45 protein-coding genes and 3 tRNA genes (2 of these 48 running past the window's edge) are annotated in these 57,671 nt (G+C 57.5%); 35 read left to right on the top strand and 13 right to left on the bottom strand.

Features of this window, described 5'->3' with window-relative positions; genetic code table 11:
• Both ACIGG6_RS10610 and ACIGG6_RS10605 read right to left on the bottom strand, forming a co-directional pair.
• Window positions 1-802, bottom strand: partial view of a PD-(D/E)XK nuclease family protein gene (locus ACIGG6_RS10610; RefSeq protein ID WP_399844394.1) — the 5' portion only. It extends 458 nt beyond the left edge of the window; only the first 802 of its 1,260 coding nucleotides appear in the window; it begins with the start codon at window positions 800-802; its stop codon lies off the left edge, out of view.
• A 9-nt stretch (window positions 803-811) separates the two neighbouring features.
• On the bottom strand, window positions 812-1,984 hold the full coding sequence (locus ACIGG6_RS10605; protein WP_062372280.1) for a UbiH/UbiF/VisC/COQ6 family ubiquinone biosynthesis hydroxylase: 1,173 nt from the start codon (window positions 1,982-1,984) through the stop codon (window positions 812-814).
• Between the two features lie 96 nt (window positions 1,985-2,080).
• Between ACIGG6_RS10605 and ACIGG6_RS10600 the strand changes: the two genes are divergently transcribed.
• From ACIGG6_RS10600 to ACIGG6_RS10580, 5 genes are all read left to right on the top strand, one after another.
• Window positions 2,081-2,947 carry an NAD-dependent protein deacetylase gene (locus ACIGG6_RS10600; RefSeq protein WP_399844392.1) on the top strand — a complete coding sequence of 289 codons (867 nt, stop codon included), beginning with the start codon at window positions 2,081-2,083 and terminating at the stop codon, window positions 2,945-2,947.
• 141 nt (window positions 2,948-3,088) lie between these two features.
• Entirely contained in the window at window positions 3,089-4,582 is a 1,494-nt protein-coding gene (locus tag ACIGG6_RS10595) for a YdiU family protein (protein ID WP_399844391.1), read from the top strand.
• A gap of 63 nt (window positions 4,583-4,645) precedes the next feature.
• Entirely contained in the window at window positions 4,646-5,692 is a 1,047-nt protein-coding gene (dinB, locus tag ACIGG6_RS10590) for a DNA polymerase IV (RefSeq protein ID WP_399844389.1), read from the top strand.
• Between the two features lie 104 nt (window positions 5,693-5,796).
• Entirely contained in the window at window positions 5,797-6,603 is an 807-nt protein-coding gene (locus tag ACIGG6_RS10585; protein WP_399844388.1) for an alpha/beta fold hydrolase, read from the top strand.
• 42 nt (window positions 6,604-6,645) lie between these two features.
• Window positions 6,646-6,894 (top strand): YkoF family thiamine/hydroxymethylpyrimidine-binding protein, encoded by a 249-nt coding sequence (locus tag ACIGG6_RS10580; RefSeq protein ID WP_008958845.1) that lies wholly within the window; start codon window positions 6,646-6,648, stop codon window positions 6,892-6,894.
• A 35-nt stretch (window positions 6,895-6,929) separates the two neighbouring features.
• Here ACIGG6_RS10580 and mapR read toward each other — a convergent pair whose 3' ends face one another.
• On the bottom strand, window positions 6,930-8,339 hold the full coding sequence (gene mapR / locus ACIGG6_RS10575; protein WP_399844386.1) for a GntR family transcriptional regulator MpaR: 1,410 nt from the start codon (window positions 8,337-8,339) through the stop codon (window positions 6,930-6,932).
• A 207-nt stretch (window positions 8,340-8,546) separates the two neighbouring features.
• Here mapR and ccoG point away from each other — a divergent pair, with 207 nt between their 5' ends.
• Together ccoG and ACIGG6_RS10565 are read left to right on the top strand one after the other, a co-directional pair.
• Window positions 8,547-9,977, top strand: a complete 1,431-nt coding sequence (gene ccoG / locus ACIGG6_RS10570; RefSeq protein ID WP_399844384.1) for a cytochrome c oxidase accessory protein CcoG — start codon at window positions 8,547-8,549, stop codon at window positions 9,975-9,977.
• Window positions 9,978-10,047: 70 nt separating this feature from the next.
• On the top strand, window positions 10,048-10,695 hold the full coding sequence (locus ACIGG6_RS10565) for a hypothetical protein (RefSeq protein WP_399844383.1): 648 nt from the start codon (window positions 10,048-10,050) through the stop codon (window positions 10,693-10,695).
• A 66-nt stretch (window positions 10,696-10,761) separates the two neighbouring features.
• On the opposite strand, the gene gabT is transcribed toward ACIGG6_RS10565, so the two are convergent.
• The 6 genes from gabT to csiR all read right to left on the bottom strand — a co-directional run bounded on the left by gabT (window position 10,762) and on the right by csiR (window position 16,898).
• Window positions 10,762-12,036: a 4-aminobutyrate--2-oxoglutarate transaminase gene (gene gabT, locus ACIGG6_RS10560; RefSeq protein ID WP_399844382.1), complete on the bottom strand. Its 1,275-nt coding sequence runs from the start codon at window positions 12,034-12,036 to the stop codon at window positions 10,762-10,764.
• Window positions 12,037-12,067: 31 nt separating this feature from the next.
• Window positions 12,068-12,637: a PAS domain S-box protein gene (locus ACIGG6_RS18280; protein ID WP_451923650.1), complete on the bottom strand. Its 570-nt coding sequence runs from the start codon at window positions 12,635-12,637 to the stop codon at window positions 12,068-12,070.
• Window positions 12,638-13,432, bottom strand: a complete 795-nt coding sequence (locus ACIGG6_RS10545) for an EAL domain-containing protein (protein ID WP_399844381.1) — start codon at window positions 13,430-13,432, stop codon at window positions 12,638-12,640. It abuts the gene before it with no gap.
• Window positions 13,433-13,677: 245 nt separating this feature from the next.
• Window positions 13,678-14,892 (bottom strand): CaiB/BaiF CoA transferase family protein, encoded by a 1,215-nt coding sequence (locus ACIGG6_RS10540; RefSeq protein WP_399844379.1) that lies wholly within the window; start codon window positions 14,890-14,892, stop codon window positions 13,678-13,680.
• A gap of 53 nt (window positions 14,893-14,945) precedes the next feature.
• Window positions 14,946-16,124: an acyl-CoA dehydrogenase gene (locus ACIGG6_RS10535; RefSeq protein WP_188637705.1), complete on the bottom strand. Its 1,179-nt coding sequence runs from the start codon at window positions 16,122-16,124 to the stop codon at window positions 14,946-14,948.
• 84 nt (window positions 16,125-16,208) lie between these two features.
• Entirely contained in the window at window positions 16,209-16,898 is a 690-nt protein-coding gene (gene csiR / locus ACIGG6_RS10530) for a DNA-binding transcriptional regulator CsiR (protein ID WP_399844378.1), read from the bottom strand.
• Window positions 16,899-17,007: 109 nt separating this feature from the next.
• On the opposite strand from csiR, the gene lhgO reads away from it, so the two are divergent.
• From lhgO to ACIGG6_RS10510, 4 genes are all read left to right on the top strand, one after another.
• Window positions 17,008-18,201: an L-2-hydroxyglutarate oxidase gene (gene lhgO, locus ACIGG6_RS10525; RefSeq protein ID WP_399844376.1), complete on the top strand. Its 1,194-nt coding sequence runs from the start codon at window positions 17,008-17,010 to the stop codon at window positions 18,199-18,201.
• Window positions 18,202-18,358: 157 nt separating this feature from the next.
• Window positions 18,359-19,318 carry a TAXI family TRAP transporter solute-binding subunit gene (locus ACIGG6_RS10520; protein WP_399844375.1) on the top strand — a complete coding sequence of 320 codons (960 nt, stop codon included), beginning with the start codon at window positions 18,359-18,361 and terminating at the stop codon, window positions 19,316-19,318.
• A 19-nt stretch (window positions 19,319-19,337) separates the two neighbouring features.
• The gene (locus tag ACIGG6_RS10515) at window positions 19,338-19,832 is read left to right on the top strand and encodes a DUF1850 domain-containing protein (RefSeq protein ID WP_399844373.1); all 495 of its coding nucleotides are present in this window, start codon (window positions 19,338-19,340) and stop codon (window positions 19,830-19,832) included.
• A 104-nt stretch (window positions 19,833-19,936) separates the two neighbouring features.
• Window positions 19,937-21,949 (top strand): TRAP transporter permease, encoded by a 2,013-nt coding sequence (locus ACIGG6_RS10510; protein ID WP_399844371.1) that lies wholly within the window; start codon window positions 19,937-19,939, stop codon window positions 21,947-21,949.
• 107 nt (window positions 21,950-22,056) lie between these two features.
• Here ACIGG6_RS10510 and ACIGG6_RS10505 read toward each other — a convergent pair whose 3' ends face one another.
• Window positions 22,057-24,585 carry a penicillin-binding protein 1A gene (locus ACIGG6_RS10505; RefSeq protein WP_399844370.1) on the bottom strand — a complete coding sequence of 843 codons (2,529 nt, stop codon included), beginning with the start codon at window positions 24,583-24,585 and terminating at the stop codon, window positions 22,057-22,059.
• 192 nt (window positions 24,586-24,777) lie between these two features.
• Between ACIGG6_RS10505 and pilM the strand changes: the two genes are divergently transcribed.
• The 12 genes from pilM to eno all read left to right on the top strand — a co-directional run bounded on the left by pilM (window position 24,778) and on the right by eno (window position 41,929).
• Window positions 24,778-25,839, top strand: coding sequence for a type IV pilus assembly protein PilM (gene pilM / locus ACIGG6_RS10500; protein ID WP_083023691.1), 1,062 nt, complete (start codon window positions 24,778-24,780; stop codon window positions 25,837-25,839).
• The gene (locus ACIGG6_RS10495) at window positions 25,836-26,405 is read left to right on the top strand and encodes a PilN domain-containing protein (protein ID WP_399844368.1); all 570 of its coding nucleotides are present in this window, start codon (window positions 25,836-25,838) and stop codon (window positions 26,403-26,405) included. The genes pilM and ACIGG6_RS10495 overlap by 4 nt, the downstream gene beginning before the upstream one ends.
• Window positions 26,402-27,049, top strand: coding sequence for a type IV pilus inner membrane component PilO (gene pilO / locus ACIGG6_RS10490; protein WP_253507322.1), 648 nt, complete (start codon window positions 26,402-26,404; stop codon window positions 27,047-27,049). The genes ACIGG6_RS10495 and pilO overlap by 4 nt, the downstream gene beginning before the upstream one ends.
• Window positions 27,046-27,564: a pilus assembly protein PilP gene (locus ACIGG6_RS10485; RefSeq protein WP_083023687.1), complete on the top strand. Its 519-nt coding sequence runs from the start codon at window positions 27,046-27,048 to the stop codon at window positions 27,562-27,564. Before pilO ends, ACIGG6_RS10485 begins: the two co-directional genes overlap by 4 nt.
• A 60-nt stretch (window positions 27,565-27,624) precedes the next feature.
• The gene (pilQ, locus tag ACIGG6_RS10480; protein ID WP_399844366.1) at window positions 27,625-29,670 is read left to right on the top strand and encodes a type IV pilus secretin PilQ; all 2,046 of its coding nucleotides are present in this window, start codon (window positions 27,625-27,627) and stop codon (window positions 29,668-29,670) included.
• Window positions 29,670-30,236 (top strand): shikimate kinase AroK, encoded by a 567-nt coding sequence (gene aroK / locus ACIGG6_RS10475; RefSeq protein ID WP_062372331.1) that lies wholly within the window; start codon window positions 29,670-29,672, stop codon window positions 30,234-30,236. The genes pilQ and aroK overlap by 1 nt, the downstream gene beginning before the upstream one ends.
• The gene (gene aroB / locus ACIGG6_RS10470; protein WP_399844365.1) at window positions 30,233-31,351 is read left to right on the top strand and encodes a 3-dehydroquinate synthase; all 1,119 of its coding nucleotides are present in this window, start codon (window positions 30,233-30,235) and stop codon (window positions 31,349-31,351) included. Before aroK ends, aroB begins: the two co-directional genes overlap by 4 nt.
• A gap of 442 nt (window positions 31,352-31,793) precedes the next feature.
• Window positions 31,794-36,236 (top strand): glutamate synthase large subunit, encoded by a 4,443-nt coding sequence (gltB, locus tag ACIGG6_RS10465; RefSeq protein ID WP_399844364.1) that lies wholly within the window; start codon window positions 31,794-31,796, stop codon window positions 36,234-36,236.
• Between the two features lie 32 nt (window positions 36,237-36,268).
• Window positions 36,269-37,687 (top strand): FAD-dependent oxidoreductase, encoded by a 1,419-nt coding sequence (locus ACIGG6_RS10460; protein WP_253505975.1) that lies wholly within the window; start codon window positions 36,269-36,271, stop codon window positions 37,685-37,687.
• Window positions 37,688-38,041: 354 nt separating this feature from the next.
• Complete coding sequence (locus tag ACIGG6_RS10455; RefSeq protein ID WP_253505973.1) at window positions 38,042-39,697, top strand: CTP synthase; 1,656 nt, start codon at window positions 38,042-38,044, stop codon at window positions 39,695-39,697.
• Between the two features lie 10 nt (window positions 39,698-39,707).
• A complete protein-coding gene (gene kdsA / locus ACIGG6_RS10450; protein WP_399844362.1) occupies window positions 39,708-40,571 on the top strand; it encodes a 3-deoxy-8-phosphooctulonate synthase in 864 nt (287 codons plus the stop codon).
• 68 nt (window positions 40,572-40,639) lie between these two features.
• The gene (gene eno, locus ACIGG6_RS10445) at window positions 40,640-41,929 is read left to right on the top strand and encodes a phosphopyruvate hydratase (RefSeq protein ID WP_253505969.1); all 1,290 of its coding nucleotides are present in this window, start codon (window positions 40,640-40,642) and stop codon (window positions 41,927-41,929) included.
• Between the two features lie 489 nt (window positions 41,930-42,418).
• Here eno and fdxA read toward each other — a convergent pair whose 3' ends face one another.
• Together fdxA and mutS are read right to left on the bottom strand one after the other, a co-directional pair.
• Window positions 42,419-42,742 carry a ferredoxin FdxA gene (gene fdxA / locus ACIGG6_RS10440; protein WP_044628866.1) on the bottom strand — a complete coding sequence of 108 codons (324 nt, stop codon included), beginning with the start codon at window positions 42,740-42,742 and terminating at the stop codon, window positions 42,419-42,421.
• A gap of 193 nt (window positions 42,743-42,935) precedes the next feature.
• Window positions 42,936-45,503, bottom strand: coding sequence for a DNA mismatch repair protein MutS (gene mutS, locus ACIGG6_RS10435; RefSeq protein WP_399844360.1), 2,568 nt, complete (start codon window positions 45,501-45,503; stop codon window positions 42,936-42,938).
• 121 nt (window positions 45,504-45,624) lie between these two features.
• Here mutS and ACIGG6_RS10430 point away from each other — a divergent pair, with 121 nt between their 5' ends.
• The 9 genes from ACIGG6_RS10430 (at window position 45,625) to ACIGG6_RS10390 (ending at window position 52,840) form a co-directional block, all read left to right on the top strand.
• A complete protein-coding gene (locus tag ACIGG6_RS10430) occupies window positions 45,625-46,149 on the top strand; it encodes a CinA family protein (RefSeq protein WP_044628864.1) in 525 nt (174 codons plus the stop codon).
• Window positions 46,150-46,238: 89 nt separating this feature from the next.
• Entirely contained in the window at window positions 46,239-47,300 is a 1,062-nt protein-coding gene (gene recA, locus ACIGG6_RS10425; protein WP_253503660.1) for a recombinase RecA, read from the top strand.
• A 38-nt stretch (window positions 47,301-47,338) separates the two neighbouring features.
• Window positions 47,339-47,800: a regulatory protein RecX gene (locus ACIGG6_RS10420; RefSeq protein WP_399844358.1), complete on the top strand. Its 462-nt coding sequence runs from the start codon at window positions 47,339-47,341 to the stop codon at window positions 47,798-47,800.
• A gap of 224 nt (window positions 47,801-48,024) precedes the next feature.
• Window positions 48,025-50,634, top strand: a complete 2,610-nt coding sequence (gene alaS / locus ACIGG6_RS10415) for an alanine--tRNA ligase (protein WP_399844356.1) — start codon at window positions 48,025-48,027, stop codon at window positions 50,632-50,634.
• Between the two features lie 105 nt (window positions 50,635-50,739).
• Window positions 50,740-51,990 carry an aspartate kinase gene (locus ACIGG6_RS10410; protein ID WP_044630003.1) on the top strand — a complete coding sequence of 417 codons (1,251 nt, stop codon included), beginning with the start codon at window positions 50,740-50,742 and terminating at the stop codon, window positions 51,988-51,990.
• Between the two features lie 192 nt (window positions 51,991-52,182).
• Window positions 52,183-52,371, top strand: a complete 189-nt coding sequence (gene csrA / locus ACIGG6_RS10405; protein ID WP_039180068.1) for a carbon storage regulator CsrA — start codon at window positions 52,183-52,185, stop codon at window positions 52,369-52,371.
• 124 nt (window positions 52,372-52,495) lie between these two features.
• Window positions 52,496-52,588, top strand: a tRNA-Ser gene (locus ACIGG6_RS10400).
• A gap of 30 nt (window positions 52,589-52,618) precedes the next feature.
• Window positions 52,619-52,695: transfer RNA gene (locus ACIGG6_RS10395), tRNA-Arg, on the top strand.
• A gap of 68 nt (window positions 52,696-52,763) precedes the next feature.
• A tRNA-Arg gene (locus ACIGG6_RS10390) sits at window positions 52,764-52,840 on the top strand.
• Between the two features lie 239 nt (window positions 52,841-53,079).
• Here ACIGG6_RS10390 and ACIGG6_RS10385 read toward each other — a convergent pair.
• Complete coding sequence (locus ACIGG6_RS10385) at window positions 53,080-54,084, bottom strand: tRNA dihydrouridine synthase (RefSeq protein WP_399844354.1); 1,005 nt, start codon at window positions 54,082-54,084, stop codon at window positions 53,080-53,082.
• Window positions 54,085-54,211: 127 nt separating this feature from the next.
• Between ACIGG6_RS10385 and ACIGG6_RS10380 the strand changes: the two genes are divergently transcribed.
• The 3 genes from ACIGG6_RS10380 to ACIGG6_RS10370 all read left to right on the top strand — a co-directional run.
• Window positions 54,212-54,469: an OadG family protein gene (locus ACIGG6_RS10380; protein WP_399844352.1), complete on the top strand. Its 258-nt coding sequence runs from the start codon at window positions 54,212-54,214 to the stop codon at window positions 54,467-54,469.
• A 92-nt stretch (window positions 54,470-54,561) separates the two neighbouring features.
• Entirely contained in the window at window positions 54,562-56,367 is a 1,806-nt protein-coding gene (gene oadA, locus ACIGG6_RS10375) for a sodium-extruding oxaloacetate decarboxylase subunit alpha (protein ID WP_399844350.1), read from the top strand.
• Window positions 56,368-56,380: 13 nt separating this feature from the next.
• Window positions 56,381-57,671 carry the 5' portion of a sodium ion-translocating decarboxylase subunit beta gene (locus tag ACIGG6_RS10370; protein WP_253503644.1) on the top strand. It continues 32 nt past the right edge of the window, so only the first 1,291 of its 1,323 coding nucleotides appear in the window; it begins with the start codon at window positions 56,381-56,383; the stop codon falls past the right edge of the window.

Raw genomic sequence — 57,671 nt, 5'->3', positions numbered from 1 at the left:
TGACCGCTATCTGCAACGCAGCAGCGATGTGGCTTTTTCCTTCCGCCATCAACTCTTGGTCGAGTTGTTCCAGGCGCTGAGATGCTTCGTATAAGTCATGAAAATGCTTTAACGAAAACTCTAGTTCCTTTTTCGTCATGGTCTTCTCTTCCGTGGGCTGGGCAATAGAGGTGAGGTGCTGCAGCAATTCCTGATAAAAAATTTGCCATTTCGTCTGATCAGCGGGCGCTACATCTTGCCCATACAGCGCATAAGCCGAGGCTAATAGTTCCGAGTAGGATAGTGTCGGCCAGCCTGCCTCTTTAGCGGGAACCCAAACGCTTTCCTTGGAGTCATCCGGACATAAAACGCATCGGTAAGCTTTAACCGCATAGCTGTTCAGCAAGCTGTCGTAGGCATCAAACGGGTTATGCTCCGCCGAAGCCCATACTTTATGCTCGATACCTACGACGAAGTCGTTTCCCGACACCACTAGATCCAAACGCTTCGTCGATGCGCTTTCGACGCTCCAACTCCCTGCTTCTCGCTCAGTGGTAACTGCTTCCCAGTCGACTTGCTGTAGGTGTTCGTCATCGAAGTGGCCTTTACGCACGAGTGCGTGTAGCAACGCCTTGGCTAACCAGCGAGGCGCCCCGGGGTGGCCGCCCATGAAGAAGGCCATTAAGTCTGATAAGCGGTTTTCATGCTGGCCAGGGCCTGCAACGGAGAACAAATTGGGGGTAGGGGGTTCCGGCTTGGGCAGTAGTGCCAACTTCTCGAAAAACCGTTCTAACGCTGCCAAATTAGCTGACTCTGAAGACATCAAGTACCCCTAAAACATTCTGAACGGATTTAACCCATTGGCTTGCTGCATCATCATACGCTTGGCAAAAGGCACGCGCTCGGCCAAATGCAGGCTGAGATCGCCCAGTTGGCGCAGCGGTTTTGCGCCGGTGAACAGGTGGTGGAAGCTGTCGGTGGCCGCGATCATCGCTTGGTTGGCGAGGCGGCGCTGGCATTCGAAGCGGTGCAGGCTGATGTGGTCGCCGGGGTCGCGGCCTTTGATGATCAGCTCGGCCAGGGTGTCGGCGTCGTGTAGGCCGATGTTCAACCCTTGCCCGGCCAGCGGGTGCACTACGTGGGCGGCATCGCCAATCAGTGCGAGGCGTTTGCCGATGTAGCGCTTGGCGTGCTGGCGCTTAATGGGGAAGCTGGCCCTCGCCACAATACGGGTGAGCTTGCCCAGGCGTTGGGGGAAGGTGGTTTCGATGGCGTGCTGGAGCGCGTTGTCGGAGAGCTGTTCGCGGGCTTTGGTGGCTTCATTGCTGTCGTACCACACCAGCGAGGCGCGCTGGCCGGGCAGCGGCAGCATGGCAATCGGCCCTTTGGGGGTAAAACACTGCCAGCTAACGTCCTGCTGGGGCAGCTCGGTCTCGACGTTAATGATCATCGCCCGCTGGTGGTAGTCGTGGCTGGTCACGCCAATGCCTGCCAGCTCGCGTAGCGTAGAGCGCGCGCCGTCGGCCCCCACAATCAGCCGGGCACTTAGGGTTTTGCCGTTATCCAGCTCTAGCATGCGGGCGGTGGTGGCCGCCATGGTGCTCAGCGGAGCGCACTGGGTATAGCAGGTCACGCTGGGCAGTTCTTCCAAGCGTTGCCACAGGGCGTACTGCAAAGCGCGGTTTTCGATAAAAATACCGAAGTCGTTCATGCCGCTCTCTTCGGCGGAGAACACGGAGTGGCCGGTGCCGTCCTGATTCGCCACATCGATATGTCGGAACGGGCAGCAGCGCTCGCCGGGCAGTATCGCGCCGCTGGCTTTCACGAACGCGAGCGAACGGGCGTTCAGCGATGAAATACGCAGGTCGTAGTCGCCGCTGGCGGGTTTCGGGGCGCTGCCGCGCTCGACGAGCCCTACGGAAATGCCCGCCTGACCTAGCCTTGCCGCGAGGGCCGCGCCCACCATGCCGCCACCGACAATAATAATCTCGTGATCCCACTGCATGAGAGGCTCCTTACTCCGCTATCGAGGGCACATTGCATGTGCTTATATTGTCATACAGTATCGTTGACTTGTCGCAGTATTGCCTAGGGTGATCCATTGACGCAGGCCGTGGAAAGTACACAAAAACGCGAGAGCAGCCAGGTGGCCGGGGAAGCCCTGGCCGCGTTCATCAAACGCTACCCCAAACTCTGGGTGATTACCGGGGCGGGGGTGAGTACCGACAGCGGGATTCCCGATTACCGCGATGCCGATGGCCAGTGGAAGCGCCCGCCGCCGGTGCAGCACGGTGATTTTATGAGCTCCTTCGCCGTTCGTCAGCGCTACTGGGCGCGGGCGCTGGTCGGCTTCAAAGCCATGCGCGAAGCCCAGGTGAGCGGGGCACATCGGGCGTTGGCAGAGCTGGAGGCCATGGGTCATGTGGATTTGCTGGTCACGCAAAACGTGGACCGCCTGCACCAGCGGGCGGGCTCGAAAAAGGTGATCGATCTTCACGGCAGGGCGGACGTGGTGGCCTGTATGGCCTGCGGCTATCAAATAATGCGTCACGCCATGCACAGCGAAATGGCGCGTATGAACCCAGCCTTTGCCGCGTTGGATGCCCGCCACGCGCCGGATGGCGATGCGGATCTGGAAACCGATTTCTCCACCTTTAACGTATTGGACTGCCCGCGCTGCCGAGGCATCCTCAAACCGCAGGTGGTCTACTACGGCGATGTGGTGCCCCCGGCGCGTCGGCTGGCAGCCCAGGCGGCGCTGCAGCAAGCCGATGCGGTGTTGGCAGTGGGCACGTCGTTGATGGTCTATTCCGGCTACCGCTTCTGCCGGGATGCCCACGCCATGGGTCTGCCCGTGGCGTCGCTCTCGCTGGGCGTGACCCGCGCCGATGGGTTCTTGACCCACCAGTGGCGCGCGCCGCTAACGCCGGTGCTGGAATATGCGGTTGGGCGTCTGAAAAAGGGCTAACGTGTTTTGGATACCGGCGGGTTACTATCGAAGCGAGCAATTTCATATTGGTTAAGAGGCTCTCTGCGACAGGCTATCGCCAATTACTTGAGTAAACTGCTAGGGTATTCCTAGACGATAAACTGAAAAGCGGAGTTGCCCGTGCTGACCTTTGAACACCAGTTTGCCACGCTGCCAGAGCCTTTATGGGTGGCTTGCCAGCCTACGCCCGTGGCGCAGCCCAGCCTGATCGCGTTTAACGATGCCTTGGCCGTGGCGCTAGGCATGCAAACGCGGCCCGACGATGCCACGCTGGCCCAATGGTTCAGCGGTAACCAGCTACCGCCAGGGGCCCAGCCTAGAGCGCTGGGCTACGCCGGGCACCAGTTCGGTAACTTCGTACCCCAGCTTGGCGATGGTCGCGCGCTGCTATTGGGCGAAGTGGTGGACCAGCAGGGTGAGCGCCGAGATGTGCAGCTAAAAGGCAGCGGCCGCACGCCGTTTTCTCGGGGTGGCGATGGTCGTTCGCCCCTTGGCCCGGTGCTTCGCGAATACTTGGTGAGCGAGTTCATGGCCGCCGTGGGCGTACCCACCACCCGCGCCCTGGCGGCCGTCTCTACGGGCGAGCGCGTGGTGCGCCAAATGGCCGAGCCGGGAGCCGTGCTGACCCGTGTAGCCAGCAGCCATATTCGTGTAGGCACGTTCCAGTTTGCCGCCGTTCGCCGCGATGAAGACGCGCTAAAAGCGCTGGCCGACCATGTGATTGCCCGCCACTACCCAGAGGCGGCCAATGCTGACGATCCGTACCTGGCGCTGTTGGAGGCGGTGACCGCCCGCCAAGCGGCGCTAGTGGCGCGTTGGATGAGCTTGGGCTTCATTCACGGCGTGATGAACACCGACAACTGCAGCATTGCCGGTGAAACCATCGATTACGGCCCCTGCGCGTTTATGGAGCAGTTCGACCCGCAGAAGGTGTATAGCTCCATTGACCAGGGCGGGCGCTACGCCTTTGACAACCAGCCGGGCATTGCCCAGTGGAACCTGGCCCGTTTTGCCGAAACCCTATTGCCGCTGATGCGCGCAGAGGGCGACGCCGTGGTAGAGCAGGCCACCGAGGTGCTACGCGGCTTTACCGCTCGTTTTGGCGCCGAACAGCGCCGCCTGCATGCCGACAAGCTGGGCCTTGCCCCGGAAAGCGATCGCGCCGTGGCGCTGATGGAAGCGCTAGAGATCCAGATGCATCAAGGCCGCATGGACATGACCGCGACGTTCGACGCGTTGACGCACTATGCCAAAACGCTGGGTGCCCAAGCCTTGAGCGCGGACACGTCAGCCCACTCCCAAAAAGAGGCGCTGCTGGCGCTGACCACGCAGCCCGCTGGCCTGACCGCTTGGCTGGCCGACTGGGAAAACGCCCAGCAAGCGAGCCAGCAGAGTGAGCGTCTGGAGGCCATGCGCCGCGCCAACCCGGTGGTGATTCCCCGCAACCACCGCATTCAAGAGGTCATCGATGCGGCGGTAGAAGGTGATTTCGCGCCTTTCCACACGCTGCTCGCGGCGGTCACGCAGCCCTTTGATGAATCCGCAGAAGCGCGCCGCTTGGCCGTCCCGGCCACGGAAAGCGAACAGGTATTGCGCACCTTTTGTGGTACGTGACGGCGGCACACCCTGTGATAAACTGTGCTTTTTTACAGTTAATGGCGGAGGCAAGGTCGGCCTGTGCGCAAAATTATCCACTGCGACTGTGACTGCTTCTATGCGGCGGTAGAAATGCGCGATAACCCCGCGTTAACCGATATCCCTATTGCCATTGGCGGCAGTGTGGAGCAGCGCGGGGTGGTGGCCACCTGTAACTACCCGGCGCGCAAGTTCGGCATTCACTCCGCGATGCCCATGGCTCAGGCGCTCAAACGCTGTCCCCACCTCACGGTGATTCGTGGCGATATGGCGAAGTACAAAGATGTTGCCCGCCAGGTGTTTGCCATCTACCGCGATGTCACCGAACTGATCGAGCCGCTCTCGCTGGACGAAGCCTTTCTGGACGTCTCGGAGGTCACGCTTCACCACGGCAGCGCCACCCGTATGGCCGAAGCCATTCGCCATCGGGTGAAGCAGGAAGTGGGCATTACCGTCTCGGCGGGTGTGGCACCCAACAAGTTTCTCGCCAAGATCGCCAGCGACTGGCGCAAGCCCGATGGGCTGTTTGTCATCACGCCAGACGATATCGACGCCTTCGTGCAGCAACTGCCGGTGAAAAAAATCCACGGGGTGGGGCCGCGTACCGCTGAAAAATTGGCGGAGCTGGGCATTCAGACCGGCGCGGATCTGCGCGCCCGGCCGTTGACCGAGCTGGTGGACCGCTTTGGCCGCTTTGGTCATCGGCTACACGAACTTAGCCACGGGCGCGATGAGCGCCCGGTCAAAACCCACCGCGAGCGCAAGTCGATCAGCACCGAGCAAACCTACTCTCAAGACTTACCCACCTTGGAAGCCTGCCGTCGTCAGCTCCCCGAGCTGATTGGCGATTTAGAGCGCCGCTACGCTCGCCTAGACCCGGCCCCCGCCGTGCGCGGCGTAATGGTGAAGGTCAAGTTCAACGACTTCACCCAAACCACCGTCGAACACGCCGACCCCGCACCCAACTTGGAGCAGTTCGAAACCTTGCTGAACGTGGGCTGGTCCAGAGGTGAGCGTCCCGTGCGCCTGCTGGGGGTGGGGTATCGGTTGGCGGAAGAGACGGCAGTCCAGCAGCTCTCGCTGTTTTAATTAGCAGGTTAATCCTTGGGTGGATTGACGGGTACTCAGGCTCGCGTTAAAACAGACGTATGATAGATAGCGCTTCTTCCCGTTAGCCTAACTGCGAGCCTGCCATGCCTGCCGATGCCACCCAACGCCCCCGCTTAGTGTTTGCCCATGCCAACGGCTTTCCCGGTTTGAGCTACCGCAGCCTGTTAGACCCGCTGGCAGAATCGTTCGATTTACACCCGCTAGATCGGCTAGGCCACCACCCGGACTACCCGGTGAACCACAACTGGGGCAACTTGGTAGAGGAGCTGCTTAGCTACCTCCCCGATACTGACGAGCCGTTGCTGGGCGTGGGGCATTCGCTGGGCGGCACGCTGATGGCCATGGCTGCGGATAAGCAGCCGGAGCGTTTTCGCGGTGTGATCATGCTCGACCCGCCGCTGATGCTGGGGCCAGACGCCTGGGCCATGAAAGCGGCCAAGCGGTTTGGGTTCATGGACCGTATCACCCCCGCGGGTAAAACCAAGGGGCGGCGCACGGTGTGGCCCAGCCGTGAGGCCATGGTGACCTCGCTGCGGCGGCGGGGGCTGTTTCGTCGCTTTACCCCCGAGGCACTCAACGACTACATTGAAGCAGGCACGCGGCTTTTAGATGACGGTAGCGCCGAGCTGACCTTCGACCCGCGCATCGAGCTGGAAATTTTCCGCCACCTGCCAGATCACCTCTCTAACCTGCCGCAGCGCGTAGGCGTACCCGTTCAACTGGTGGCGGGGCAGCAGTCGCACTTGATGACGCCTTCACGGCTCAAGCGCATCGCTCGTCGCGGGCTGCCGGTGAGTACGGTGCCCGGCACGCACATGTTCCCGATGGAACACCCGGAAGAGACGCGCTCAGCGATCTTGGCCGCGTGGCAGCAGTTTCAAACAGCGTAGCCTTAGAGGTGATGCAGCCATAGAAGCGATTAAGGAGACGATATGTACCTTTCCGTACAGCTGAGCTACTACCCGCTGGCCGATGATTTCAAGCCCGTGGTGAAAGAGGTGGTCAAACGTTTAGAGGCTACAGGTCTGGAGGTTCATCCCAACCGAATGAGCACCCAGGTATTTGGCGAGTTCGATGAGGTAATGGCAGCACTGAGCGACGTGATGAAATGGTCGTTCGAGACCCACGGCAAAGCCGTGTTTACGGCTAACTTTTTAGAAGGTGATCGGCGGCCTCGGTAAATAACGCCATCGCGCGCGTGATGTTCTTCATAGCGCTAAAAAAGGCTCAATAACGTGCCCAGCGTTTCCATCCCTCGTTCGCTGCGTTGGGTCCAGGGGTGGCCATAGCTTAAGCGAATGCAGTGGCGAAACTGTTGGGTCGCGGAGAAAATGGGGCCTGGCGCGAGGCTAACGCCATGGTCGAGCGCTGTGCGAAATAGCTGCAGCGAATCCACGTGTTCGGGAAACTCCACCCAAAGGAAATAACCGCCCGCAGGTCGGGTGATGCGCGTATGCGCTGGGAAGTAGCGATCTGCCGCCGCCAGCATACTGGTTTGTTGAGCTTCTAAGGCATGGCGAAGCTTGCGCAAATGGCGGTCGTAGCCACCGTGTTGTAAATAGTCAGCAATGGCGGCCTGGGCGGGGATGGAGGGGGAAATGGTGGTCATCAGCTTTAGCCGCGAGATCTCTTGGGCATAACGGCCGCCCGCTACCCAGCCCACCCGATAGCCGGGTGCCAAGCACTTCGAGAAAGAGCTGCAGTGAATCACTAAGCCCTCATCATCAAAGGCCTTAACGGGGGCGGGCGGCGTGCTGCCAAAATAGAGCTCGGCATACACGTCATCCTCTAGCATGGGCACTTGGTGCTGCTTTAATAACTGGTAAAGCACCTGTTTGCGCTCGTTGCTTAGGCTGGCGCCGATGGGGTTCTGCAGGTGGCTCATAAACCAGCAGGCTTTGATGGGCAGCGTCGCTAATCGCTCTGCCAGCACGTCTAGGTCAACCCCTTCCCGAGGGTGAACCGGAATTTCCACCGCACGCAGTTTGAGCCGCTCCAACACTTGTAGGCTGGCATAAAAAGCAGGTGACTCAATCGCTACCAAGTCCCCTGGCTGAGTCACGCACTGTAGGGCTAGATTGAGCGCCTCCATTGCACCATTGGTAATCACCAGTTCGTCCATCGGCAGCTGAATGCCACCCAGCATGTAGCGCAGAGCAATCTGCCGACACAGGTCGGTATGTCCGGTGGTCATATCAGCCACTACCTGTTGGGGCGAAAGCGCCCGCAAGCCACGTGTCATGCTGATACTTAAGCGAGAGAGTGGAAACAGCTCAGGGCTAGGGAAAGCTGAGCCAAAGGGTACCGTTTGGTCATCCTGCAGTGAGTCCAGCACCGAAAACACCAGCTCGCTGACCTGCACCTCCGCTGGGTCGGTGGGTTGTAGCGTGACGCGGGGTTCGTTGATCAGGCGCCGTGCATGTTCACGAACAAAGTAGCCCGAGCGCGCTCGAGCGCTGATAAGCCCCTGGTTTTCCAGTAAGTAGTAGGCCTGAAACACTGTCGACGGGCTAATGCCGTGATGGCGGCTCGCCTGGCGCACGGACGGTATGCGCTCGCCAGGGCCCAGTACGCCCTGGCGAATCAGCGTGGCTATTTCGTCGGCAAACTGTTCATAGCGTTTCATGGAATAAACTCGCTGGTGCTTGGCGCGGGTGCTTAGTGGGATCAACAGAATCGATACTCTCAATCAAAAGCATATCAAAACTGATACGGCTTTTTTCTCTAAAACTGCATCTGTTTTAGTGGTTGGCTGGGAGAGCATAGTAGCGGTTCATTCGGTGATGCCCCTCGACCGTATAGATCGCCACTCCCCCCTTTTCTGGATATCGGTATGACGCAACGCATTCCACTGCAAGACCTAACCAGCGATGCAGCCGTTGAACACCATTCGCCTCAGGCGAAAACTACGGGTCGCTCGCCATCCACGTCTGGGCATATCTATGTGCGAGAGATACAGGGCTTTTTTCAGCGCATAAGGCGTTATTCCAACTGGCTGCTGATAGCGCTCTATGTGGGCTTGCCATGGCTTCAGTGGGGTGACCGCCCCATGGTGTGGTTTGACCTCTCTGCCCAGGAGTTTCACCTTTTTGCAGCGACGTTTTACCCTCAAGACTTTATCTTGCTGACTTGGATTCTGGTGCTGTGTGCGTTTGGATTATTCTTGATCACGGTGGCGGCGGGGCGAGTGTGGTGCGGCTATAGCTGCCCGCAGAGTGTCTGGACGTTTCTGTTTATTTGGTTTGAGCACCGCCTGGAGGGGCCAAGACACCGTCGGATACGCCGCGACAACGCATCTAACACGCTGGGGTCGTTATGGCGAAAAGGCGCTAAACATACCGCTTGGCTACTGATTGCGTTGGTAACGGGCGTCACCTTCGTGGGATATTTTACGCCGGTGGGTGGGCTCGTAAGGGATCTATTCAGCCTAGAGGCGCACCCTTGGGCGCTTTTTTGGATCGGTTTTTTTACTCTGTTTACCTATCTGAACGCTGGCTGGTTGCGCCATCAGGTGTGTCTGCACATGTGCCCCTATGCACGCTTTCAGTCGGCCATGTTTGATAGCCATACGCTGATTGTTTCTTACGATGCCGCCCGTGGTGAGCCCCGCCGTGGTCATCGCAAAGAGGTCGCGGAAGCGGCTGCTGGGGACTGTATTGATTGCGAACTGTGCGTTCAGGTGTGCCCCACGGGGATCGATATTCGTGATGGCCTGCAGTATGAGTGTATTGGCTGCGCGGCGTGTATCGATGCCTGCGATAGCGTGATGGCGCGTATCGATAAGCCGCTGGGCCTGATTCGCTACACCACCGAGCGCGCGCTAGAGGGCAAACCTACGCGGTTTTGGCGACCTCAGCTGTTGGCTTATATGGCGGCACTGTTTTCTATGGTGGTTTTGTTGATCGGTTTCTTGAACGCCCGGGTGCCTATGGATGTAGAGGTCGCCCGAGATCGTCAGACGCTGTTTGAAAGCACGGCCGAGGGGCGCATTATTAACTACTACACTGTGACGCTGCGCAATCAAGATACGAAGGAGCACCAATACGCGCTATCTGCCACCGGTTTGCCCGGCCTGCGTTTACAAGGAGCTGATACATTCGTCTTGGCCGCTAATGAAACGAGGCAGTTACGCGTGGCGCTTAATGCTGACGCGTCAGCGTTGACCCAGCCGAGCCACCCGGTGGTGCTGCACATTGTTGCGTTAGATGAGCCTTCGATCTCCTCTAACATCGAAACGCGGTTTTTGGGATCGACCCGTCAGTAAGAGGGAGGCTAAGTGGGTGTGAGTGTGAGGCTAAGTAGATGTGAGGATAAGTAGGAATGAGGATAGATAAATGATAACCGTGCTAATTTTCTTGATGATATTCGTGGGCGTAACAGCCGCTTGGTACCAGATTTACCAAATGCACTTTAATATCAATACGCCTAACGTTGCGAAGCTTTCGGGTAATAAAAGTAGGCAGCTGGATACGCTCACAGCTGCTCAGGAAACGTCGTCGGATGAAGCCGATGCGTCACGCTTTGAAGAGGCAGCAACGCGCATCTTTGGGCGTGGATTTAACATAGACGCCCTTCGCATTGCGTTCTCTCAGGAGGGGCGAGAGGCCTATGGGCTGCCGCTTCTGCGCCGTCAGAGAAAACTCACTCGTCCTTCGTCGCATCAGGCAGGAGAGGGCGGTGTTCGCGTGCGTCATCTGCGGTTGTTCAAGACGCGCTTGCCGTCTATCAACGTCAGGAGTGCGTTCATCCTGGCGGTGATCGCAAACTGTGGGTTGGTTCAGCTACTGGCGGCGATGAGTGTGTATACCATTCACTACTCAGTAGACGTGTCGGTTTTAGCGTGGGTTAACCAGCCGGTGATGATTCTAGCGGCCATTTGGGGCGTGGTGCTCCTGAATACTCTGATATTTAGATGGGATGCTTACACGCATGATCTTTATCAGATCAGACAGTTGAACCAGCAGGCGCCCCTGTTCAACTGACAAAATATGATGTGTAAAAACGACAACGCCGCCCCATGGGGCGGCGTTGTGGGTGGTGCAGAGCGCTTAGATCAGCGATTCCAGACAGGATTCGATGATATCCAGGCCTTCGTTCAGCACGCTATCTTCAATGGTGACCGGCATCAGGAAGCGGATGGTGTTGCCGTACATACCGCACGAGAGCAGGATAAGGCCCTCTTCGCGGGCTTTCTTGCACAGCGCTGCCGCCAGTTCTGGGTTTGGCGTGCGGTCGGTTTTGTTGTTGACCAGCTCAAATGCTGCCATTGCGCCCATGTTGCGCACGTGATCGATGCAATCAAACTTGCCTTGCCACTCGTTAAAGCGCGCTGCCAGTTTGTCGCCCAGCGCCTGGCTCTTCTCAAGGATATTTTCCTCTTCGAAGACTTCCATCACCGCCAGCGCGGCTGCGCAGGCAGTGGGGCTACCGGTGTAGGTACCGCCCAGGGAGTTCGGGCCAGAGGCGTCCATCACTTTGTCGGTGCCCACGATGGCAGAGATCGGCATACCGTCGGCCATACTCTTGGCCATGGTCATCATGTCCGGCTCGACGCCGCTGTGCTCAATGGCAAACATCTTGCCGGTACGGCCAAAGCCGGACTGCACTTCGTCGATGATCATCAGCATGCCGTGCTCATCGCAAATTTCGCGAATCTTCTTCAGGAAGCTGGTCGGCGCGGGGTAGAAACCACCTTCACCCAGTACTGGTTCAAGAATGATCGCCGCTGTGTCTTTCGGGTTGGCGTCAGTTTTCAGCGTCATTTTCAGGCCGCGAATCGCTTCGTCTTCGCTGACGCCGTGGTAAGGCACCGGGTAGGGGGCGCGGAATACAGTGCCCGGCATTGGGCCGAAATCGGTTTGGTAGGGCGCGACCTTGCCGTTCATTGCCATGGTATAGAAAGTACGGCCGTGGTAGCCGCCATCGAAACAGATGACATTAGAGCGACCGGTAGCGGCGCGGGCGATCTTCACCGCGTTTTCCAGCGCTTCAGCACCGGAGTTTGCCAGCATGACTTTGGCGTGACCACGTACAGGGACGATGTGGCTCAGCTTCTCGGCCACTTTAACGTAGCCCTCGTAGGGCATAACCGTTTGGCAGGTGTGCATCACCTTATCCAACTGGGCTTTCACAGCGGCCACGACTTTGGGGTGACGATGCCCCACGTTCAAGACGCCGATACCGCCAGCGAAGTCGATAAAGCGGTTGCCGTCGGCGTCCCAGATCTCAGCGTTTTCGGCGCGGTCCGCAAAAGCGGTGGCGGGGCTTGCAGCGCCCGCCGCGACGTATTTCTGCTTTAGTTCGTTTAGCTCGGCATTGCTCATGACTCAGCTCCTTAAAGGATAGGGTGTTGCTCTAGCATAGTGCGCAATAGCGTTGATCACACTGATGACGATGCGATGACAATTCGATTGCGCCCTGCCTGTTTCGCCTGATACATCGCTTTATCCGCGCGATCAAGCATTCGAGTACTCGACGTTTCAATGTAACACGCGATGCCTGCTTTAAGCGCTCTTCAAGCCGTTTGCGGTCAGTGATATCAACAATAAAGGTGACCTTGCGAGAGGCACCGTCGTCACCTTCAATGCGGGCCGCTTCGGCTAAAATGGTGCGAGTTTCGCCGTTTTTACAGCGCACTTCCCACTCTTGGCGCAGCTCCCGGGTTTCATCACCTTGGATAAACTCATCATGCAGCTGGCGCATCTGGGGGCGATACGCTTCTGGCACTACCAGGGTAAAGTGTTGGCCAATCAGATCCTCTTCCTGATAGCCGTAGAATTGGCAGTAGGCAGGGTTGACCATCTCAAAATGCCCGTGAGGGTCGGTAATACAGATCCCCAAAGGCGCTGTCTTGATCACGTTTTCTGTATTGCGCTTGGAACGGTTTACCAGTTGGTAAAGATGATCTGTATTCATATCTGTCATTCAGCTCTCCGAGCTTAGTTGGGCTTCCTTGCGTAACGCTTCCAACAGTGGCGTTAATTCAGTGCCCAATGCGCCAATGGCGGGCTTGGCGTAGAAAAAGCCTTGCTGCCGGGTAATGCCCGCACGGGCAAGCCATAGGGCTTCGGCGCGAGTTTCTACCCCTTCGGCAATCAGCATCATGTCGAGTTCGGCGGCGAGCAGAATAATGGCATTTATCAGAGCTTGGCGGCGGGTGTCGTGGTCGCAGTTCATGACCAATTCTCGGTCGATTTTCAACTTATCGGGGGCGAGATCGGTGAGGAGATCCAGGTTAGCGTAGCCGTTACCAAAGTCGTCGAGGGCGGTTTTAAAGCCCATGGTGCGGTAAGCGTCGATGATATTGCACAGGTGCTGTCGATCGCGAACCCGCTCGGTTTCGGTAATCTCAAAAATAAGCTTGTCCGTCGGCCAGCCCACCCGCTGAGAGACTTCGAGCGTCGCTTGAATGCACGCTTCCGGTTCGTAAACCGCATTGGGCAGAAAGTTGATCGACAGATCACTCTCCATGCCCAGTCCGCTGGCAAGCTCAATCGCTTTTACGCGGCAGGCTTGATCAAAACGGTAGAGCAGGTCGTCTGTTACTTGGGAAATCACACACCAGGCAGACTCGCCATTTACTCCCCTCACTAGCGCCTCATGGGTGACTACACGGGCCTGCGCAACATCCACAATGGGTTGAAACGCCATCGTGAACTCAAAGGGGAGCTCTCCTTCACAGCGTTTACACGTCCCGTTCACCCGTGCGCAGTTACCCATAATGTCTCCTGAAGTGTTCGTTCGCTTGTTTGGCGGAGTTATATTGCACTGTTTAATGAAAAAGTGTGAGTACGTTATTGTTTTCTAAACAAATTTCACGTTTGAAGGTAGTAGCAGTCTAGCGCTTTGGAGAATTTGTGTATAGATTTTGTACAAAATAGGGCGCTGTTTAAGCAGGCTGTTTGCAGCCGTAAAAAAACGCCCGTCTGGGCGTTTAAAAAGGGTGCTACAAAAAATAGGAGGGTTTAAATAATACCCGCTTGGCGCAGTGCTATTCGTTGCTCGTCGGTGATGCCGATGGCATCCAGCACGCTGTCGGTGTGTTCGCCTAGCGTGGGCGGTGCGGTTTGGGCACTGATGGATTCGCCGTTAATACGAATCGGGTTGGCCACTAAGTGCACTTCCCCTGCTTGGCGATGGGGCAGCGTCTGCTTCAGGCCGCGAGCTTTCACGTGGGGGTCGTCAAAGACGCGATCTAGGGTATTAATCGGCCCGCAGGGCACGCCTACCGCTTCAAATGCCGAGAGCCACGTATCGGTAGGCTGTGATGCTAGGGCGAGTTCTAATACCGGCACTAGTGTCTCGCGATGCTGTACACGGCTACCGTTGGTGGCAAAGCGTTCATCTTGCGCCAACTGCGGCTGATCGATCACTTGGCAGAAGCGCTTGAACTGCTCGTCGTTGCCCACCGCCACAATCATATGGCCATCCGCCGTGGCAAACGCTTGGTAGGGCACAATATTAGGATGGGCGTTGCCTAACCGCTGAGGCACCTGACCGGAGGTCAAATAGTTAAGCGCCTGGTTCGCCAACACGCCTACCTGAACATCCATCAGAGCCAAATCAATGTGGCAGCCTTCGCCGGTGTCGCGGCGCTGGTAGAGCGCTGCCAGCACTGCGTTGGCGGCATACAAACCGGTAAAGATATCGGTAAACGCCACGCCGCTTTTGACCGGGCCACCGCCGGGTTCACTGTCCGGCTTGCCGGTCAGGCTCATAATGCCGCCCATGGCCTGAATCATAAAGTCGTAGCCCGCCCGGTGGGCGTAGGGGCTTTCCTGGCCAAAGCCGGTAATCGAGCAGTAGATAATGCCGGGGTTTAGCGCCTTTAAACTGGCGTAATCCAGGCCGTACTTCTTTAGCCCGCCGACTTTGAAGTTCTCCAGCACCACATCCGACTGAGCGGCAAGCTGTTTAATCAGCGCTTGGCCTTCGGGCTTGGCCATATCTACCGTCACCGAGCGCTTACCTCGATTGGCGCAAAGGTAGTACGCCGATTCTGTGCTGCCGGAGAGCCAAGGAGGCCCCCAATGGCGCGTGTCATCGCCGCTTTGGGGGCGCTCAATCTTGATCACCTCGGCACCCATGTCGGCCAGCATCTGCCCGCACCAGGGGCCTGCCAGTACCCGAGAGATATCGAGGACTTTGATGCCTGCCAGGGGCTTTGCGGCTGTGCTCATTGGGTGCCTCGTTGCTGGTGATCGATTCGTTGGTATGCGTTAGTCGGTATGGATTAGAAGAAGGACTGAATGCCGGTTTGCGCGCGGCCCAGGATCAGGGCGTGCACATCGTGGGTACCTTCATAGGTATTCACGGACTCCAGGTTCACCATGTGACGAATGACGCCATACTCGTCAGACACGCCGTTACCGCCGTGCATGTCGCGGGAAACGCGGGCGATATCCAGCGCTTTACCGCAGTTGTTGCGCTTGATCAGCGAGATCATTTCCGGTGCCCAGTTGCCGCTGTCCATCAGGCGACCCACCTGCAGGGCGGCTTGAAGGCCCAGGGTGATCTCTGTCTGCATATCGGCCAGCTTCTTCTGGATGAGCTGGTTGGCGGCGAGCGGGCGGCCAAACTGCTTGCGGTCCAGGGTGTACTGGCGGGCGGCGTGCCAGCAGAATTCAGCGGTGCCCATCACGCCCCAGGCAATGCCGTAGCGCGCTTTGTTCAAGCAGCCGAAGGGGCCTTTCAGGCCGCTAACGTTGGGCAGCAGGTTCTCTTCGGGAACGAAGGCGTTGTCCAGCACGATCTCGCCGGTGATAGAGGCACGCAGTGACACTTTGCCTTCGATTTTCGGGGTAGAGAAGCCTTCGGTGCCGCGCTCAACAATAAAGCCTTTGATCTGATTATCGTGGGCGGCAGATTTCGCCCATACCACGGCAATATCGGCAATCGGGCTGTTGGTGATCCACATTTTCGCGCCGGTCAGGCGGTAGCCGCCATCGACTTTTTCCGCGCGGGTGATCATGGAGCCCGGGTCGGAGCCGTGGTCGGGTTCGGTCAGGCCAAAGCAGCCGACCATCTCGCCGCTGGCAAGTTTGGGCAGGTACTTATGCTTCTGCTCTTCCGAGCCGTAGGCTTCAATGGGGTACATCACCAGCGACGACTGCACGCTCATGGCAGAACGGTAGCCGGAATCGACACGTTCTACTTCGCGGGCAATCAGGCCGTAGGCAACGTGGTTCACGCCTGCACCGCCGTACTCCGGGGAAACTGTCGCGCCTAGCAGGCCTAACTCACCCATCTCCGACATGATGTCGCGATCAAAACGCTCTTCACGGAAGGCGCTGAGCACGCGTGGCTGCAGGTTTTCCTGGCAGTAGTCGTGAGCCGCATCGCGGATCTGGCGCTCTTCGTCGGTGAGCTGGCTTTCCAGCAGTAGCGGGTCGTCCCAGTTAAAGCGTGTCATAGCGTGAACTCCGAAAAGTGATCTTGTTGAGCCCAATGTATCGCCGTTATTTAAAAATATCTACATTTTTTTAAAACGCAGAATTTAATGGATGCCACGGGCTTGAAGTACCCGAGTAATGATCGGCACCGGCGTCATTAGGTGGTCACGCATCAGGTTGGCGGCTTGCTCAGCATTTCGCGCCAGAATCACGTCGACCAGGGCGGCATGCTCTTGGCGTTTGGTTTCAAGGGCTTGAGGCGACATGACGGTCTCTTGCAGCCATAAGTGGCGGTAGCGCTCTACCTGATCAAACAGGGTGTCGCGCATTTGCAGCAGGTGCGGCGAGTTACAGCCACTGGCGATGGCGGTGTGAAATGCTTTATGGCGTAAATCCCAGCCATCCAGCAGCTCATCGGGGGAGCTAACCTCGGTTACCTTGGCTAAGCGGTGGGCGGTAGCCAGCACGCTGGCTTCCCAATCGTCATCGCCGCGCTCAATCGCTAAGCGCAAAATTAGCCCTTCTAACTGGGCGCGGGCATCGTAGATATCGTTCAGCTCGGCCAGCGACATCGCCGCCACCCGATAGCCGCGCTGGCTAATCGCTACCACTAAACGGTCGGCCACCAGTTGAGAAAGCGCTTCGCGCAGCGGCCCCGTGCTCACTCCGTAGTACTCTTTTAAGCGGCTCATTAAGAGCTTCTCTTCAGGCGCGTAGCGGCCGCGAATGATGTCGTGCTTAAGCGCGTGATAGGCGCTAATCGCGAGGTTTTGGCGCGGCGCATCGTGCTCCATAAGAACTCCTTAGACCAACGTGTTAGACCAATGTAGGGACGTAGCGATCAACGTGAATTAACGGCTATTATCAATAAATTTTGAAAATTTGGCACAGGTAACGACATTCATGTGGGATTTCATCATTGTGGGCGGCGGTATTTTAGGCTTTTCTACCGCTATGCAACTGCAGCAGGCCTACCCGGATAAGCGCCTGCTGGTGGTTGAGAAAGAGTCGGGGGCGGCCCAGCACCAAACTGGCCACAACAGCGGGGTGATTCACGCGGGGGTGTACTACACGCCGGGTAGCCTGAAAGCGAAGTTTTGCCTAGAAGGCAACCGCGCCACGCGTGAGTTCTGCGACCAGCACGATGTGCGCTACGACATTTGCGGCAAACTGCTGGTAGCCACTAATGTGCTTGAGAAGCAGCGCATGGAGGCATTGTGGGAGCGCACCGCCGCCAACGGGCTGGAGCGTGAGTGGCTGGAAGCCGACGCGCTCAAGGAGCGCGAGCCTAATATCACCGGCGTGGCGGGCATTTTCGTGCCCTCCAGCGGCATCGTGAACTACGCCGAGGTGACCCGCGCCATGGCGGCGGAATTCAAACGCTTGGGTGGTGAGATCCGCTTTAACCACTGTGTGACCGGCCTTGAAGAGCGTGCTGACGAAGTGGTGGTGACAACTCAGCAGGAAACATTCACAGGCCGCTATTTGGTCTCTTGTTCTGGCCTGATGGCGGATCGAGTCATTCGTATGCTGGGCAAAGACCCTGGCTTTACGATCTGCCCGTTCCGTGGGGAGTATTACCTGCTACCCGAGCGCCACAACCGGATCGTCAACCACCTGATTTACCCGATTCCTGACCCCGCCATGCCGTTCTTGGGCGTTCACTTAACGCGCATGATCGATGGCACGGTGACCGTTGGCCCTAACGCGGTGCTAGCGCTGAAGCGTGAGGGCTACCGCAAGCAAGACATGTCGTTAAGCGATATGGGGCAGATGTTCACGCATCCCGGTATTTTGAAAGTGCTGGGTAAACACCTTAAACCCGGGCTGTGTGAGATGAAAAACTCGCTTTATAAGCGCGGATATCTTGATTTGGTGCGTAAGTACTGCCCCAGCTTAACCCTTCAGGATTTAACGCCTTATCCTGCGGGGGTACGCGCTCAGGCGGTCTCCAATGACGGTAAGCTGGTGGATGATTTTCTGTTTGTGAATACGAAGCGTACGGTGAACGTGGGCAATGCCCCGTCGCCTGCGGCGACCTCGGCGCTGCCGATTGGTGCTCATATTGTGGAGCACGTTAAAGCACTGTTGAAATAGGGTGAAAGCGGTTTGCTGCATTAGCATCTCACGCACCAGCCGTGCTAACTTCTGTGCACCGCCCCGGGCAGCCGTTCACGGCGACTCGGGGCTGGGGCTTCACACCTCCTTTACGTCAACCATACCTATAAGTCCAAGTAGGACGGAGGAAACGCTCATGCGAACTCTAAAATATACCGTAGCAGCATCCATGTTAGCCGTCGCACTGCCGGCCAGCGCGCAGCAGCTCTCAATTGCCACCGGCGGCACCGGCGGGGTGTATTACCCTATCGGCGGCGGCTTTGCGGAAATGATCAACAACCACATCGAAGGTGCTCAGGCCACGGCCGAAGTAACCGGTGCGTCTGTTGAGAACATGGGCCTGATCATGCGCGGCGATGCCGATATGGCGCTGGCGCTGGCCGATACGGTCTATCAGGCGTACACCGGTACCGGCGATTTCGATGGCCGCCAGATTGAGAACACCCGCGCGCTGGCGTCTGTGTATCCCAATGCTGTGCAGCTGGTCACCCTGGCTGAGTCTGACATTCAGAGCATTGCGGACCTAGCCGGTAAGCGTGTGTCTGTTGGCGCGCCGGGTAGCGGTACCGAGCTTAACGCTCGCGCCCTGCTGGAAGCGAACGGGGTTAACTATGAAGACTTCACCCCCCAGCGCCTGAACTTCAACGAAACCGCCGATGCGATTCGTGATGGCGACATCGACGCCGGTTTCTGGAGCGTAGGCCCGCCCACCAGCTCTATCCTGAACCTGGCAGCCACTCGCGATATTCGCCTGATTAGCCTGACGGATGAAGAGATTGCTAACGCCCAGGAAGCTGAAGCGGTATTTGCTCCTTACGAGCTGGCCGCAGGCATGTACGACGGTATGGACGAAGCGGTTCAGACCATTGGTATTCCCAACGTACTCGTCGTCAACTCTGATATGGATGAAGAGCTGGCCTACCAACTGACCCAACTGCTGTTTGAAAACACCGATGAGCTGATCGCGGTTCACCCGGCCGCCAACGACACCACCATTGAGTTCACCATGAACTCTACGCCGGTGCCGCTGCATCCGGGCGCGATTCGCTACTTTGAAGAAGTCGGCGCCGAGATTCCGGACCGTCTGCGTCCGTAATTGATCAAGGAGCACGGCCATGCAGTGGCAACGAAGACTGATGGCGCTCTTGTTGATAAGTGGTTTGTACGCCGAAGCGGGGGTTACCCCCGCTTCGGCGGCTGCGTCTATGCGCTTAACGATCGTGACCGATCAGGGCGAAACGCTAGTGGATGCAGCCGCGCCTGAAGGCAGCCGCTGGTGCATCCAGTGGCAGCACTCTGTGGAGCATTTCACGGTGTTGGATTGTTACCGCAACGTAGACGGCACGATGCAGTTAGAGCGTAGTCATCAACCGGATTTTGCCGCAGGGCTTGGGCATATCTATGGACGCGGCGAGCAGGTGTCCGACGGTGAGGGCGGGTACTGGATCAACGCGATTAACGAGCCGGTTGCCAACAACCGCTATGTGCTGCGGGTGGGGTCAACGGCGGTTAATCATCGCGTGGTATGGCCGTCTAACGAGCACACCACGGTAAGTTTGAGTGAGCGCGCTGCCGGGCAACGCGTCACTATTGAGCTGTCTGCATCCTAAGCATCAACCGCTATTTTTTATCACTCAGCGCTTATCTCATTACGGTTTCATAAAAATTAAGTGGGTATTAACCCCCTAAGTTAGCTAACGCTTCCGAGGACTTCATGAACGAATCCACGCCACCACCGGTTATCATGCCGGGCGGTAATGCGATTCAACCCCGCTTCGTTTTATGGTGTATCACCATCGTGGCGGTGGGACTGTCGTTATTCCAACTCTATTCGGCGGGTATCCAGCCGTTGGGCTTGTTTTACCAGCGCAGTATTCACTTGGCGCTGATTATGCTGTTGGCATTTTTAATGTTCCCTGCTTTTGGGCCCAACCGTAAACGCGGTGTATTGGGGTGGGGGATTGATCTGATCTTTTTTGCTGGGGCGTTGATTACTGGCGGTTATTTGGTATTCAACCTCGATGCGATATTCAGCCGCGCCGGGTTCTGGAACGAGACCGATATACTCGTCGCCTGCATTGCCACGGTGACCGTGCTGGAAGCCAGCCGCCGTGCAGTGGGCTTCGGTATGACGGTGATTGGCTTATTAGCCATTATCTATGCTTTTGCTGGCCCTCGGGGTGAGCTGCCTTGGCTGGGCGAATGGATGCCCGGGATCATGGAGCACCGTGGGTATAGCCTTGACCGCGTAGCGGGCCAGCTTTACCTGGGCCAAGAGGGCATCTTTGGCCTGCCGCTGGGGGTTGCTGCCACTTATATCTTTATCTTCGTGCTGTTTGGCGCGTTTCTGGAAAGCACCGGCGCAGGTAAGTTCTTTATTGATATGGCGTATGCCGCCACTGGTCGCCAGCGTGGTGGCCCCGCCAAAGCCGCTGTGTTGGCATCGGCGGGCATGGGGTCTATTTCTGGTAGCGCCATTGCTAACGTGGTGACCACCGGCGCTTTTACCATTCCCCTGATGAAAAAGTTGGGCTATCAGCCTAAACAGGCGGGTGGCATTGAAGCGGCAGCCTCTACCGGCGGGCAAATTATGCCGCCGCTGATGGGCGCTGGCGCGTTTTTGATAGCGGAATACACCAATACGCCGTACCTGGAAATCGTCAAAATCAGTATTTTGCCGGCGATTATGTACTTTGCGACGGTGTACCTGTTCGTGCACATCATTGCCTTGAAGCAAGGCATGCAGGGCATGGCCAAAAGCGAGCTGCCGCAAATGCGTCAGGTCATGAAAGATGGCTGGCACTTCCTGCTACCGCTGGCGGTGCTGGTGTGGCTACTGGCCATGAGCATGTCGCCCATGCGGGTGGGCTATTACGCCGTGGTGACCATGGTGATAGTGGCGGTGATGCGCTACGCGCTGTGGTACTTCTTTGTGGCACCTAAGCAAGGCCAGCCAGTGACCGTTGAGCGTACCAAGTCGGTGATATGGGCGGGGCTAGTGAAGCTAGTACAAGGCTTGGAGCTTGGCGCGCGCAATGCGGTGGCGGTCTCTATGGCCTGTGCGGTGGCGGGCATTATCGTTGGGGTGGTGGGCCTGACCGGCCTGGGTCTGAAATTCTCCTCCATGATGCTGGCGTTCTCCGGCGGTAACCTAGTGCTGGCGCTGTTGATGGTGCTATTGGCGAGCCTGATTCTGGGGATGGGCCTGCCAGTGACCGCGAGCTACATCGTCCTGATCGTACTGGTTGGCCCGGCGCTCACGGCTGAGTTTGGCGTGCCGTTGTTGATCGCTCACTTGGTGGTGTTCTGGTACTCCCAGGACTCGAATGTGACGCCACCGATTGCCTTGGCAGGGTTTGCGGGGGCTGCGATTGCGGGCAGTAAACCCATGGAGACGGGCTTCCAGGCTTGGAAGTTTGCCAAAGGGCTCTATCTGATTCCGCTGTTTATGGTCTTCAACCCAGAGATCATTATTGGTGGTCCGGTGCTGGTGGTGGCCTGGAACGCGGTCATTGCACTGCTCGCGCTCTGTGCGTTTGCTGCATCCCTTGAGGGCTACCTGTTTACGCGTATGTCCTGGCTGCCGCGCTTAGCCATTGGTGGGGCCATTTTTGGGGTGTTCTACCCGAACCTCTGGACAGAAATTGCTGGTGTCGTGGTGATGATTGTGATCATTGCCGCCAACTGGCAGGCCAGTAAGCGTGAGGCTACGCCGGTCACTGGTTGATCCGGTTAGCGTGATGATAAAAGGCGTCCTATAAAAAAGCCCGGAAACTTAGGTTTCCGGGCTTTTGCTTGAGTAGCTAGCCCGTAGGCTAGCCGGTGGTTAGCGAATTAGAAGATCGACTCTGCGGTGCCCGAGCCTTGTGAACCGCTGGCCTCTTCAAGCTCTTGGCTAATACGGCGGGTCTGGAAGTCTGGCAGGTGATCCTGGTGGAACAGCTCCGAGATACCGCCTGACTGGTCATCGTGCAGGCGACGGCCGGTATTCGGATCCACCCGAGCAGTGACGATAGTGTCAGGACGCTCTGGTAGCGCAGAGGGCGTACCTTCCAGCGCATCACCCATGAAGTCGATCCAAATCGGTAGTGCTGCATTCGCGCCGTACTCGGCAATGGTGTCGTTGCTGTCTTTACCGACCCACACCGTTGTCACGAGATTGCTGTTGAAACCGGCAAACCAAGCGTCCCGCTGGCTGTTGGTCGTACCGGTTTTACCGACGATATCCTCACGATTAAGACTCAGCGCTGCCCGGCCCGTGCCCGATGTGATGACGTCGCGCAGCATGTCACGCAGGATGTACACCGCGGCGGCGTCGGCAACGCGGGGCGCCACTGGGTAGCTTTTGCCATCAATCTCGACGGTCTCCTGGCCTTCGGCACAGTTAACGCAGGCGACTTGGGGAGTGGCTTCATCGATGATCTCGTTGTCATCGTCACGGGTGACGCGCTCAATAAACCAAGGGGCGACTTGGAAGCCACCATTGGCGATCACCGCGTAGGCGTTGGTCATTTCCATCGGCGTGAGGCTGGCGCTGCCTAGTGCCAGTGACAGGCCACGGGGCAGGCGCTCAGGCGCAAAGCCAAACCCTTCGAGGTACTGAATGGTGTGGTCGAGCCCCATGGTTTGCAGAACGCGAATGGTGACGAGGTTGCGCGAGCGGGCTAGGGCCGGACGCAGGCGCATCGGCCCTTGGAAGTCGCGGCTGGAGTTCACCGGGCGCCACAGCGAATCGCTGCCGTCGTCCAGCACCACCGGCGCGTCATTAACCACACTGGCGGCGTTCATTTCGCCATCTTGCAGCGCGGCGAGGTAGATAAACGGTTTGAAGATCGATCCTGACTGGCGCTGTGCCTGTACAGCGCGGTTGAATTTACTGGCGTTAAAATCAAACCCGCCCTGTAACGCTAGGATGGCGCCAGTGCGTGGGTCCTGGGCTACCAGCGAGCCTTCTGCATCGGGGCGCTGGGAGAGGCGCAGTGTGCCTTCGTCGGTTTCCATTACGCGAATCAGGTCACCACGCTTGGCAATCTGGTCGGCGCTGCTGGGTTCGGCACCACGGCTACGCGGGCCTAAGTAGGGCTGTGCCCAGCTTAGGCCATCCCAGGCAATGGTTTGCAGCTCACCGCCGCGGGTTAATACCTGCATTTCACGGCCGCTGCTCTCTACCACAATCGCGGGCTGTAGCAGACCGTAGTTGGGCGTGCGCTCCAGTACTTGAAGCCAGTTGCTCACATCGCCATCTACGCCTTCGACTTCTGTTTGGCTACGTTGCGCTGCCTGACGGGCAGTTTGGCGAATCTCAGGCGACTCAGATAGCTCCTCTTCCAAGCCTTGGGTGTTGGTCTGCTCTTGAGCTTCTACCAAGCTGGGCGCGATGTCCTCTTGCTCGGCGCCGCGCCAGCCGTGGCGTAGGTCGTACTCGATCAGGCCGTTGGCCAGTGCTTGGCGGGCAAACGGCTGCAGCTCGCTATCAATAGTAGTGTAAATACGGTAGCCGCCGGTGTAGGCGTCATCGCCAAAGCGCTCAATGGCATACTGGCGAGCCATCTCTGCCACATAGGCCGCGTCCACTTCGGCTTGGGTGTAATGGCGGCGAGCGGTGACCGGCTCTTGCACGGCATTTTGGTAGATATCGTTATCGATATAACCAAGCTCGCGCATACGGAACAGAATCCAATTACGACGGATAAGCGAGCGCTCAGAGTTCGCCAGTGGGTTAAAGGCAGAAGGCGCTTTGGGTAGCCCAGCAATCATGGCGGTTTCGGCCAGGCTCAGCTCGGCAAGCGGCTTGTCGTAGTAAGTCTCGGCGGCGGCAGCAATGCCGTAGGCGCGGTTACCCAGGAAGATTTTGTTGACGTAAAGCTCAAAAATCTCCTCTTTATCGAGGATCTGCTCCATCTGCAGGGCTAGCAGAATCTCGCGGATTTTACGTGTGAAGGTCTGGTCCAGGGTCAGCATGTAGTTACGCGCGACCTGCATGGTAATGGTCGAGCCGCCCGACTGAATGGTGCCGCCGCTCTGCACTAGCTCCACCGCTGCACGGGCTAAGCCGCGTGGGTCTACGCCTGCGTGGTCAAAATAGCTGGCATCTTCTGCCGCAATCAGCGCATTAATCATATCCTGTGGGATATCGTCGAAGTCGATCGCCATGCGGCGCTCTTCGCCGAATTCGCCAATCAGTTTGCCGTCGTTGGTGAAAATACGCAGCGGTGTGTGCAGTTCAAAATCCTGCAGTTGGCGAACGTCGGGCAGTCCCGGCGAGAAGTAGATAGCGGCACCAATCACCGCCAGTATGACCGCGCCTGAGAGCGCAACAACCAGCGAAAATAGTGACAACACAAGAGTTCGTAAAAACGTCATGAACAGTGGGCACCCGTGAAAAGAAGAGTAGGTATGGTGGTGTAACCGCCATAGCGCGCAATTGGCTGCCATTATAGGAAGGGGAGGCAGCGGCCACCAGTGTTGATATAGCGAGGAGCATGGGCGTGTGCCTTAACTCAAAATCATGTAACCTCGAAACTCGCACGATAGGCAGGCGGAGCCGGAGTCAGCATGCGCTTACTAAAACCCAGTAAAGGGTTGATTGGTGTCGATATTACCTCGGCCACCGTCAAGCTACTTGAACTTAAACAGTGCAACGACAACTACCAAGTTGAGAGCTACGCCGTGCGCCCGCTTCGCGAAGGCGCGGTAGTCGAGCGCCGTATTCGTGACATGAACGATGTCGCCAATGTGCTTAGTCGCGCCGTTGAGCATGCCAAACCCTCGACGCGCAAAGCCGCCGTGGCCGTTCCGGCCAGCGCCGCGATTACCAAAACGCTCCAGTTTCCCATTTCGCTTAGCGAAGATGAAATAGAGGAGCGCATCATTGCCGAGTCTGACCGGCATATTCCGTTTCCGTTCAGCGAGGTAGCGTTCGATTTCCATTGCCTAGGCCCCGCGCCCTTTGATGAAGAGCAGCAGCAGGTGATTTTGGTGGCGTGCCGCCAGCAGGATGTCTCACAACTCACAGAAACCTTAGAGCGCGCAGGTCTTGAGCCTGCGGCGGTGGATGTGGAAACCTTCGCCATGGAGCGCTCGCTGGCCGAGCTGCGCCGTCAGCTCAGCGTAGAGAACGACCCCAACGCCTGTGTCGGGCTGGTGGATATCGGTGCCAATATGAACGCCTTTCACGTGGTGCGCGGCGGGCATATCGTCTACAGCCGCGATACGGTGTTTGGCGGCCGCCAACTGACCGATGCGATTCGTGACCACTACGCCATGAGTAATGAGGAGGCCGGCTTTGCCAAAAAGCGCGGCGGCCTGCCGGATGACTATCACGAGAAAGTGCTGAATCCGTTTTTAGAAACCGTGGTACAGCAGGTAGGGCGCTCGCTGCAGCTCTACTACACTGCTGGTCGCCAGCATGAGGTGCAGCACATTGTGCTGGCGGGGGGCTCTAGCGTGATCCCTGGGCTTGCTGAGCGAATTGCTGAAGATAGCGGGATGTCGGTGACGATTGCCAACCCGTTCCAACGTATGCGTGTGAATAAACGCCTTAATATTGAAGGCCTAACCAATGATGCACCGGCCATGCTCACCGCTGGTGGTTTGGCGATGAGGGTTGGGTTATGAGCATCAAGATCAATTTGCTGCCCTGGCGGGAAGCACGCCGTGAAAAGCGTACACGCCGATTTTATGGGGTAGTCGTGATGATGTTCTTAGCGGGTATTGGTTTAGGGCTGGGTGTCTTGCAAATTTATCAGCAGCAGTTATCGGCTCAGCAGCAGCGCAATGCGTATATCACGAACCACATTGAGCGCTTGAATAACGAAATCGCCGACGTGCAGCGCTATCAAGCAACCGCAGCCCGGTTAGGTGAGCAACTAACGCTGTTTCAAACCCTGCAAGCCGAGCGGATAGGCACTGTACAGTTGTTCAATAATATTGCTGCCAGCGTGGTGGATGGCGTGGTGTATCAGCGCCTCTCCCGCAATGGTGAACAGGTTAGCTTTTCTGCCATGGCGGGCAGCGAGCGGCAGGTATCGGATCAACTGCGCCAAATCGCCAGCATGCCAGGGTTAGGGGTGCCACAATTCTCTGAGGTAGCCAGTGGCGAAGATGGTACCAGCCGAGTGTTCCAGTTTGACGTGGTACAGTCTGTCGTAGAAGAAGCCGCCGCTGAGGAGGAAGCGCCATGATCTGGGGGCGTGAACGCTGGCGGAGTGAGTGGCGGCAGCTGCAAGATGTAGATTGGCAGGGGCTGGATGTAAAAGAGGCGGGAGAGTGGCCTGCGCTATTAAAAGCGCTATGTGGGGTGCTGGCCTTTGTCATTGCCGTTGGCGGCTTGAGCTGGTGGTTGGTAAGCGACAAGCGTGCCGAACTAGAAGCGGCCCAACGCCAAGAAGCGCGCCTTTTGAACGAATATCGCAGCAAAGTATCCGAAGCGGCCTTTTTGCCTGAAGTGCGGGAGCAGTTGGAGGAGTTAGAGGAGCAAATGGCGACCATGCGCGCCATGCTGCCTACCAGCGCTGAGATTCCGTCGCTACTGGACAGCATCAGCGATGCGGCGGTGGAAAACAATTTAAGCATTGAAGCTATCCGTTTAAGGCCTACCGTGAGTAACACTCACTATGTGGAGCATCCGCTGGATATTCAGGTGCGCGGCGGCTATCACGAACTAGCGCAATTTGTGGCAGATATCAGCCAGCTTGCGCGTATTGTGACCCAGCACGATTTAACCCTAGCCCCTGCCGGGCAGAGTGGTGACTCGCTGCGCATGTCGCTGCTGGCACGTACCTATAGCTATATAGAAGCAGTGGAAGGGGAGGAGCCCGCCCCATGAAGCGTCTACTTAGCATTGGAGCGGTGGTTCTGTTAGCGGGCTGTGGCGATGCCAACCTGAGCCAGTTAGATACCGTGATGGAAGAGATTCGTCGTACACCGGCAGGGCAGCCACCGGTGATTATACCGACGATTCCTGAGTATCAGCCGGTAGATTACCGTTACCGCGAGGTGCGAAGCCCCTTCTTAGCACCAGAAAGCATTCGTGCCAACGACACGGTAGCAGTGATGGAGAGTGCACTCGCCCCGGATCAGCAGCGCACCCCCGAGCCGCTAGAGGAGTTTCAGCTGGAGGCGCTGCGTTTAGTTGGCACATTGCGCATGGGTGGGAAGCAGGTGGCGTTGATTAGCGCCCCTGATGGCAGCGTTTATAGTGTGCGTGAAGGCAACTATTTAGGCACTAACTACGGGCATATCACCGCGATTGGCCCGCAAGAAGTACGCATAACCGAACGTATTTTTAATCAGTTGCAGGGTTGGCAGGAGCGTCAGGCATCGCTCACCCTGAATGAGTAGGCTAAGCACATATCGCACGGTGCGCCCTATGTATTTTTACTTGTTATCGGATAACACGCTATGGTCGTCATGCTTCGTCTAATTACGCTGTCATTGTTAGCCCTGATGCCCACCTTTGCCCTTGGTTCAGTGCTAACGGACCTTGATGTGCGTTCAACCAGTGGCGGCGAGGTGGAGCTGGTATTGCAATTTAGCGGCAGCGTTGCCGAGCTTCGCGGTTATCAGCTGAATACTCCGCCGCGTCTAGCACTAGATCTAGCCGATACCCAAAGCAGCTTGCCTCAGCGGCGCATTAACGTAGACAGCGCAGGTGTGGAGCGTATTACCGCGCTGGAGGGCAATGGCCGTACACGGCTAGTGGTCGACCTGAGCGAGCCGCTGGACTACACCTCTCGCATAGAAGGGGATCAGCTGCGCATCACCCTAAGCCCTGAAAGTACTAGCGCTGCAAATGACAACTCGCCCGCAGGTATGAGTAGCGGGTTGGAAACTGCCCTGGGGCCGCAAGTAACGGATATCGACTTCCAGCGGGGGGCTGATGGGGCAGGGCGTTTGCTGGTCTCTTTTGATCGTGAAGGGGTAGTGACGCAAGTGCGGGAAGGGAGCGAGGGCCGCGTTATTGCTGAGCTTCGCGACGTAGATATTCCTGATTCCTTGAATCAAATTTACGATGTGACCGACTTTGCTACCCCCATTACCCGCATAACCCCCCGCACTGGCCAGCGGGAAACCCTGCTTGAGCTGCAAACTAACGGCCCCTACGCGATGATTTCATCGCAAAGCGGGCGAACACTCACCGTGGAAGTACAGCCGGTGAGCCAAGCCTCTCAGCAGGACCGCGCGCAGCAGGGAGAAAGCTTCACCGGCGACCGTCTGAGCCTCAATTTCCAAGATATTGAGGTGCGAGCCGTGCTGGCGACGCTGGCTGAGTTTACCGGCTTGAACCTAGTCGCCAGTGATAGTGTTACTGGGCGAGTAACGCTCAACCTCAACGATGTGCCCTGGGACCAGGCGCTGGCGCTGATTTTGCAAAGCCAAGGGCTCTCTAGCCGTGAACAGGGCAATGTGATTGTAGTAGCACCGGCCAGTGAGCTGGCCGAGATTGAGCGCCAGGAGATTGAGGCCCGTAGCCAGCAGCAAACCTTGGCACCGTTGGTGACTGAGTTCATCGAGATAAAGTACGCACGGGCCGAAGATTTAGCACAGCTGTTGCGTGGTGGTGACGGTTTTGGGCTGCTCACTGAGCGTGGCCGCGTTAGCGTTGACCAGCGTACCAACACACTGCTCATTCAAGACACGGCCGAACAGGTGCGCGATATTATGCGGACGCTGGACCGGCTGGATGTGGCGGTGCGTCAGGTACAGATCGAAGCGCGCATCGTGATTGCCCGTGATACCGCTTCCCGAGAGCTAGGAGTAAATTGGGGAGTCGATAGCACTCGAGGCTTCTTAGAGGAAGACAACGGCAACTTCACTCGTCGTGACATCAACCCCAACGGCATCAACCGTGCCCAAGGTGGCCTGGCGGTGGACTTAGGCTCAACGGCAGCGGCTGATACGGGCTTCAGCTTTGGCTATCTCTCAGGGGATATTCTGCTCGACCTTGAGTTGCGCGCCCTTGAAAGCGAAGGCAAAAGCCAGACGATCTCCCAGCCTCGGGTGATTACCGCCAACCAGCGCACCGCAACGATCCGCCAAGGGGAGGAGCGGGCATTCCAGAGTGTCGATGCCCAGGGCAACCCAGATACCGAGTTTAAAGAGGCAGAGCTCTCCCTTGAGGTAACACCTCAAATTACCCCGGATAACCGCATCATTATGGATTTGGTAATCAAGAACGACAGCTTCCGTGAGAGCGAGTTCGGCGGCGAGCCGCCCATTGATACCAACCAAATCGAGACCCAGGTGCTGGTCGATAATGGCCAGACGGTGGTGTTAGGCGGTATTTTGACCACTGAACAGCTGAGCCAAATAGCGAAAACACCGCTGCTGGGCGATCTTCCTATACTGGGCAGGCTGTTTCGCTATACCGAAGAGAGCAATGAAAAGGTAGAGTTATTAGTCTTTATCACTCCACGATTACTTGATGATGGTTTGGCGGTTCGCTGATGCAGGATTTACCCAATCTTTTCTTAATAGGCCCTATGGGGGCTGGTAAAAGCACGATAGGCCGCTTATTGGCGGGAGAACTATCGCGCCCGTTTTACGATAGCGATCACGCCATACAAGACCGCTGCGGTGCCGATATACCCTGGATTTTTGACGTGGAGGGTGAGCAAGGCTTTCGTCAGCGTGAAATTCAGATGATTGACGAGCTCACCCAGCTCACGGATGTCGTGGTCGCCACCGGCGGTGGCGCGGTGCTGCGAGAAGAGAACCGCCGAGCGCTGCGCGATCGCGGTACAGTGGTGTACTTGATGACCACTGTCGAGCAGCAGCTAAAACGCACCGCCAAAGATCGCAACCGCCCGTTGCTGCAGTGCGCGAATCGCGAACAGGTGCTCAACGATATGTTCGCCGCCCGTGATCCGCTCTATCGTGCTACTTCCGACATTACGGTACGTACGGATCGCCGTAGCCCCCGTGCCGTGGTGAATGAAATTTTACGCCGCGTGCATCGCCTGATTGATCCGTTAGAAACCGCCAGCGCCCCGCATAAAAAGGTATCTCAATGACAGAGCTAGCCCATGACCGTACGCTAACCGTTGAACTGGGTGAGCGCAGCTACCCCATCCATATTGGCGTTGGGCTATTAAATCGCTCAGACAGTTTTGTGCCCTATCTGGCCGGTAGCCAAGTCATGATCGTCACCAATGAAACCGTGGCGCCGCACTACTTAGACACGCTGCGTTCTAGCTTACCCGAGCATTTAGACGTGCGTGCCGTGGTGCTGCCAGATGGCGAGCAGTACAAAACCATCGAGCAGGTAGGACGCATTTGGGATGCGCTGCTGGAAGCCGGCTTTAACCGCCGCTGCACACTCATTGCCCTTGGCGGCGGTGTGATTGGCGATATGGTGGGCTATGCCGCTGCTTCCTATCAGCGCGGGGTGGCCTTTATTCAAGTGCCCACCACGCTGCTTTCCCAGGTGGACTCCTCGGTGGGTGGCAAAACCGGTGTGAACCATCCGCTGGGTAAGAACATGATTGGTGCGTTTTGGCAGCCCAAAGCCGTGGTGGTGGATATTGCTACTCTCACCACGCTGCCCGCTCGGGAGCTCTCAGCGGGGCTTGCCGAGGTAGTGAAGTACGGTTTTATTCGCGATGCTGCCTTCCTCGCTTGGCTTGAGCAGAACATGACGGCGCTGCGCCGCGTTGAGCCAGCCGTGGTGGCAGAGGCCATTGCCAAAAGCTGTCAAATCAAAGCCGATATTGTGGCGGAAGATGAAACCGAGCAGGGCGTGCGGGCGCTGTTGAACCTTGGCCACACGTTTGGCCACGCCATTGAGGCGCATCAAGGCTATGGCAATTGGCTTCACGGTGAAGCGGTGGGGGCAGGTATAGCCATGGCAGCGACACTCTCCCACCAGCTTGGGTGGATTAGCCATGAGGCGCTTGAACGTACCAAAATGGTGATTGAAAGCGCTGGCCTGCCGCTGGTCGCGCCAACGGGAATGTCGTCTGATGACTTCTTGGCGCGCATGCGGCTGGATAAAAAGAACGTGGATGCGCGCTTGCGTCTGGTGCTACTGAACGACTTGGGAGACGCCTGTGTCAGCGATTCAACGCCTGCCGAAACGCTTCGCCACCTATTAGATAATTACCCTCGCGGCCAAGGCGTCGTTGGCTAACCCACTATCTACTCTGAAACCCGCCTTTTAACGGCGGGTTTTTTTATACGTACTTGCTTGAGATTAGCGGGTGGATAATGGAATCCGTATGCCTTATGCGCTATCGGCATGGGGTTTTGGCTTGTAATTAGACTAAAGTCTAACGGTTCGATTATGCCGTTAAAATATCGTTTCTTTTATTTGCAAGCCATTGAAGTGTAACTATTTTTTTGTTGAACGGTAATGCAAATACGGGATTTGGCGAGGGTTTTTGATGATTGGCGCGCGCCGGGCGATTGCGCTACGCAGTGGCAAATCGCTATGCTGAGCGACCATTTTCTTGCAGCAGCGGATACGGAAAATACCCTATTTTGGGCGGGTAACAAGATCCATAAAAAAAGAAAAACCCGCAATAATACCATAAAAACGCTGCTTACAAAATACGCTGACTAGAGGCACGCCCATGAATAGAGGTCTTCACCAGCCAGGCGAGTTTCGCGATAACTGCGGCTTTGGCCTTATTGCCCATATGGAAGGGCAGGTCAGCCACGACTTGCTGAAAACGGCTATTGAATCACTGACTTGCATGACCCACCGCGGTGGTATCGCGGCAGATGGCAAAACCGGCGACGGTTGTGGCCTGCTGCTGAAGATGCCCGCGCAGTTCATGCGTGCTGCTGCAAAAGAAGCGCTCGATGTGGGGCTAGGCGAGCGCTTTGCGGTGGGCTCGGTTTTCCTGCCGAACGACGACGCGCGTGCCTCCAAGGCAAAAGAGACCCTGGCCGCCGAGCTAAGCGCGCGTGGTTTGGACGTACTGGGCTGGCGTGTTGTGCCTACCGACTCGAGTGTCTGTGGCCCTATGGCGCTAGATTGCCTACCGCGCATTGAACAGCTGTTCGTCGCCCCCGGCAGCAGCGAAAACTTCGACGTTGATCTCTTCATGGGCCGCCGCTACGCCGAACAGGCGCTGCGCAGCGACGAAGACTTCTACGTGGCGTCGCTCTCCACCGAAGTGGTCTCCTATAAAGGCTTGGTGATGCCGGAAGATTTACCGGCGTTCTACAAAGACCTCAACGACCCACGTCTGGAAACCGCCATCTGCGTTTTCCACCAGCGCTTCTCGACCAACACGGCGCCGCGCTGGCCGCTGGCGCAGCCGTTCCGCCTGCTCGCGCATAACGGTGAAATCAACACCATTGAAGCCAACCGTGGCTGGGCGAACTCGCGTAAAGCGAACTTCGTTAACGAACGCCTGCCGGACATCGCCAAACTAGACGAAATCGTCAACACCACCGGTTCTGACTCCTCCAGTATGGACAACATGCTGGAAGTGCTGCTGACCGGCGGCATGGAACTGCACCGTGCCGTACGCATGATGGTGCCGCCCGCTTGGCAAAACGTCGAGACCATGGACGCCGAGCTGCGCGCGTTCTACGAGTACAACTCCATGCACATGGAGCCGTGGGACGGCCCCGCAGGCGTGGTGATGACCGACGGTCGCCAAGCGGTGTGTATGCTGGACCGTAACGGCCTGCGCCCGGCGCGCTGGGTGATTACCAAGAACGGCTACATCACCCTGGCGTCTGAAATTGGCACTTACGGCTACAAGCCGGAAGACGTGGTGGCAAAAGGCCGCGTGGGCCCTGGTCAAATGTTGGCCGTGGACACCCAAACCGGTGAGGTGCTACACACCCAGGATATCGATGATCGCCTCAAGTCCGCTTACCCCTACAAGCGCTGGCTGAAGCAGGAAGCGAACTATCTGGAGTCGGCGCTGACCGAGCTGGCGCGTTTCCAAACCATGGATACCGACGCGCTGAACGTGCAGCAGAAGATGTTCCAGGTGACGTTTGAAGAGCGTGACCAAGTGCTGCGCCCGCTGGCGGAAAGTGGCCAGGAAGCGGTGGGCTCCATGGGGGACGATACGCCCATGGCGGTACTGTCGAGCCGTCCGCGTCTGCTCACCGATTACTTCCGTCAGAAATTTGCTCAGGTCACCAACCCGCCGATCGACCCGCTGCGTGAAGCGATCGTGATGTCGTTGGAAACCTGCTGTGGTGCCGAGCTGAACGTCTTCCAGGCGACGCCTGAGCATGCCCACCGCTTGATTCTGACAACCCCTGTGCTGTCGCCGCGTAAATTTACTGCGCTGGTGAACCAGGAAGATCCGGCGTTTACTAGCCATATTCTGCCGCTGGGTTACGACCCAGAGCAGACCAGCTTGCAGCAGGCGATCCAAGCGCTGTGTAAAGAAGCCGAAGCGCAGGTAAGGGCGGGGAAAGTCATTCTGGTACTGACCGATGCCGAGCTGCCTAAAGGGCAACTGCCTATTCAGGCGGCGCTTGCGGTAGGCGCGGTGCACTCCCACCTGGGCCGTTTAGCGCTGCGTCCGAACGCTAACATCGTGGTGGAAACCGGCTACGCCCGGGATGCACACCAGATGGCCGTGCTGTTCGGCGTTGGTGCAACCGCTGTCTTCCCGTGGCTGGCCTACCAGGTCATGGCGGATATGCATCGCACTGGCGAGCTGACCGGCAACCCGGCGGATGCCCGCGAGAACTACCGCAAAGGCCTGCAGAAAGGGTTGTTCAAGATTCTCTCGAAAATGGGCATCTCAACGCTGGCGTCCTACCGTGGCTCGATGCTGTTTGAAGCGGTAGGCCTGTCGGATGAAGTCATGAACACCTGCTTTGTGGGCATGGCTTCGCGTATTCAGGGCACCGGCTTTGCCGAGCTTCAGCTCCAGCAAGAGCTGCTGGCTAAGGATGCATGGATTCCCCGCAAAGGGATCTCTCAAGGCGGCATGCTCAAATACGTGCATGGCCACGAGTACCACGCCTACAACCCGGACGTAGTGAAATCGCTGCAAGCCGCTGTGCAAGAAGGCAGCTACGCCAAGTGGAAGAAGTTTGCCCAACTGGTCAACGAGCGCCCAGTGGCCACCATTCGTGACCTGCTGACGCTCAAGCCTTCTGAGTCGCCGGTGCCGCTGGAAGAGGTCGAGCCCATTGAGGCGCTGATTCCGCGCTTTGACAGCGCCGGTATGTCGCTGGGTGCGCTCTCTCCCGAGGCGCACGAAGCGCTGGCCCAGGCCATGAACGAGGCGGGCGGTCGCTCCAACTCCGGTGAAGGCGGCGAAGACCCGGCGCGTTACGGCACCATTCGCAGCTCGAAAATCAAGCAGATCGCTTCTGGCCGCTTCGGTGTTACCCCGGCTTACTTGGTCAATGCCGAAGTGCTGCAGATCAAGGTAGCCCAGGGCGCCAAGCCCGGTGAGGGTGGCCAGCTGCCGGGTGGCAAGGTCAATCAGCTGATTGCCCGCTTGCGCTACTCGGTGCCCGGTGTCACGCTGATTTCTCCGCCGCCGCACCACGATATTTACTCCATCGAAGACTTGGCGCAGCTGATCTTTGACCTCAAGCAGGTCAACCCAGAAGCGCAGGTCTCGGTGAAACTAGTCTCCGAGCCAGGGATCGGCACCATTGCGACCGGTGTCGCCAAAGCCTATGCGGATTTGATCACCGTGTCTGGTTACGACGGCGGCACCGCGGCAAGCCCGCTCACCTCCATCAAGCATGCCGGTTCCCCTTGGGAGCTGGGTCTGCCTGAGGTGCATCAAGCGCTTCGCATTAACGGCCTGCGGGACAAAATCCGTCTGCAAACCGATGGCGGTCTGAAGACCGGCCTCGATGTCGTTAAAGCGGCGATCCTCGGCGCGGAGAGCTTTGGTTTCGGCACTGCGCCGATGGTCGCGCTGGGCTGTAAGTACCTGCGTATTTGCCACCTAAACAACTGTGCCACCGGTGTTGCTACCCAGGATGACTTCCTGCGTGGCGAGCACTTCCGCGGCACCGTGGATATGGTGAAAAACTACTTCCGCTTTATTGCTGAAGAAGTGCGCGAATTGATAGCCATGCTGGGCGTGCGTAAGCTCACCGACCTGATTGGCCGCACGGACCTGCTGGAAGTGCTGGAAGGCAATACGGCGTCGCAGCGTAAGCTGGACTTAATGCCGCTGCTGGCCAACGATTTCGTGCCTGCGGATGCACCGCAGTTCTGCGAAGTAAGCCGCAACGTGCCCCATGACCCAGGTGCCAAAAACCAAGAAGTGCTGGCAGCTTTGAAAGAGGCCATTGAGTCTCAGTCTGGCGGCACCTTCGACTTCACCATTACCAACTGCGACCGCAGCGTAGGTGCGCTCACCTCCGGTGCCATTGCCAAGCGTTACGGTGAAGATGGCCTTGAGGCCGCTCCGGTCACCGCGCGCTTTACCGGCGTGGCGGGACAAAGCTTTGGCGTATGGAACGCTCGTGGCCTGAACCTCTACCTGGAAGGCGATGCCAACGACTACGTCGGTAAAGGCATGAACGGCGGCAGCATCGTGATCGTGCCGCCCAAGGTCAGCCAGTTCGAGAGCCATAAAACGGCCATTATCGGCAACACCTGCCTCTATGGGGCGACAGGCGGCACGCTGTTTGCCGCTGGTACCGCAGGCGAGCGTTTTGCAGTACGTAACTCGGGTGCGACGGCAGTAATTGAAGGTGCTGGCGACCACTGCTGTGAGTACATGACCGGTGGTTTGGTCTGCGTGCTGGGTGAGACCGGCGTTAACTTCGGTGCGGGCATGACCGGTGGTTTTGCCTACGTGTTGGATGAAGATCGTAGCTTCGTGGATAAGTACAACCACGAGCTGGTCGAGATTCACCGGGTCAACACCGAAGCGATGGAAGCCTACCGTCGCCACCTGCGGGAGATGATCGAGGCCTACGTGGCCGCGACGGGTTCCGCACGCGGTGCGGCGATTCTGGAAGACTTCAGCGACTACGCGCGCCACTTCTGGCTGGTGAAGCCAAAAGCGGCCAGCCTGGGTAGTCTGCTGGATCAGTCTCGGCGTCAGCCGCAATAACCGTCAGCGCCTACGCTTCGAGGAGAGAGATCATGGCCAACCGTTTAAATAACGATTTTCAGTTTGTCGACGTGGGTCGTAAAGACCCACAGAAAAAACCGGCGCACACCCGGGCCAAAGAGTTCGCGGAAATTTACGAGCCGTTCAAGCCCACCGATGCGGCGAGCCAGGCGCACCGCTGCTTGCACTGCGGCAACCCCTACTGCGAGTGGAAGTGCCCGGTACACAACTACATTCCCAACTGGCTGCAGCTGGTGGTGGAAGGCAACATTATTGAAGCCGCCGAGCTGTCCCACAAAACCAACTCGCTGCCGGAAGTGTGTGGCCGCGTGTGCCCCCAAGATCGTCTGTGCGAGGGTGACTGCACCCTGAACGACGGCTTTGGCGCGGTGACGATCGGCTCGGTGGAGAAATACATCACCGATACCGCCTTTGCCATGGGCTGGCGCCCTGATATGTCCAAGGTGGTATGGACCGATAAGAAAGTCGCGATTGTTGGTGCAGGTCCTGCGGGCTTGGGCTGTGCTGATATTCTGGCGCGCAACGGCGTCAAGCCGGTGGTGTTCGATAAGTACCCCGAAATTGGCGGTCTGCTGACCTTTGGTATCCCTGAGTTCAAGCTGGAAAAGAACGTCATGGAGCGCCGCCGTGCGGTATTCGAGGAAATGGGCGTCGAGTTCCGTCTGAATACCGAAATCGGTACTGATGTCGAGTTCGAGACGCTGCTGCAGGAGTACGACGCGGTGTTCCTGGGCATGGGTACTTACAAGTACATGCAGGGCGGCTTCCCCGGTGAAGATCTGCCCGGCGTATACAAGGCGCTGGACTTCCTGATTGCCAACGTAAACCGCCGCTTGGGCTTCGAGAAAGACCCGAACGACTTTATCTCGATGGAAGGCAAGCGCGTGGTGGTGCTGGGCGGTGGCGATACCGCGATGGACTGTAACCGCACCTCGATTCGTCAGCGCGCCGCCAGCGTGACCTGTGCCTACCGCCGCGATGAAGAGAACATGCCGGGCTCGCGCCGTGAAGTGGCTAACGCGCGGGAAGAGGGCGTCGAGTTCCTGTTCAACCGCCAGCCGGTAGCGGTAGTGGGTGAAGATAAGGTCGAGGGCGTGAAGGTAGTCCGTACGCGCCTGGGCGAGCCGGATGAGAACGGCCGTCGTCGTCCCGAAGTCGTGCCGGGGTCTGAAGAGATCGTTGCGGCTGATGCAGTCGTGGTGGCCTTTGGTTTCCAGGCAAGCCCGGCACCGTGGTTCGATAGCGCCAATATCGACGTCAACGAATGGGATCTTGTTAAAGCGCCTGAGCATGGCCAGTACGCCTTCCAAACCAGCAACGAGAAAATCTTTGCCGGTGGCGATATGGTGCGCGGCTCTGATCTCGTGGTCACCGCTATTTATGAAGGGCGTCAGGCCGCCGAGGGCATTCTGGATTACCTAGGCGTGTAAAGTGTGTATGTCATGCCGAACAGCACCAGGGGTAGGTCGTAGCGAGGGTCGTTTGTCATGGATGACAAAAGTAGCGCCCAGGGAGGGGTTCACAGCGCCCTCGCGCAGACCTACTTCTGGGGCAACTGTGCATCGGCATCCTTTGGCTCGATCAATTGGCCTCCCACTGTTTATGTGCAGCCAGTAGCTAGTTATGTGTAGCCAATAGCTAGGGTGGGAGGCAGCTTTAGCTCGCGACCGAGGCTGGCGCTGTTTCAGTTCAAATTGAGCCTTAAGGCGTACTCTGCTATTCTGTCGTCCCATCCTGGTGTGGCTTTCTGTTACGCCTTTTGATCACGTTTCGACAGGTTTTCCATGACACGATATATCTTCGTGACCGGCGGCGTTGTGTCCTCTCTTGGCAAGGGCATCGCGTCGGCCTCGCTGGCGGCGATTCTCGAGGCCCGCGGCCTTAAGGTCACCATGCTCAAGCTCGACCCGTACATCAACGTGGACCCGGGCACCATGAGTCCCTTCCAGCACGGCGAGGTGTTCGTCACCGAGGATGGCGCCGAGACGGACTTGGACTTAGGTCACTATGAGCGCTTTATTCGCACCAAAATGACCCAGGGCAACAACTTCACCACCGGCCGCGTGTACGAACATGTGCTGCGCAAAGAGCGCCGGGGTGACTACCTGGGTGGCACTGTGCAGGTCATTCCGCACATCACTGATGAGATCAAGCAGCGCGTCTACGCTGGAGGCGAAGGCTTCGATGTGGCGCTGGTGGAGATCGGCGGTACGGTGGGCGATATCGAATCACTGCCGTTCCTGGAGTCCATTCGTCAGATTCGCAGCGAGCTGGGCGCCAGCCGCGCCATTTACATGCACCTCACCCTGGTGCCGTACATCAAGACCGCTGGCGAAACCAAAACCAAACCGACGCAGCACAGCGTAAAAGAGCTGCGCTCCATCGGTATCCAGCCGGATATTTTGATTTGCCGCAGCGAAGTGGAGCTTGAGGAGAGCGAGCGTCGCAAGATCGCCTTGTTCACCAATGTGGAAGAGCGTGCGGTAGTGCCGCTGCAAGACGCCGACACCATCTACCGCATTCCGCTAATGCTTCACGAGCACGGCCTGGACGATATCGTCTGCGACAAGCTGCGCTTAGAAGCTGAGCCTGCGGATCTGTCGGAGTGGGTCAAGGTACTCGATGCCAAGCTGAACCCGCTGAAGTCGGTCAGCATCGCCATGGTCGGCAAGTACATGGAGCTGCTGGATGCCTACAAGTCGCTGAACGAAGCGCTGATCCATGCGGGCATTCAAGGCCGTATTAAGGTCAACGTCGACTACATCGACTCTGAAGACATCGAGCGTCACGGTACCGAGCGCCTGGCAGGCAAAGACGCCATTCTGGTGCCTGGCGGTTTTGGCGAGCGCGGTGTGGAAGGCAAGATTCTGACCGCCCAGTTTGCCCGTGAAAACAACATTCCCTACCTGGGTATCTGTTTAGGCATGCAGGTGGCGGTGATTGAGTTTGCGCGCAACGTGGCAGGCTGGAAGGATGCCAACTCCACCGAGTTTACTCACGATACCAAACACCCGGTGGTGGGGTTGATCACCGAGTGGATCAACGCCGAAGGCAAGATCGAGCTGCGCGACGCGGCCTCCGACCTGGGCGGCACCATGCGTTTGGGCGGCCAAGTGTGCCACCTGGCATCCGGCAGCAAAGCCCGCGAAGCCTACGGTGCCGACGAAATCGTCGAGCGTCATCGCCACCGCTTCGAGGTCAACAACCAGTTCATCGATGATCTGGAAGCCGCCGGCCTGGTGATTTCGGGCAAGAGCGTCGATCAGTCGCTGGTCGAAGTGGTCGAGCTGGCGGATCACCCTTGGTACGTGGCGTGTCAGTTCCACCCGGAGTTCACCTCGACGCCCCGCGATGGTCATCCGCTCTTCTCGGGCTTCGTCAATGCCGCACTAGAGCACAAAACGGCACGCACCCGTGCCCACGCCGCACCTCAGGAATAAAGGGGGAAGCATGTCTTCTCAATCCCAATTCCCAGAGCATCACATCAACGTTGCCGGCTTAACCGCCGGCAATTCTTTGCCACTCATGCTGCTTGGCGGCATGAACGTGCTGGAGTCGGCGGAGCTGGCCGATGAAGTTGCACAGGCGTACGTTAATGTGACGCAAAAACTGGGTATGCCTTATGTGTTCAAGGCCAGTTTCGACAAAGCAAATCGCAGCTCGATCCACTCCTACAGGGGGCCTGGGCTGGAAAAAGGCCTGCAAATTCTGGCCGATATCAAGGCGCGCCATCACGTCCCCATCATTACCGATGTGCACGAGCCGTGGCAGGCAGCGCCTGCTGCTGAAGTCGCCGATATTATTCAGCTGCCGGCCTTTTTGGCGCGCCAAACCGATCTAGTGGTGGCAATGGCGAAAACGGGTGCGGCGATTAATATCAAAAAGCCGCAGTTTTTAGCCCCCCATGAAATGCGCCATATCCTCAACAAGTTTCAGGAAGCGGGCAATGACCGCCTGATGCTGTGCGAGCGGGGCAGCAGTTTTGGTTACAACAACCTCGTCGTAGATATGCTGGGCTTTGGCGATATGAAGCAGACCGGCTACCCAGTGTTCTTCGATGTCACCCATGCCCTGCAGCGCCCCGGTGGCCGGGCGGACAGCGCCGATGGCCGCCGTGCCCAAGTGGCAGAGCTTGCTCGTGCGGGCGTGGCGGTTGGTTTGGCGGGGCTGTTTTTAGAAGCTCATCCAGACCCCGATAACGCCAAGTGCGACGGCCCCTGTGCGCTGCCGCTGGATCAATTAGAGCCATTCTTAACGCAGCTGTCGCAGTTAGACGCTCTGGTAAAAGGCTTCGATCCCTTAACCATCCGTTAATCGCGGCGTTAATCCGTGGTATACATTGGATCTCTCATCTATTAGACCGACAACCAAAGGACACTGTCATGACCAAAATTGTTGAAATCAGCGCGCTGGAAGTGCTCGATTCGCGCGGTAACCCGACCGTTCAGGCTACCGTGCGTTTGGAAAGCGGTGCCGTAGGCGTTGCCTGTGCACCCAGCGGTGCCTCCACAGGCTCCCGTGAAGCGCTTGAGCTGCGCGATGGCGACAAGGCACGCTACCTCGGCAAAGGCGTTTTAAAAGCCGTTGAGGCCGTGAATGGCAAGATCCGTGAAGCGTTGTTGGGAATGGATGCGCGGGACCAGCGCGGCTTGGACAACGCCATGCTGGATCTGGATGGCACGGATAACAAAGCGACCCTAGGTGCCAATGCGATTCTGGCTGTCTCTCTGGCGGCGTCCAAGGCCGCGGCAAACGCCAAGGGCGTGCCGCTGTACGCTCACATCGCCGAGCTATACGGCCAGCCCGGTCAGTACAGCATGCCGGTGCCGATGATGAACATTCTGAACGGCGGCGAGCACGCGGATAACAATGTGGATATCCAGGAGTTCATGGTGCAGCCAGTCGGCGCTGCGAACTTCCGTGAAGGTCTGCGTATGGGCGCGGAGATTTTCCACGCACTGAAAAAAGTGCTCTCTGCCAAAGGCCTCTCTACGTCGGTCGGTGATGAAGGCGGCTTTGCGCCGAACCTGGCTTCCAACGCGGACGCCCTGGCGGTCATCAAGCAGGCCGTTGCCGATGCGGGCTACACCTTGGGCAGCGACGTCACGCTGGCACTGGACTGCGCCTCTTCCGAGTTCTACAAGGATGGCCAGTACAACCTCTCTGGCGAAGGCAAGAGCTACGACGCCGAAGGCTTTGCGGACTACCTAGCGGGCCTGTGTGCCGACTACCCGATCGTCTCTATCGAAGATGGTATGGACGAGTCCGATTGGGCGGGCTGGAAAGCGCTGACCGATAAGCTGGGCGATAAAGTACAGCTGGTGGGTGATGATTTGTTCGTGACCAACACCAAAATCCTCAAGCGCGGCATCGACGAGCAGATTGGTAACTCCATTCTGATCAAGTTCAACCAGATTGGCTCGCTGTCGGAAACCCTGGATGCGATCAAAATGGCTCAGGATGCTGGCTTCACGGCGGTCATTTCCCACCGTAGCGGTGAAACGGAAGATACCACTATTGCCGATTTGGCCGTAGGCACCTGTGCTGGTCAAATCAAGACCGGTTCGCTGTGCCGCTCTGACCGCGTGGCGAAATACAACCGTCTGCTGGTCATTGAAGCCGAGCTTGGCGATGTAACCTACCCAGGTTTGAAAGCGATTAAAGGCCAGTAAGCACAAAAGCAGCACCTATGCGTAAGAGATCTCTCAATTTTTTGTAAGAGATCTCTTACAGATGCCGACGACATTCGCTCGGATTGCTGTAAGAAAAAACGAAATTCTTCACTAATCTTAATTTAAGTGATTGAATTTTATGATTTTTTTGAAATTAGGCGAGCCATTCAGGCTCGCCTTTTGCGTTTTGAGCTTGCTTGAGAACTTGGGCTGTTCTGCCACAATGCATTCAGGACAAGGGGAGGCAAGGATGCTTCAGGCAGGATGCAACGGGATGCAAGCAGGTGCGCCGGGTGATACAGAGATGTGAGTCCTGGCAAGGAAGTCGCCTGAGGAGGTTGACACAGGGAGTGGTCAGAGGAAGTGCTTGGAGCGGGCGACCTACGGGTCGCCTTTTTTTTATGCGCGTTTTCTGCACGGCGGCTTTTCCAGCCAATAAAAAACCAGCGCGAACGCTGGTTTTTACGCGGCTTGCCTTGCCAGGAGCACTTAACGCTCTAGTTTTTCCAGCTTACCGGTTTTTCCGTCCCACTCTTCGGCGTCGGGCAGCGGGTCTTTCTTCTCAGCGATATTGGGCCACACTTCGGCCAACTCCGCGTTGATCTCGATAAACTGCTCTTGGCCATCTGGCAGCTCATCCTCCGAGAATATTGCCTCAGCAGGACACTCTGGCTCACACAGCGCGCAGTCGATGCACTCGTCCGGGTGAATAACCAGGAAATTGGGGCCTTCGTAGAAACAGTCGACTGGGCAAACTTCCACACAGTCAGTGTATTTGCATTGGATGCAGTTCTCGGTAACGACAAACGTCATCTTGCTATCCCTCTTGCGAGACCGAGAAGCCTCCCGGTCGTGGTCAATCGTGAATGGTTATAAATCAGCGGTTTTTTATAAGATAAAAAGTATGGGCGACATTCTAGTGGTGCCCTAACCCGGCGGCAAGCGCTCGCCGTTATCCGTTGATGCGATTACGGCCGCTTTTTATACCCTTTCTCTATAGTTCCCTTCATAGCAGCTCGCGCCACTGATACAGCAACGCCAGCGCTTCACGGGGCGATAAATCGTCGATATCTGCCTTACTAAGCGCCTCTACTACCGGGTGGGGCGCACTGGCGAAGAGATCGTTCTGCTGCGGTGCACTCATGTTAGGCGTTGGGTGCTGCTGCTCGTCCACATCCCGCTGCTCTAACATCATCAGCTTTTCACGGGCGCGGAGGATCACGTGGCTAGGTACCCCCGCCAGCTGTGCCACCTGCAAACCGTAGCTTTGGCTTGCCGGACCTGCTTCGATCCGATGCATAAACACAATGCCGTCGCCGTGTTCGGTGGCGGTCAGGTGAATATTGGCAACCCCCTCTGTTTGCTCAGGCAGCGCGGTCATTTCAAAGTAATGAGTAGCAAAGAGCGTTAGCGCTTGGGATTTAGCTAAGTGCTCAGCGCTTGCCCAGGCCAAGGAAAGCCCATCGAAGGTGCTAGTGCCACGGCCAATCTCATCCATTAACACCAGGCTGTGTTCGGTGGCATTGTGCAAAATATTGGCGGTTTCGGTCATTTCTACCATGAAGGTAGAGCGCCCGCCCGCTAGATCATCTGACGATCCGATCCGGGTAAAGATACGGTCAACCGGGCCGATCTCGGCGGCATCGGCGGGTACGAAGCTGCCGCTATGGGCCAGCAGGGCGATCAGGGCGGTTTGGCGCATGTAGGTCGATTTACCGCCCATGTTGGGGCCGGTGATAATCAGCATGTGCTGCTTGGGCGTTAGCATAACATCGTTGGGCACGAACGGCGTGTCGCTCACCTGTTCGACCACCGGGTGCCGTCCGGCGGTAATGGTAATGCCGGTCGCGTCCACTAGCTGCGGGCGTACCCAGTTAAGCGCGTCGGCACGCTCGGCAAAAGCACACAGTACATCCAGCTCAGCCAGCGCGCGTGAGGTGTTTTGTAGCTCGTGCAGCTGGGCGTTGAGCTCGGCTAGCAACTGATCATAGAGCCACTTTTCCCGCGTCAGCGCCCGCGACTTGGCGGAGAGCGCTTTATCCTCGAACTCCTTCAACTCAGGAATAATAAAGCGCTCGGCGTTTTTCAGCGTTTGACGGCGGATATAGTCGGCTGGAGCGTGCTGCGCCTGGGCGCGGGGTAGCTCGATAAAATAGCCGTGTACACGGTTATAGCCGACTTTTAGGTTGGCAAGCCCCGTGCGTTCGCGCTCTCTCAGTTCTAACTGAACGAGATAGTCGCCTGCGTTTTCGGCCATGCCGCGATGCTCATCTAGCTCGGCATCGAAGCCGTCGGCAATCACGCCGCCATCCCGAATCACTACGGGCGGGTTGTCGACCAGCGCTCGCGCTAGCGTATCGGCCAGCTCGGGGTAGGGGCGAATGTGCGGCTTGAGGCTATCCAGGGCGCTGCCGCTGTCGATATCGGTCAGCAGCGCTTCCAGCGTGGGCAGCGTGGCGAGCGCATCTCTCAGTCGTGCGAGATCGCGTGGGCGTGCGCTGTAAAGAGCGACGCGGGCGAGTATGCGTTCCACGTCCCCCACGTCGCTCAGCGTATCCCGCAGGCTCATATAGTTGGCATCAATAGAGAGTAGGGCCACGCCGGCTTGGCGGCCTTCGACGATCTCCCGCTGGCGCAGTGGGCGGTTCAGCCAGCGCTTTAAAAGTCGCGAACCCATGGCCGTGGTGCAGGTATCAAGCACGCTGGCCAGGGTGTTATCGCCGGTGCCGCCCAGGTTGATGTCGATCTCCAGGTTACGGCGGCTGGCGGCGTCGATCACCACGGCATCGTCGCGGTTCTCTACGCTGATGGCGGTCACGTGGGGCAGGCGCGAGCGCTGGGTATCGCGGGCGTAGTCGATCAAGACACCGGCCGCGATCAGTGCCGTGGAGAGGTGCGCGCAGCCAAAGCCACGCAGGTCGCTGACTTCAAGTTGGTCGCACAGGCTGCGGGTGGCGCTCTCCAGATCGAATAGCCACTCCCCCTGGCGGCGTAGACTGCGCTTTTGCGACCACGCATCGGGCAGGGTCAGGCTCTCGGGCACCAGCAGCTCGGCAGGGGAGAGGCGGGTGAGTTCCGCCAGCATTTCCGCCTCACTCTCCACTTCCAGTACGTTAAAACGTCCGCTAGAGAGCTCTAACCAAGCAAGCCCCCAGCCCGCTTTATCGGGGGCAACGGCCACCAAGACGTTGTCTCGGCGGGCATCCAGTAGCGCCTCATCGTGCAGCGTGCCTGGCGTGACGATGCGCACCACCTGACGCTCCACCGGGCCTTTGCTAGTGGCTGGGTCGCCGATTTGCTCGCAAATCGCCACCGACTCACCGCCTGCTACTAAGCGGGCTAAATAACCTTCCGCGCTATGGTAGGGCACCCCGGCCATGGGGATGGGTTTACCCCCCGACTGGCCGCGCTGGGTCAGGGTGATATCCAGCAGCGCAGCGGCGCGTTTGGCGTCGTCGAAAAACAGCTCGTAAAAATCCCCCATTCGGTAAAACAGCAGTACCTCGGGGTGCTCGCGCTTGATGTTAAGGTATTGCGCCATCATTGGCGTATGGGCGGGGCTGGCCTGTGACATGGGCGTCCTGATTGAGCGTGGCGCAAGCGGTTGGCCTGCGGCATGTTCGTTGAGCAATTTCGTTGAGAAAGCTAAACGCAGTATTCTACGCTACCCTAAGGTCTTACATGAAGGAGTCACCATGCCCCCCAGCGTTTCCAGCCTCAAGAACCTCGATTTATCGCTGCTTGCCCAGCGGCTGGGGCGGCTTTGCCTTCAGCTTGGCGTTGAAGTGACCGCCGCAGAGTCTTGCACCGGAGGAGGCATTGCCAGTGCGATTACCTCGGCGGCAGGCAGTTCGGCGTACTTTACGGCGGGCTATGTGACCTACTCAAACGCCGCGAAAACCCGCCTGCTTGGTGTAGAGCCTGCCACGCTTGAAGCCCATGGAGCCGTTAGCGAGGCCGTGGTGAAGGCGATGGTGGCGGGAGCCTGCCGTGAAAGCGGGGCTGATTTAGCTGTTGCGGTGAGCGGTGTGGCCGGCCCGGAGGGCGGTAGCGACGAAAAACCGGTAGGTACCGTATGGATTGCCTGGGGCAGTGCTGGACAGCAGCAGGCAGAGTGCTTCCACTTCCCCGGCGACCGCCAAGCGGTGCGGGAGCAGGCGGTGCGCGAAGCGCTGGCGGGTTTAGTGTCGAGGCTGAGCGCTCAGGCACAGAAGAAATAATCGTTAAAGTTGCCGCTGAGGATTTGTTTAGCCGCTAATCTTTGGCATACTACTGGCTAATTATACAGCTTGTTATGAGGAATTTCCGCATGGCTCAGGAAGACAACCGCACAAAAGCGCTTAATGCTGCACTCAGCCAGATTGATCGCCAGTTTGGTAAAGGGACCGTTATGCGCCTTGGCGATGCGCCACGCGTCGTGATGCCGTCTGTCTCCACCGGTTCGCTGGGGCTGGATATTGCACTCGGCATTGGTGGTTTACCGTTTGGTCGTGTCGTCGAAATCTTTGGCCCAGAGTCATCGGGTAAAACCACCCTGACGCTTTCGGTCATTGCTCAAGCGCAAAAGCAGGGCAAAGTGTGTGCCTTCGTCGATGCCGAGCACGCGCTCGACCCCAGCTACGCTGAGAAGCTGGGCGTCAACCTGGACGACCTGCTGGTTTCCCAGCCGGACACCGGTGAACAGGCGCTGGAAATCACCGATATGCTGGTCCGCTCCGGCGGTGTGGATGTGATTATCATCGACTCCGTGGCTGCACTGACTCCGCGTGCGGAAATCGAAGGCGAAATGGGCGACTCCCACGTGGGCCTGCAGGCGCGCTTGATGTCCCAGGCGCTGCGTAAAATCACCGGTAACATCAAAAACGCCAACTGCTTGGTGGTCTTCATCAACCAGATTCGTATGAAGATTGGCGTGATGTTCGGCAGCCCCGAAACCACCACTGGCGGTAACGCGCTGAAGTTTTATGCCAGTGTGCGTTTGGATATTCGCCGCACCGGCTCCGTGAAGTCGGGCGATGAGGTCACCGGTAACGAAACTCGCGTGAAAGTCGTCAAAAACAAGGTGGCACCGCCGTTCCGTCAGGCTGAGTTTCAAATCCTGTATGGCAAAGGTATCTACCACGCGGGTGAGGTTATCGATCTTGGCGTGCAGTGCAGCCTAGTGGACAAAGCAGGCGCTTGGTACAGCTATAAAGGCAACAAGATCGGCCAGGGTAAAGCCAATGCGGCGCAGTACCTGGAAGAGCATCCTGAAATCATGAACGAGATCGAAACCCAGATTCGTGATCAGCTACTGGCCAAGGCGGAGCCGAAGAAGGAAGAAGCGCCTGCCGCTGATGTGGCTACAGATAGCGATGATGATCTGCTTTAAGCCGCTACCTCCATTGCATGTGCTAAGAGGGAAACTCAATGTTTTCCTCTAATGTGGATGCTTCTGCACGTGAAGTGGCGATTCAACTACTGGCTCGGCGCGAGTATTCTCGCGCCGAGCTGGCGCGTAAGTTACAGCAAAAAACTTTTGATGCCGACGAAATCTCTGCTTGCCTAGATGCCCTGGCCGAGCAGTCGCTGCAGTCCGATGCACGCTTTGCCGAGAGCTTTATACGCTCGCGTATTTCCAGAGGGCAGGGCGTAATTCGCATTAAAGGCGAGCTTCGCCAACGCGGGGTTGAACAGGAAACTCAGGCCGCCGCGCTGGCAGCAGTAGAAGAGCGTGAAGCGGTAGACTGGTTTGAGCTTGCTCGAGAAACGCTGGTAAGGCGTTTTTCCACGCCGGGTGATTCCCCCAAAGAGCGTGCCAAGCGCGAGCGTTTTTTAGCAGCGCGTGGGTTTGATTTTGAGCAAATTCGCTATGCGCTTTCCTGTTTGTAGCCCCGCTCTGGTCTGTCTATAGCCCCGCTCAGGGCTGTTACTGCCCTAGCTTACAGCGGCTTTCTTCCTGTTTATTTCTTCTCTGTTTGGGCCGTCTGTTTTGGTTTTGCCACTAACTGCGGCTTTAGTCGTTTGACAACTGCGTTATAATGGTCCCTTTGCGACCCCAGCGGGTGGCGGCGACAGCGCCCTGGGGCATCACGCTTTCTTGTTACGGATACCCTATGAAAAGCGCAGAGATCAGACAGGCCTTTTTAACGTTTTTTGAAGAGCATGGGCACACGGTGGTGCCGTCTAGCTCGCTGGTGCCGGGTAACGACCCGACGCTGCTGTTTACCAATGCGGGCATGGTGCCCTTTAAAGATGTGTTCCTTGGCCGCGACCCGCGCCCCTACGTTCGCGCTACCTCTGCTCAGCGCTGCGTACGTGCAGGCGGTAAGCATAACGACTTAGATAATGTTGGCTACACCGCTCGCCACCACACCTTCTTCGAAATGCTGGGCAACTTCAGCTTTGGCGACTATTTCAAGCGTGATGCCATCCGCTTCGCCTGGACCTTCCTGACTGAAACGCTGGGCCTGCCTAAAGAGAAACTGTGGATCACGGTGCATATCAGCGACGATGAAGCCGAACGCATCTGGAAAGATGAGATCGGTATTGACCCGGAGCGCTTCTCCAAGCTGGATGAAGATAACTTCTGGCAAATGGGCGACACCGGCCCCTGTGGTCCCAGCTCTGAGATCTTCTTTGATCATGGCCCTGAGGTATGGGGTGGCCCGCCCGGAAGCCCGGAAGAGGATGGCGACCGCTACATCGAGATCTGGAACCTTGTATTTATGCAGTTTGAGCGCGATGCCCAAGGCACGCTCAACCCGCTACCCAAGCCCTCTATCGACACCGGTATGGGCTTAGAGCGCGTTGCGGCGGTAATGCAGGGTGTGCACTCTAACTACGAAATCGATCTGTTCCAGAACCTGCTGCAAGCCGCTGCCGACGCTACTGGTCACGGCGACACCACCACGCCGTCGCTGCGCGTCATCGCCGACCATATTCGCTCCTGCGCTTTCTTGATTGCTGATGGTGTACTGCCCTCCAATGAAGGCCGGGGCTACGTGCTGCGTCGGATTATTCGTCGCGCTATTCGCCACGGCCACAAGCTGGGCGCATCCGAGCCGTTCTTCCACAAACTGGTCTCCGCGCTCGACGCTGAGATGGGCGATGCCTACCCTGATCTGCGCGATGCCAGCGAGCAGATCGCCCGCGTGCTGTTGAAAGAGGAGGAGCAGTTCGCGCGCACGCTAGATCACGGTATGGGCCTGCTCAACGCCGCTCTGGAAGAGCTTCAGGGCGACGTGCTGCCCGGTGAAACCGTGTTCAAGCTGTACGATACCTACGGTTTTCCGTTTGATTTAACCGCCGATGTTTGTCGCGAGCGTGAAGTGCGCTTGGACGAGGAAGGTTTCCAGCGTGAATTGGAAGCCCAGCGCGAGCGTGCACGAGCGGCCAGCCAGTTTGGTGCTGATTACACCGCATCGATTGAGCTGGATGGCGAAACCCAGTTTACCGGCTATGAGTTGCTGGAAGACCAAGCCACCGTCACTGCGATTGTGGATAGCGAGGGCAACGCGCTGGCGGCGCTGGAAGCTGGCCAGAAGGGCACAGTAGTGCTGGACCGTACGCCGTTCTACGGAGAGTCCGGTGGCCAGGTCGGTGATACCGGTTACCTGCACGTTGATGGCGGCCGCTTCCAGGTCTCCGATACTCAGAAGCAGAGCGGCCACCACCTTCACCAAGGCGTGATGGTTGAGGGCGCGTTGAACGTAGGTGCCAGCGTGCGCGGCGAAGTCGATGCCAGCCTACGCGGCGCGACCATTCGTAATCACTCAGCGACCCACCTGCTGCATAAAGCGCTGCGTATGGTGCTGGGTGACCACGTGCAGCAGAAAGGCTCGCTGGTTAACGCTGAGCGTCTGCGCTTTGACTTCAGCCACTTTGAACCCATGACCGCTGAGCAGCTTGCTGAAGTAGAGCGCATCGTCAATGAGCAGATTTTGGCCAACGCACCGACCAAAATCGAGCAAATGAGCCTAGCGGACGCTAAGGCCAAAGGCGCGGCAGCGCTGTTTGAAGCGAAATACGCGGATAACGTGCGTGTGCTGACCATTGGTGCCGATGACTTCTCGATCGAGCTGTGTGGCGGTACGCATGTTAGCCGCAGTGGCGACATTGGCTGCTGTCACGTGGTGAGCGAAGTAGGTATTGCCTCGGGTGTGCGTCGTATTGAAGCTATCACCGGCGAAAACGCACTTGCTTACTTCCGTGAGCAAGAAGCCCGCGTTCAGCGGATTGGCGAACGCTTAAAAACCAAGCCAGAGCAGGTGGAAGCGCGTGTCGAATCGCTTGTGGAGCGCAACCGCAGCCTGGAGAAAGAGTTAGAGCAGCTCAAAGCGAAACTCGCCAGTGCAGCGGGTAGCGATATGCTCAGCCAAGTGCAGGAAGTGGGCGGCGTGAAGCTGCTGGTAACTGAGTTGGAAGGCGTGTCTGGCAAAGATCTGCGCGGCGTATTGGATCAGCTGAAAAACAAGCTAGGCTCTGGCGTGATTATGCTAGCCACTGCCGACAAGGCCGCTGGTAAAGTCAGCCTGATTGCTGGGGTCACTTCTGATTTAACTGGCCGTGTTAAAGCGGGCGAGCTGGTTAATCATGTGGCCTCCCAAGTGGGTGGCAAAGGGGGGGGGCGCCCTGATATGGCTCAAGCAGGCGGTAGTCAGCCCGATGCGCTGCCGGATGCGTTGAACAGTGTCCCGGCTTGGTTGGAAAACACACTTCGCTAAATAGAGAGGCCGGTGGCATTATTTGCTACCGGCCTTTTTGCTAGTTAGGAAATTAGCAATAACAATATTCACCTTCCATTCCCGAACGTAAAGGAAAAACGGCATATGGCACTATACGTACAGAAGTTCGGCGGCACTTCGGTGGGCTCTGTCGACCGTATCAAGGCCGTGGCGGAAAAAGTTAAAGGCTTTCGCGACCAGGGCCATCAGGTAGTGGTTGTTGTCTCCGCGATGAGCGGCGAGACCAACCGCCTGACCGAAATGGCCCATGCTCTGAACGAGGACCCCGCCCCGCGTGAAATGGATATGCTGCTCTCGACAGGGGAGCAGGTGACCATTTCCCTACTGGCCATGGCGCTACAGCAAATTGGCGTGTCGGCGACCTCGCACACGGGTGCCCAGGTAGGGATTCATACCGACAGCGCCTACACCAAAGCGCGTATTCAGCGTATTGAAACTGACGATCTCAAATCTGACCTGGATGCAGGGAAGGTCGTGGTGGTCGCTGGTTTCCAAGGCGTAGACGAAGACGGCAATATCACCACGCTGGGGCGTGGCGGCTCTGATACCACCGGCGTGGCGCTTGCTGCCGCCTTGGGTGCTGATGAGTGCCAAATCTATACCGACGTAGACGGTGTTTACACCACGGACCCCCGTGTATGTTCCAAAGCGCAGCGCCTTGAAAGCATCACCGTAGAAGAAATGCTCGAACTCGCTAGTTTGGGCTCCAAAGTGCTGCAAATTCGCGCTGTTGAATTCGCCGGTAAATACAACGTGCCGCTGCGGGTACTGTCTAGCTTTGAAGACGGCCCTGGCACCCTGATTGTTGCAGATTCAGACCAAGACGAGGATTCTATGGAAGAACCGCTAATCTCCGGTATCGCGTTTACCAAAAACGAAGCCAAACTCACCCTGCTGAACACGCCGGATGTACCTGGTGTGGCTTCACGTATTTTGGGGCCGATTGCCGACGCGAATATTGAAGTGGATATGATCGTCCAGAACGTTGCACCAGCTGGCGATTACACCGACTTCACCTTCACCGTGGCAAAGGGTGACTACAAAGCCACCAAAAAGCTGCTAGAAGAGACCGTTATTCCTGACCTGGGCGGCGGTGAGCTGCGCGGCGATGACAACATTGCCAAAGTGTCGCTGGTCGGCGTTGGCATGCGCTCTCATGCGGGTGTTGCCTCTAAAATGTTCCGCGTATTGGCCGATGAAAACGTTAATATCCGTATGGTCTCTACTTCAGAAATTAAAATTTCTGTCGTAATTGACGAAAAACATATGGAACTTGCAGTTAACGCCTTACACAAAGCGTTTGGTCTCGATAAGTCCGATATCGAATCTGAATAACAATTGTGGCCTAAACCTTCTACGCTGAAGTTACTCGCTGCCGTGTGGTGGTGAGCTTTCTTTCAACGGGAGGGTAAGGTGTCATAGGGGCCAAAGCCTTTGGTGGCAGGGGTCACCATGCCGCATAATGGCATGGTGACGCCGCTGGCGGACACATCCCGTTGTATAAAACGTCTGAGAAGGAGATCAGCCATGCTCATCCTAACCCGCCGCGTTGGCGAAACGCTGATGATCGGTGATGAAATCACCGTCACAGTATTAGGTGTGAAAGGTAATCAAGTGCGCATTGGTGTGAACGCACCAAAAGATGTCGCGGTTCACCGTGAAGAGATCTATCAGCGCATTCAGCGTGAACGTAATAGTGAAAGCGAAGCAGAATAAATGGCCGCCCGTGTTACGCTCATTAAAGGGCGTTTAAGCGGTGATTTTAGGCCGGCGCGAAAAAAATCGGAATAAGACTGGACACCAGTCATCAAAATCGGTAATATTCGCGCCGTGCCGTTGAGGAGAGGTGGCCGAGTGGCTGAAGGCGCTCCCCTGCTAAGGGAGTATAGGGTTTATAGCCCTATCGAGGGTTCGAATCCCTCTCTCTCCGCCAACTGCATGATGTAACATCATAATTTGATACGCGCCCGTAGCTCAGCTGGATAGAGTACCTGACTACGAATCAGGTGGTCGGAGGTTCGAATCCTCCCGGGCGCGCCAAGTTGCAAAGCTAAGTGCTTGATGTTACACTGATCTCATTGCTTGACGAATTAGGCAATGACTGAAAAGCGCCCGTAGCTCAGCTGGATAGAGTACCTGACTACGAATCAGGTGGTCGGAGGTTCGAATCCTCCCGGGCGCGCCAGATTTCAAAACCCGCTCTCATTAAAGAGCGGGTTTTCTGTTTTCTAGCCTGACTAACGTGGCTCGCGCGTTAGTCTTGCGATCGTGTAAAGCGCCCCCGCAACTTTGTGGAAGGGCGCTTTTTTTTGGCTCGTAGGAAATGAGGCGGGTCGAACCCGCGTATGGGTCGAAAAAAAGCGCCTCGATAGGCGCTTTGACTCAGTAGGTTCAACGGCGGCTGGTTCAGGCACTTCGCCCGGCTTAGGCGGGTTCGCAGGCGGCGAGGGCGCTTGCGCTAGGGGTAAGGCTGCCGAGAAGTGCGTCCAAGTCGGTCAGGCGCTTCAGACGCTGAAAATGCTGGTCGGCTTCAGCGTTGCCTTGGCGCATCTGGGCAAGCCACTGCTTCACCAGCGACACGACCACGCGGTCAGGAAGGTGTTGACGCTGGAGCGCGGCGTACTCTTGCAGTACGCTGGCGCGCATTTCCCAAGTGGTTTCCGCCAAACGTTCGCCGGTTTGTTGCCAGTGGCGAATCCGAGGTGCCAGCCAGGGGTCAGCCAGCGCGCTGCGCCCGAGCATCACATCGCAGCAGCCGGAGAGCGTGCGTGCCTTCCAGTAATCCTCAAGCGTCCAGATATCGCCATTGGCCACCACGGGGATCGAGACGTGGTGGCGCACTTTGCCAATCCACTCCCAGTGAGCGGGTGGGCGATACCCCTCGTCCCGTGTCCGGCCATGTACGACCAAGCGCGCTGCGCCGCCTGCTTCCGTCGCCTGCGCACAGGTCACCGCCAAGCGGCGATTGGCAAATCCCAGGCGAATCTTCGCGGTCACCGGAATTTCGCCGTCTAGCGCCTCTGCGACCGCTTTGACGGCCTGGTAGACGCGGTCAGGCTGGCGCAGTAGCGATGCGCCGCCGTCGTGGCGGTTCACCAGCTTGGCTGGGCAGCCAAAGTTGAGATCCACGCTAATGGCCCCAAGGGCTAGCGCCTGGCGGGCATTTTCGGCTAGTGCCCTAGGGTCGGAGCCGAGTAGCTGCAGATGGACGGGTACGCCGCTAGGCGTCGCTACCGGGCGCTCGGTGAGTTCGGGGCAGTGTTTGTAAAACACCCGTGGGGGAAGGCGGGTATCCACTACCCTGACAAACTCCGTCACCGTCCAGTCGAAACCGGCCTGACGAGTCAGTAGATCGCGGGTGAGCGCATCGATAACGCCTTCCATCGGTGCAAGACCGATCTTGCCTTTATGTAGTAAATTAACAACCATGACTTCCACTATGGCGCGATTGCATTCTATCCTGAATGTGGCAGGTTAGTGTATTACCCTTATTGCGCCAAGCGCCGTTAGAGGCGTTTGGCGTGCCAATAACCCTATAAAACAAGGAGAGCACGCTATGCAGGGGTCGGAGTTACTCCAAGAGGGGCTCGCTCTAATGGGCCTTGGTATGGGCTTTGTTTTTGTTTTTCTTACTATTTTGGTCATTAGCGTTACGCTGATGTCGAAGTTGATTGACCGCTTTCAGCCTGCTCCAGTGGCAGCGTCAGCGGGTCGAAATAGTGCAAAAACACCCGCCAGTAACGGCCAAAATGACGAAGTTGCCGCGGTGATCAGTGCTGCAGTGCATCGTTACCGCTCGTCCCGCCGTCCGTAAGACGCACGCTTTTGTGTGCCTATTTCGCCCTAATGGCTATTTTTTTGTTAAATTTACTACAAATCCATAACGCTAAACTGTGAGCCACGACCATGAATGAAACAAAACGTCCTCTGGGAATCACTGATGTTGTCCTGCGCGATGCGCACCAATCGCTGTTTGCTACGCGCCTGCGCTTGGATGACATGCTGCCCATCGCCGAAAAGCTGGATAAAGTCGGCTACTGGTCTCTGGAAACCTGGGGCGGTGCCACTTTCGATGCGTGTATCCGTTATTTAGGGGAGGACCCGTGGGAGCGTATTCGTGCCCTTAAAGAGGCGATGCCGAACACACCTCAGGCAATGCTGCTGCGCGGCCAAAACCTGCTGGGTTACCGCCACTACGCCGATGACGTAGTTGATAAATTCGTCGAGCGCGCTAAAACCAACGGCGTTGACGTGTTCCGCGTGTTTGATGCCATGAACGACCCGCGCAATCTGGAACGCGCCATCAAAGCGGTTCGCCAAGTCGGCGGCCATGCACAGGGCACCATTTCCTACACGGTGAGCCCGGTACATACCCTGGATAGCTGGGTAGATCTTGCCAAAACCATTGCTGCAATGGGCGCAGATTCTCTGGCTATCAAGGATATGGCGGGGCTACTCACGCCGTATACCGCTTACGATTTGGTCTCACGGCTGAAAAAAGAGCTCTCCATTCCAGTGCATTTGCACTGCCATGCGACGACCGGCTTATCCACGTCGACCATCCTGAAAGCGGTCGAAGCGGGGATTGATAACGTCGATACGGCGATCTCCTCCATGTCGATGACCTATGGCCACAGCCCGACTGAATCCGTGGTTGCCATGCTCAAAGATACTGACCGCGACACTGGGCTAGATCTGGAGTTGCTGGAAGATATCGCGGGCTACTTCCGTGAAGTGCGCAAAAAGTACGCTTCTTTTGAAGGTTCGCTGCGGGGCATTGATTCGCGCATTCTGGTGGCTCAGGTGCCAGGCGGTATGCTCACCAATATGGAGAGCCAGCTAAAAGAGCAGGGCGCCGGCGATAAGCTGGATGACGTGCTGAGCGAAATCCCCCGCGTGCGGGAAGACCTCGGCTTTATTCCGCTGGTAACGCCCACCTCACAGATTGTGGGCACTCAGGCGGTCATGAACGTCATGATGGGCGAGCGCTACAAATCGATCTCTAAAGAAGTGCAAGCGCTGCTGAAAGGCGAATACGGCTCTGCCCCTGCCCCCTTCAATGCCGAATTGCAAAAGCGTGTACTGGAAGGCGGCGAGCCGATTACTTGCCGCCCGGCAGATAACCTCTCTCCAGAAATGGACAAGCTCGCGGCCGAGCTGAAAGAGAAAGCCAGCGCCGATAGCATTCGCCTTGCCGAGGGCGAGCGGGAAGTGGATGACGTGCTGACCTATGCGCTGTTCCCGCAGATTGGCCTGAAATTCCTCAAAAACCGCGACAATAAAGACGCCTTTGAGCCTGCGCCCGAAGCGCCTCAAGCGGCTGCGCCTGCCAAAACAGAAACAGCACCCGCTGTCGCGCCTACCGCCAGCGGTGGTCCGGAAACCTACACCGTGAAGCTCAACGGTAAGGCTTACGTGGTCGAGGTGTCGGAAGGTGGCGAGATTGGCGATATTCAGGAGCAGCCCGCCGCACAGCCTGAGGCCGCCGCCCCAGCGCCCAGCGGTGAAAGCATCGATGCGCCGCTGGCCGGTAACATCTTCAAGGTGAATGTACGCCCAGGCGACCAAGTGGCCGAAGGCGATGTCGTCATCATTCTGGAAGCCATGAAGATGGAAACCGAAGTGCGTGCCAGCAGTGCCGGTACGGTATCGAAAGTCAATGTCAGCGAAGGCGATAGCGTCGCCGTTGGCGATGCACTGATTGAGCTTTAAGGGCAACTCGGGAATGGATAAATTAATCACCTTATGGGAAGGCTCCGGGCTCTATAACCTGGAGCTGGGCCAAGCGGTTATGATCCTGGTAGGGCTTGGGCTGCTCTACCTGGCGATCTATAAGAAGTTCGAACCCCTGCTGCTGGTGCCAATCGGCTTTGGCGGTATTCTTGCCAATATTCCTGAGGCAGGTCTGGCGATTTCAGCGCTGGATCAAGCGATTGAAGTCGCCAAGCCCGCCGTGCTGCAGCAAATGGCTGCAGCGTTGGGCGCGACGCTAGATCCGCTGACTGGGGTAGAGGGTTGGCGCGAGACGCTGAAAGCGATTGCCCATGATTCGGCTGCACCGGACCAACTGCGTGCCGCGAAAGATATCGCGGTGAGTGTCGGCTACAGCGATGGCATGCTCTATAACTTCTATAAAGTCGCCATTGGCTCAGGCATTGCACCGTTGCTGATCTTTATGGGCGTTGGGGCAATGACCGATTTCGGCCCGCTGCTGGCCAACCCGCGCACGCTGTTCCTGGGCGCGGCGGCACAGTTCGGCATTTTCGCTACGCTGTTCGGCGCCGTGCTGCTCACGTCCATGGGCATTATGGACTTCTCGCTCAACCAGTCCGCGGCGATTGGTATTATCGGCGGGGCGGATGGCCCGACCTCTATCTATGTGTCCAGCGTACTCGCGCCGGAGCTGCTGGGGGCGATTGCCGTGGCCGCCTATGCCTATATGGCGCTGGTGCCGCTGATCCAGCCGCCAATTATGCGTCTGCTGACCACCGAAAAAGAGCGTAAGATCACCATGACGCAGCTGCGTCCGGTCTCCAAGCTCGAAAAAGTGGTCTTCCCGCTGATGCTATTGATCGCCGTGGCGCTGTTTCTGCCGGACGCGGCACCGCTGCTAGGCATGTTCTGCTTTGGTAACCTGATGCGCGAGTGCGGTGTGGTCGAGCGCCTTTCCGATACCGCGCAAAACGCGCTGATCAATATCGTGACGATCATCCTCGGGCTCTCTGTGGGCTCGAAACTGATGGCCGATAGCTTCCTGGCGTTTGAAACCCTGGGTATTCTGGGACTGGGGATCGTAGCCTTCGGCATCGGCACCGCCGCTGGCGTATTGATGGCCAAGCTGATGAACCTAGTCAGCAAAATGCCCATCAACCCGCTGATTGGCGCGGCGGGTGTGTCTGCCGTGCCGATGGCGGCGCGTGTGGCGAATAAGGTAGGTCTGGAAGCGAACCCGCATAACTTCCTGCTGATGCACGCCATGGGGCCGAACGTTGCTGGGGTCATTGGTTCGGCGGTGG

The organism is Vreelandella lionensis, assembly GCF_044543515.1.
Classification (GTDB): domain Bacteria; phylum Pseudomonadota; class Gammaproteobacteria; order Pseudomonadales; family Halomonadaceae; genus Vreelandella; species Vreelandella lionensis.
The sequence above is the reverse complement of the archived record's forward strand: the minus strand, read 5'-3'. Positions and strand labels throughout refer to the sequence as shown.

Coding starts and splice junctions, on each gene's coding strand:
- ACIGG6_RS10605 (WP_062372280.1), bottom strand. CDS start 1,984: ATGCAGTGGGATCACGAGATTATTATTGTCGGTGGCGGCATGGTGGGC.
- ACIGG6_RS10585 (WP_399844388.1), top strand. CDS start 5,797: ATGCCTGCCGATGCCACCCAACGCCCCCGCTTAGTGTTTGCCCATGCC.
- ACIGG6_RS10580 (WP_008958845.1), top strand. CDS start 6,646: ATGTACCTTTCCGTACAGCTGAGCTACTACCCGCTGGCCGATGATTTC.
- mapR (WP_399844386.1), bottom strand. CDS start 8,339: ATGAAACGCTATGAACAGTTTGCCGACGAAATAGCCACGCTGATTCGC.
- ccoG (WP_399844384.1), top strand. CDS start 8,547: ATGACGCAACGCATTCCACTGCAAGACCTAACCAGCGATGCAGCCGTT.
- ACIGG6_RS10565 (WP_399844383.1), top strand. CDS start 10,048: ATGATAACCGTGCTAATTTTCTTGATGATATTCGTGGGCGTAACAGCC.
- gabT (WP_399844382.1), bottom strand. CDS start 12,036: ATGAGCAATGCCGAGCTAAACGAACTAAAGCAGAAATACGTCGCGGCG.
- ACIGG6_RS18280 (WP_451923650.1), bottom strand. CDS start 12,637: ATGACAGATATGAATACAGATCATCTTTACCAACTGGTAAACCGTTCC.
- ACIGG6_RS10545 (WP_399844381.1), bottom strand. CDS start 13,432: ATGGGTAACTGCGCACGGGTGAACGGGACGTGTAAACGCTGTGAAGGA.
- ACIGG6_RS10540 (WP_399844379.1), bottom strand. CDS start 14,892: ATGAGCACAGCCGCAAAGCCCCTGGCAGGCATCAAAGTCCTCGATATC.
- ACIGG6_RS10535 (WP_188637705.1), bottom strand. CDS start 16,124: ATGACACGCTTTAACTGGGACGACCCGCTACTGCTGGAAAGCCAGCTC.
- csiR (WP_399844378.1), bottom strand. CDS start 16,898: ATGGAGCACGATGCGCCGCGCCAAAACCTCGCGATTAGCGCCTATCAC.
- lhgO (WP_399844376.1), top strand. CDS start 17,008: ATGTGGGATTTCATCATTGTGGGCGGCGGTATTTTAGGCTTTTCTACC.
- ACIGG6_RS10520 (WP_399844375.1), top strand. CDS start 18,359: ATGCGAACTCTAAAATATACCGTAGCAGCATCCATGTTAGCCGTCGCA.
- ACIGG6_RS10515 (WP_399844373.1), top strand. CDS start 19,338: ATGCAGTGGCAACGAAGACTGATGGCGCTCTTGTTGATAAGTGGTTTG.
- ACIGG6_RS10510 (WP_399844371.1), top strand. CDS start 19,937: ATGAACGAATCCACGCCACCACCGGTTATCATGCCGGGCGGTAATGCG.
- ACIGG6_RS10505 (WP_399844370.1), bottom strand. CDS start 24,585: ATGACGTTTTTACGAACTCTTGTGTTGTCACTATTTTCGCTGGTTGTT.
- pilM (WP_083023691.1), top strand. CDS start 24,778: ATGCGCTTACTAAAACCCAGTAAAGGGTTGATTGGTGTCGATATTACC.
- ACIGG6_RS10495 (WP_399844368.1), top strand. CDS start 25,836: ATGAGCATCAAGATCAATTTGCTGCCCTGGCGGGAAGCACGCCGTGAA.
- pilO (WP_253507322.1), top strand. CDS start 26,402: ATGATCTGGGGGCGTGAACGCTGGCGGAGTGAGTGGCGGCAGCTGCAA.
- ACIGG6_RS10485 (WP_083023687.1), top strand. CDS start 27,046: ATGAAGCGTCTACTTAGCATTGGAGCGGTGGTTCTGTTAGCGGGCTGT.
- pilQ (WP_399844366.1), top strand. CDS start 27,625: ATGGTCGTCATGCTTCGTCTAATTACGCTGTCATTGTTAGCCCTGATG.
- aroK (WP_062372331.1), top strand. CDS start 29,670: ATGCAGGATTTACCCAATCTTTTCTTAATAGGCCCTATGGGGGCTGGT.
- aroB (WP_399844365.1), top strand. CDS start 30,233: ATGACAGAGCTAGCCCATGACCGTACGCTAACCGTTGAACTGGGTGAG.
- gltB (WP_399844364.1), top strand. CDS start 31,794: ATGAATAGAGGTCTTCACCAGCCAGGCGAGTTTCGCGATAACTGCGGC.
- ACIGG6_RS10460 (WP_253505975.1), top strand. CDS start 36,269: ATGGCCAACCGTTTAAATAACGATTTTCAGTTTGTCGACGTGGGTCGT.
- ACIGG6_RS10455 (WP_253505973.1), top strand. CDS start 38,042: ATGACACGATATATCTTCGTGACCGGCGGCGTTGTGTCCTCTCTTGGC.
- kdsA (WP_399844362.1), top strand. CDS start 39,708: ATGTCTTCTCAATCCCAATTCCCAGAGCATCACATCAACGTTGCCGGC.
- eno (WP_253505969.1), top strand. CDS start 40,640: ATGACCAAAATTGTTGAAATCAGCGCGCTGGAAGTGCTCGATTCGCGC.
- fdxA (WP_044628866.1), bottom strand. CDS start 42,742: ATGACGTTTGTCGTTACCGAGAACTGCATCCAATGCAAATACACTGAC.
- mutS (WP_399844360.1), bottom strand. CDS start 45,503: ATGTCACAGGCCAGCCCCGCCCATACGCCAATGATGGCGCAATACCTT.
- ACIGG6_RS10430 (WP_044628864.1), top strand. CDS start 45,625: ATGCCCCCCAGCGTTTCCAGCCTCAAGAACCTCGATTTATCGCTGCTT.
- recA (WP_253503660.1), top strand. CDS start 46,239: ATGGCTCAGGAAGACAACCGCACAAAAGCGCTTAATGCTGCACTCAGC.
- ACIGG6_RS10420 (WP_399844358.1), top strand. CDS start 47,339: ATGTTTTCCTCTAATGTGGATGCTTCTGCACGTGAAGTGGCGATTCAA.
- alaS (WP_399844356.1), top strand. CDS start 48,025: ATGAAAAGCGCAGAGATCAGACAGGCCTTTTTAACGTTTTTTGAAGAG.
- ACIGG6_RS10410 (WP_044630003.1), top strand. CDS start 50,740: ATGGCACTATACGTACAGAAGTTCGGCGGCACTTCGGTGGGCTCTGTC.
- csrA (WP_039180068.1), top strand. CDS start 52,183: ATGCTCATCCTAACCCGCCGCGTTGGCGAAACGCTGATGATCGGTGAT.
- ACIGG6_RS10385 (WP_399844354.1), bottom strand. CDS start 54,084: ATGGTTGTTAATTTACTACATAAAGGCAAGATCGGTCTTGCACCGATG.
- ACIGG6_RS10380 (WP_399844352.1), top strand. CDS start 54,212: ATGCAGGGGTCGGAGTTACTCCAAGAGGGGCTCGCTCTAATGGGCCTT.
- oadA (WP_399844350.1), top strand. CDS start 54,562: ATGAATGAAACAAAACGTCCTCTGGGAATCACTGATGTTGTCCTGCGC.